Origin of the sequence: Algoriphagus sp., assembly GCF_024305035.1 — a bacterium.
GTDB lineage: Bacteria > Bacteroidota > Bacteroidia > Cytophagales > Cyclobacteriaceae > Algoriphagus.
In genome coordinates this window covers 1-57671 of sequence record NZ_JAMWZB010000030.1, presented here as the reverse complement: position 1 = coordinate 57671, position 57671 = coordinate 1, and the positions used below count along the sequence as shown (strand labels likewise).

General features: G+C 41.9%; 42 protein-coding genes (1 of these 42 running past the window's edge). 27 read left to right on the top strand and 15 right to left on the bottom strand.

Annotated elements, in window-relative coordinates:
- The 6 genes from Q0L00_RS16045 to Q0L00_RS16020 all read right to left on the bottom strand — a co-directional run.
- Positions 1 to 3435: part of a PKD domain-containing protein coding region (locus Q0L00_RS16045; protein WP_297337902.1), annotated on the bottom strand (this coding region is incomplete at its 3' end). Its footprint begins 736 nt before the window's first position; the window shows 3435 of its 4171 annotated nt.
- A gap of 33 nt (positions 3436 to 3468) precedes the next feature.
- Positions 3469 to 4623 (bottom strand): hypothetical protein, encoded by a 1155-nt coding sequence (locus Q0L00_RS16040; protein ID WP_297337901.1) that lies wholly within the window; start codon positions 4621 to 4623, stop codon positions 3469 to 3471.
- Positions 4623 to 5165: a tail fiber protein gene (locus Q0L00_RS16035; RefSeq protein ID WP_297337900.1), complete on the bottom strand. Its 543-nt coding sequence runs from the start codon at positions 5163 to 5165 to the stop codon at positions 4623 to 4625. The genes Q0L00_RS16040 and Q0L00_RS16035 overlap by 1 nt, the downstream gene beginning before the upstream one ends.
- Positions 5166 to 5169: 4 nt before the next feature.
- On the bottom strand, positions 5170 to 5736 hold the full coding sequence (locus Q0L00_RS16030) for a tail fiber protein (RefSeq protein ID WP_297337899.1): 567 nt from the start codon (positions 5734 to 5736) through the stop codon (positions 5170 to 5172).
- A 10-nt stretch (positions 5737 to 5746) separates the two neighbouring features.
- Complete coding sequence (locus tag Q0L00_RS16025; RefSeq protein WP_297337898.1) at positions 5747 to 6280, bottom strand: tail fiber protein; 534 nt, start codon at positions 6278 to 6280, stop codon at positions 5747 to 5749.
- Positions 6281 to 7189: a hypothetical protein gene (locus tag Q0L00_RS16020; RefSeq protein WP_297337897.1), complete on the bottom strand. Its 909-nt coding sequence runs from the start codon at positions 7187 to 7189 to the stop codon at positions 6281 to 6283.
- Between the two features lie 841 nt (positions 7190 to 8030).
- Here Q0L00_RS16020 and Q0L00_RS16015 point away from each other — a divergent pair.
- Positions 8031 to 11006, top strand: coding sequence for a CHAT domain-containing protein (locus Q0L00_RS16015; RefSeq protein ID WP_297337896.1), 2976 nt, complete (start codon positions 8031 to 8033; stop codon positions 11004 to 11006).
- Here the strand turns inward: Q0L00_RS16015 and Q0L00_RS16010 are convergent.
- The gene (locus Q0L00_RS16010; RefSeq protein WP_297337895.1) at positions 10998 to 11708 is read right to left on the bottom strand and encodes a tetratricopeptide repeat protein; all 711 of its coding nucleotides are present in this window, start codon (positions 11706 to 11708) and stop codon (positions 10998 to 11000) included. The genes Q0L00_RS16015 and Q0L00_RS16010 overlap by 9 nt on opposite strands.
- Positions 11701 to 12246, bottom strand: coding sequence for a sigma-70 family RNA polymerase sigma factor (locus Q0L00_RS16005; protein WP_297337894.1), 546 nt, complete (start codon positions 12244 to 12246; stop codon positions 11701 to 11703). The genes Q0L00_RS16010 and Q0L00_RS16005 overlap by 8 nt, the downstream gene beginning before the upstream one ends.
- 207 nt (positions 12247 to 12453) lie before the next feature.
- Here Q0L00_RS16005 and Q0L00_RS16000 point away from each other — a divergent pair, with 207 nt between their 5' ends.
- The 6 genes from Q0L00_RS16000 to Q0L00_RS15975 all read left to right on the top strand — a co-directional run bounded on the left by Q0L00_RS16000 (position 12454) and on the right by Q0L00_RS15975 (position 17540).
- The gene (locus Q0L00_RS16000) at positions 12454 to 12954 is read left to right on the top strand and encodes a hypothetical protein (RefSeq protein WP_297337893.1); all 501 of its coding nucleotides are present in this window, start codon (positions 12454 to 12456) and stop codon (positions 12952 to 12954) included.
- Between the two features lie 74 nt (positions 12955 to 13028).
- Positions 13029 to 14273 carry a hypothetical protein gene (locus tag Q0L00_RS15995; RefSeq protein WP_297337892.1) on the top strand — a complete coding sequence of 415 codons (1245 nt, stop codon included), beginning with the start codon at positions 13029 to 13031 and terminating at the stop codon, positions 14271 to 14273.
- 71 nt (positions 14274 to 14344) lie between these two features.
- Positions 14345 to 14776, top strand: coding sequence for a lipocalin family protein (locus Q0L00_RS15990; protein WP_297337891.1), 432 nt, complete (start codon positions 14345 to 14347; stop codon positions 14774 to 14776).
- 85 nt (positions 14777 to 14861) lie between these two features.
- Complete coding sequence (locus Q0L00_RS15985) at positions 14862 to 15380, top strand: hypothetical protein (RefSeq protein WP_297337890.1); 519 nt, start codon at positions 14862 to 14864, stop codon at positions 15378 to 15380.
- 356 nt (positions 15381 to 15736) lie between these two features.
- Positions 15737 to 16051, top strand: coding sequence for a hypothetical protein (locus tag Q0L00_RS15980; protein WP_297337889.1), 315 nt, complete (start codon positions 15737 to 15739; stop codon positions 16049 to 16051).
- A 79-nt stretch (positions 16052 to 16130) separates the two neighbouring features.
- Complete coding sequence (locus tag Q0L00_RS15975) at positions 16131 to 17540, top strand: sigma-54 dependent transcriptional regulator (protein WP_297337888.1); 1410 nt, start codon at positions 16131 to 16133, stop codon at positions 17538 to 17540.
- Here Q0L00_RS15975 and Q0L00_RS15970 read toward each other — a convergent pair.
- Positions 17537 to 20065 carry an ATP-binding protein gene (locus tag Q0L00_RS15970; protein ID WP_297337887.1) on the bottom strand — a complete coding sequence of 843 codons (2529 nt, stop codon included), beginning with the start codon at positions 20063 to 20065 and terminating at the stop codon, positions 17537 to 17539. The two genes, Q0L00_RS15975 and Q0L00_RS15970, sit on opposite strands and share 4 nt — an antisense overlap.
- A gap of 201 nt (positions 20066 to 20266) precedes the next feature.
- On the opposite strand from Q0L00_RS15970, the gene Q0L00_RS15965 reads away from it, so the two are divergent.
- From Q0L00_RS15965 to Q0L00_RS15925, 9 genes are all read left to right on the top strand, one after another.
- Entirely contained in the window at positions 20267 to 20797 is a 531-nt protein-coding gene (locus tag Q0L00_RS15965) for a sigma-70 family RNA polymerase sigma factor (RefSeq protein WP_297337886.1), read from the top strand.
- 134 nt (positions 20798 to 20931) lie between these two features.
- On the top strand, positions 20932 to 21903 hold the full coding sequence (locus tag Q0L00_RS15960; protein WP_297337885.1) for a FecR domain-containing protein: 972 nt from the start codon (positions 20932 to 20934) through the stop codon (positions 21901 to 21903).
- 112 nt (positions 21904 to 22015) lie between these two features.
- Positions 22016 to 25462 carry a SusC/RagA family TonB-linked outer membrane protein gene (locus tag Q0L00_RS15955; RefSeq protein ID WP_297337884.1) on the top strand — a complete coding sequence of 1149 codons (3447 nt, stop codon included), beginning with the start codon at positions 22016 to 22018 and terminating at the stop codon, positions 25460 to 25462.
- An 11-nt stretch (positions 25463 to 25473) separates the two neighbouring features.
- Positions 25474 to 26904, top strand: coding sequence for a SusD/RagB family nutrient-binding outer membrane lipoprotein (locus tag Q0L00_RS15950; RefSeq protein ID WP_297337883.1), 1431 nt, complete (start codon positions 25474 to 25476; stop codon positions 26902 to 26904).
- Positions 26889 to 28478 carry a calcineurin-like phosphoesterase family protein gene (locus tag Q0L00_RS15945; RefSeq protein ID WP_363318556.1) on the top strand — a complete coding sequence of 530 codons (1590 nt, stop codon included), beginning with the start codon at positions 26889 to 26891 and terminating at the stop codon, positions 28476 to 28478. Before Q0L00_RS15950 ends, Q0L00_RS15945 begins: the two co-directional genes overlap by 16 nt.
- A gap of 484 nt (positions 28479 to 28962) precedes the next feature.
- Positions 28963 to 29562 carry a TetR/AcrR family transcriptional regulator gene (locus Q0L00_RS15940; protein WP_297337882.1) on the top strand — a complete coding sequence of 200 codons (600 nt, stop codon included), beginning with the start codon at positions 28963 to 28965 and terminating at the stop codon, positions 29560 to 29562.
- An 87-nt stretch (positions 29563 to 29649) separates the two neighbouring features.
- Positions 29650 to 30987, top strand: a complete 1338-nt coding sequence (locus Q0L00_RS15935; protein WP_297337881.1) for a TolC family protein — start codon at positions 29650 to 29652, stop codon at positions 30985 to 30987.
- Between the two features lie 7 nt (positions 30988 to 30994).
- On the top strand, positions 30995 to 32101 hold the full coding sequence (locus Q0L00_RS15930; RefSeq protein WP_297337880.1) for an efflux RND transporter periplasmic adaptor subunit: 1107 nt from the start codon (positions 30995 to 30997) through the stop codon (positions 32099 to 32101).
- Positions 32102 to 32138: 37 nt separating this feature from the next.
- Complete coding sequence (locus tag Q0L00_RS15925; protein WP_297337879.1) at positions 32139 to 35321, top strand: multidrug efflux RND transporter permease subunit; 3183 nt, start codon at positions 32139 to 32141, stop codon at positions 35319 to 35321.
- A gap of 469 nt (positions 35322 to 35790) precedes the next feature.
- Here the strand turns inward: Q0L00_RS15925 and Q0L00_RS15920 are convergent, their stop codons facing one another.
- The 3 genes from Q0L00_RS15920 to Q0L00_RS15910 form a co-directional block, all read right to left on the bottom strand.
- Positions 35791 to 37425 (bottom strand): serine hydrolase domain-containing protein, encoded by a 1635-nt coding sequence (locus Q0L00_RS15920; protein ID WP_297337878.1) that lies wholly within the window; start codon positions 37423 to 37425, stop codon positions 35791 to 35793.
- Positions 37426 to 37450: 25 nt separating this feature from the next.
- Positions 37451 to 38557 carry a helix-turn-helix domain-containing protein gene (locus Q0L00_RS15915; protein WP_297337877.1) on the bottom strand — a complete coding sequence of 369 codons (1107 nt, stop codon included), beginning with the start codon at positions 38555 to 38557 and terminating at the stop codon, positions 37451 to 37453.
- A gap of 489 nt (positions 38558 to 39046) precedes the next feature.
- The gene (locus Q0L00_RS15910) at positions 39047 to 39673 is read right to left on the bottom strand and encodes a TetR/AcrR family transcriptional regulator (protein WP_297337876.1); all 627 of its coding nucleotides are present in this window, start codon (positions 39671 to 39673) and stop codon (positions 39047 to 39049) included.
- Positions 39674 to 39813: 140 nt separating this feature from the next.
- Between Q0L00_RS15910 and Q0L00_RS15905 the strand changes: the two genes are divergently transcribed.
- The 4 genes from Q0L00_RS15905 to Q0L00_RS15890 all read left to right on the top strand — a co-directional run bounded on the left by Q0L00_RS15905 (position 39814) and on the right by Q0L00_RS15890 (position 44189).
- Entirely contained in the window at positions 39814 to 40680 is an 867-nt protein-coding gene (locus Q0L00_RS15905) for an alpha/beta hydrolase (RefSeq protein WP_297337875.1), read from the top strand.
- Positions 40681 to 40700: 20 nt separating this feature from the next.
- The gene (locus Q0L00_RS15900) at positions 40701 to 41369 is read left to right on the top strand and encodes a DUF4386 domain-containing protein (protein WP_297337874.1); all 669 of its coding nucleotides are present in this window, start codon (positions 40701 to 40703) and stop codon (positions 41367 to 41369) included.
- A 47-nt stretch (positions 41370 to 41416) separates the two neighbouring features.
- Complete coding sequence (locus Q0L00_RS15895) at positions 41417 to 42886, top strand: serine hydrolase domain-containing protein (protein ID WP_297337873.1); 1470 nt, start codon at positions 41417 to 41419, stop codon at positions 42884 to 42886.
- Positions 42887 to 43016: 130 nt separating this feature from the next.
- Positions 43017 to 44189, top strand: a complete 1173-nt coding sequence (locus Q0L00_RS15890) for an alpha/beta hydrolase-fold protein (RefSeq protein ID WP_297337872.1) — start codon at positions 43017 to 43019, stop codon at positions 44187 to 44189.
- A gap of 224 nt (positions 44190 to 44413) precedes the next feature.
- On the opposite strand, the gene Q0L00_RS15885 is transcribed toward Q0L00_RS15890, so the two are convergent.
- Positions 44414 to 44884 carry a JAB domain-containing protein gene (locus tag Q0L00_RS15885; RefSeq protein WP_297337871.1) on the bottom strand — a complete coding sequence of 157 codons (471 nt, stop codon included), beginning with the start codon at positions 44882 to 44884 and terminating at the stop codon, positions 44414 to 44416.
- Positions 44885 to 45491: 607 nt separating this feature from the next.
- Here Q0L00_RS15885 and Q0L00_RS15880 point away from each other — a divergent pair.
- From Q0L00_RS15880 to Q0L00_RS15855, 6 genes are all read left to right on the top strand, one after another.
- The gene (locus Q0L00_RS15880) at positions 45492 to 46073 is read left to right on the top strand and encodes an RNA polymerase sigma-70 factor (RefSeq protein ID WP_297337870.1); all 582 of its coding nucleotides are present in this window, start codon (positions 45492 to 45494) and stop codon (positions 46071 to 46073) included.
- Positions 46070 to 47041, top strand: coding sequence for a FecR family protein (locus tag Q0L00_RS15875; RefSeq protein ID WP_297337869.1), 972 nt, complete (start codon positions 46070 to 46072; stop codon positions 47039 to 47041). The genes Q0L00_RS15880 and Q0L00_RS15875 overlap by 4 nt, the downstream gene beginning before the upstream one ends.
- A 175-nt stretch (positions 47042 to 47216) precedes the next feature.
- Positions 47217 to 48842 carry a hypothetical protein gene (locus Q0L00_RS15870; RefSeq protein ID WP_297337868.1) on the top strand — a complete coding sequence of 542 codons (1626 nt, stop codon included), beginning with the start codon at positions 47217 to 47219 and terminating at the stop codon, positions 48840 to 48842.
- Positions 48843 to 49025: 183 nt separating this feature from the next.
- Positions 49026 to 50285, top strand: coding sequence for a hypothetical protein (locus Q0L00_RS15865; protein ID WP_297337867.1), 1260 nt, complete (start codon positions 49026 to 49028; stop codon positions 50283 to 50285).
- A gap of 112 nt (positions 50286 to 50397) precedes the next feature.
- A complete protein-coding gene (locus Q0L00_RS15860; protein ID WP_297337866.1) occupies positions 50398 to 51003 on the top strand; it encodes a hypothetical protein in 606 nt (201 codons plus the stop codon).
- A gap of 78 nt (positions 51004 to 51081) precedes the next feature.
- Positions 51082 to 53427 (top strand): TonB-dependent receptor, encoded by a 2346-nt coding sequence (locus Q0L00_RS15855; RefSeq protein WP_297337865.1) that lies wholly within the window; start codon positions 51082 to 51084, stop codon positions 53425 to 53427.
- Between the two features lie 619 nt (positions 53428 to 54046).
- Here Q0L00_RS15855 and Q0L00_RS15850 read toward each other — a convergent pair.
- The gene (locus Q0L00_RS15850) at positions 54047 to 55414 is read right to left on the bottom strand and encodes a hypothetical protein (protein ID WP_297337864.1); all 1368 of its coding nucleotides are present in this window, start codon (positions 55412 to 55414) and stop codon (positions 54047 to 54049) included.
- Positions 55415 to 55543: 129 nt separating this feature from the next.
- On the opposite strand from Q0L00_RS15850, the gene Q0L00_RS15845 reads away from it, so the two are divergent.
- The gene (locus Q0L00_RS15845) at positions 55544 to 56806 is read left to right on the top strand and encodes a hypothetical protein (RefSeq protein ID WP_297337863.1); all 1263 of its coding nucleotides are present in this window, start codon (positions 55544 to 55546) and stop codon (positions 56804 to 56806) included.
- 295 nt (positions 56807 to 57101) lie between these two features.
- Here Q0L00_RS15845 and Q0L00_RS15840 read toward each other — a convergent pair whose 3' ends face one another.
- Complete coding sequence (locus Q0L00_RS15840; RefSeq protein WP_297337862.1) at positions 57102 to 57470, bottom strand: HipA domain-containing protein; 369 nt, start codon at positions 57468 to 57470, stop codon at positions 57102 to 57104.
- Positions 57471 to 57671: the final 201 nt, after the last annotated feature.

Sequence of the window (57671 nt, the reverse complement as noted above, 5' to 3'; positions counted from 1 at the left end):
AACATTAATCGAGCCGTCAGATCCCCCGTTACAAGTTACATGAGTGGGTATAAGCTCCGCTTTAAGCAGTTTAACTTCAATCAGATTAGTCTTAGTTAGGGTTCTACTACAGCCATCTAAATCGGAAGCTGTTAATTTAACCGTATAAGTACCTGCATTGGTATACTCATGTGTTGGGTTTGGTAGGGTCGAGGTTGCTCCATCTCCAAATTCCCATAAATAACTAATTATTGGAGAAGCTAAGCTGGTGTTATTTGTAAATGATACGGAAAGTGGTCCACATCCTTCGGTAACATCCTGGGTGAAGTCCACATCTGGGCCAATAACCGTTATTAGGTTAGTCTTGGTGATTGATTCCGTGCAGCCTCCACCACCGGTAGTTAAGGTCACAGAATATACTCCCGGTTTTTCATACCTATGCGTTGGGTTTTGTTCATCCGAAGTGTTTCCATCTCCAAAATCCCAATTCCAACTTTCTGCTCCTGTAGATAAATCCTCAAAATCTACTTCCAGCGGGCCGCAACCAAAACTTCCAACCGAATTAAAATCAGCGCTCAACTCATAGTTGGATATCACTTTTTCGATGGTGGTTGAACATCCCAATTCCGTGTCTGTTACGGTGAGTTTGACCGTAAACTCTCCAAAACTGGTGTAAGAATGAATTGGGTTTTGGGCAGTACTGGAAGATCCATCTCCGAAGTCCCATTCCCATTGATCGGGAGACGTAGATTGGTCGGTAAAAAATACGGTAAGTGGACTTGAGCAACCATTCGAAGGACTAAAATCGAAATCAGCCTGCGCATTACATTGGTTTTGATCGATGGTAATGGCTAAACCGTCAGAAGGTAAACTCGTATTCCCTGCTTCATCTGTTGCCGTAGCGGTAATGGAATACGTTCCGTCTGCAAGTAAAGGAGAAGTAAAACTCCAGTTTCCCGAACCATCTGTGGTGGTAGTTCCTAAAGAAACCTCATCTCTAAATAACTCCACGGTAGCATTTGCCTCAGCAGTACCGGTGAATGTTGGGGTTTTGTCTGCAGTACTATTATCCGTATTACTTACACCCGTATCGCTAGCTTCCGTCATATCCGGAACAGAAGGACTTACTGGCGGCGTAAGATCCAAAATCGCAGTGGCTTCAACAGCATCTCCTTGATTTCCTGCCTCATCTACCAGATAAAGCGAAGCAGTTAATTCCCCCTCATCCAAAGGACTAAAATCAAGAGGAATCGTTACCGAGCTTCCTGTAATAGATACCGGTCCTCGTTCAATGGTCTGAGTATTTCCATCACCGGAGCTAGTGATTACCAATTGATAAGTTGAGTTTGCTTCAGCATTTTCTATACTTACCGACCCGGTAGAATTCGATAAATTATAATAGGGCTCATCAAATCTAATCGAATACCCACTTGGAGCAGTAGCATCTTTCTGGACTGTTCGGGACACCGCAGTTCCGACATTTCCCAATGAATCAGTAAGAAAGGCTCTAATCGTGTATTCCCCATCCGCTATTGCACTAAAATTTATTTCAGAACCACTATCCCCCACATCCTGAGTAGTTCCTAGTACTAATTCCGAACCATCCAAAACATTGGAAAAAGGAGAACTTGCAAGAAGGAATTGGTAAGTAATGGTTGCCCCAAGTTCCAAATTAACCATCGGGAATTGATACGCACTTTGGTTGGTGGAATTAATATCGGGGATAGATGAACCAATCGAGTACCCATCAGGAGCAAGTGCATCTACCTTAATGCCTTGCAAGGAAACAACAGGTAAGGTCAAATCCAAATCCAAATTTACCTGATCAAAGATTAGTCCGCCGTTTAAACTTAACCCAATTAAATCGATCCCTTCCGTATCCAGCATATCCTTTTCAATCGTGTAGCTAAAGAGTAATGAAGCGGATTTATCACCGGAAACATACCTGGCTTCTTTGAATTCTTCTCCGATTTGTATCCTCAAGCCTGGAAATCCGGACCCTGTTTCTACCTGAACATTTTCACTCATGACCAAGGTGAACTCAAGCAGATCGCCGGTAGCATAATACCCGTTCTGAGGTATTTCAATTGAGTTAACGGTTGGAGGGGTAGTATCCACAATCTCTCCTACTGCCGCTGCTACAGAAGTTTCTGACAATTGATAATTGGTTTGATCTGCACCGGTTAGCGCAAGTCCAGTTACCGTAACCTCCAAATTGGTACCGACACCAGCCTGTTCAAAATTTCCGGCTACCGGAACAACCAACCCTACTTCATCCCCGGAAACAATATTTCCCTGCAAACTCAAATTTGCGCCGGTGACAGTCACATCCGTATTTCCGTCAAATTCTTTGGTAATCGTTCCAGTTAATTGCGGAGTAAGCGTAGTAGGCAAAAGGGCTAATTCTTTAACGGGAGATGTGGCTTCATTCCCGCAATCATCCACTGTCGTCACTCTAAAATAAACGGTTCCCAATGAAACGTCTAGGTTGGAAATATCAAGGGAAGAATTCTGGGTTCCCGAATAATTACCATTATCTGTCAGAGGGGAAAAATTAAATTGATCCGTTCCAAATTCCCATTGATAGGATGCAATGTTTCTGGTATCCACCAAGACTACTTCAAACGTGGCTGTTTCTCCATAAACCAGGTTTGAAGGGCCGCTAGGCTCATTCAAATAGGCAAAAGGGGATACAACAAAGGTTTTATTGACGGGTAATTGGAATCCAACCGGAGTATCACCCGGATTTGGAGAAGAATCTATCTGCCAAGAGGAAGGGAGATTTAGCAGGTTATTTATCGCAATAAAATCTCCTGACAGGGGATCATCCGTAAGAACGGCACTGGCAATCCGAGTAGAAGAACTGGTTGTTAATGCTGTGTGCTGTATTCCCAACTGGTCAATAGCGGTAGGCAACGAGGAATTTGAAGAGGTGAATTCATCGGCATCCAGTTGATTCCAACCAGATTGAATACTCATCCCTGCAACTAAATCCGGATTTTCTACCGTCCCTGTAAAGGCAAATAATTGATCACCAATAATGCCCAAATCCATGTAAACCCCCGAAATTTGAGTCTGGCGAACTCCAGTAACGGTACCTAAAGTAGCTGAAAGTCCATATTTGGCAAAAATGGTTACCTCTTGACCGTATTCAATACCTCCAGCAGGCACGGTCCATTTGATGACCCCATCACTCAGGGCTCGGTCGGCAAGCTGAAAACCTCCTGAGAAAAGCCAACCCAAATCCGTAAAGTAAACCTCAAACCCTGGAGAAAGGTCCTGCATGATGATAAATGAAAAGGCATCATCTTGCTGACTCCCACCATTGCCATCATCATTCAGATTTACACCTGTGAATGACAAAGCTCCGGGCTTTAAGATACATTGGGCCTTGGCTTGGGTAGCCCCAATTATGATCAGGCAAAGAACTAAAAATGGGGTAAATATTTTTTTCATAACTGCAGTATGAGGTGGATTGCAAGGAAAGCGTTAAGAACAGAGGTAAGTATTGACCCAGCCGGGATAGAGCGGAGCAGGTGTTTTTTGAAGCGTTTGTTTCCAGGCCGAAAGGGCAGTTTCAATTTCAATTTCGGTTACTTGAATCGAATCCGAGGAAACCTCCACCCAATAGAGTTCCGAAAGGAAGCTCCTGCTGGGTGAATCAAAATGAAGGATTCCTCTAACTCCTTGAATCGGATGAGAAAGAAAGGATTGATCCAATGATTCTGGAGAAAATGAACTGCTGGAATTGCTTAACTCCAATTCAAGCATCCGTTCAATAAACAGACTGACTTCCCAACCCAAAGCCGTGTAAGGGGAGTGAAAGCGAGATAGGTCCGCAATAAAATTCTCCGTAAATTTTTTATCTTTTGTATGGTCTTTACCCACTACCCACGTTGAGCAGCCCGAAAAAAGACCAGAAAACTCCTCCTCTTTTTCCTTTTTTATCATCAATTCCTGAATGAAAGTAGGTGAAGCCAAAAGTGTTGACTCGATATTTTCGGTTTTGATCTTTTCTAAAAAAAATCCCGAACTAGGTGCCGACAGTATACTCAATATTACCTGAGGCTTTTTTCCAGAATTAAAAAAAGGCTTGATCGATTCAATGGAAAACTCCTCCTCTTTGGTCGAACTGATATTGATTGCCCCTATTTTTTCTTCTAGACTCCCGAAAGACTTACCAAAAGCATCAAACATATCGTAGCCTCCGTTGTAAAAATCAGTTTGAAGACTGATTTGACTGGTTTGATGTTGCTTTTTTACCTGAATTCCGAGAAAGGACATGGCAAAAAGCTCCCCCAAATTCAAATACCATACCTTGGAATGAACCTTTGGATTCGGAAACCGGGCACCGGATCCTACCAAAATCAAAGGGATATCTAGCTTTTCGGAAAGGGTCACCAATTTCTCTGCCTTAGGATAATCAGCAAAAGCAACCAGCAGGATCACATCATGATTTAAAACCAACTGTTCAGCCTCCTTGTATAAGACCTCTTCATCCTTTCCATAGCCAATATTGGCAGAAATAAGTGTGATCGAATCTCTGAAATACTGCTTCAGCCCCTTTTTTAATCCAAAAAAGAAATCGTACCCCATTTGGGGATGGGTAGTAGAACCCGGTAAAAGAACACCAACTTTTTTCATTAGGTAGGGGAAGGAAATATTCCAAATAAACTAATAATGAAATTGACCGCTAAATAGGGTTGTTGATTCTCATGGGGCTGTGAACCTCCTGTCTGCCCAAATGCAGTATTGGGATCATACCCTTGCGGATCTTGAAGGAAGACTCCTTCTCGTTTTACGCTACTGTAAATATTCTCTCCTGGAGTGATGGCCGGGTAATTTCCCTGAGGAACACTTTGGTTTCCTGCATTTGCCCCATAGGCCTGTAAGCTTGGCCCAAGAACAACATGGGTATGGGCAGGAATCTGATTTGTGGTCAAGGTGACTTGTGCTGCTCCACCCATCTCTCCAATAACAAATCCATTCCCCATATGAATAGGAATACGGCCACGTAGATCCGGAAGGGCAAAGGTAGACTGGCCATCTCCTCCGTAGGTAGTTCCAATCAATTGAAAAAGGGTTTCGTATTCAGAAATAGATACTAAACTCCCGTCGCAGAAAAGCCAACCGGCTGGCGCAAAATTCCCTGCAAATAAACTAATCTGTCCTACAAATGGTGTCATGATTTTATGTTCTAGGTGGGAAAACGCCTTGCATCGCAATTGCGTAGTAACAGGTTAAATAAGGCTGCATATTATTATGAGCTTGGCCTCCTCCACTACTGTCTGTCTCTGCCTCAAAATCAACAGACCCCATTTGACCGGTGCCGGCATCGGCATATAAGAGTGGCTCATTCCCATTGACTTGAGCTCCTTCGGCAAAGGTGGCCGGATAACCTGACTTTGGACTGTCTTGATCTGGAGGACCTCCCGCTGGGATCTTTAGAGTTGCAGAATGCGAGTGAAGTGGGATTTCATTTACAGTGAGCGTTACGGAAGCCAAACCACCCCTTTCTCCCAAATCATGGAGAGGCAAACCGGGACCTTGTCCTTGCTGCATGGGAACCCGACCCTGAAGATCCGGAAGGGCAAAGGTTGACTTCCCATCTCCTCCATAGGTCGTCCCAAGAAGAGAAAATAAAGCCGTATTTTGGGATATAGGTAGCAGTTGCCCATCGCACCAGCTGAATCCTCTAGGAGCGAAGTTAAAAGGAAACATGACGATTTCCCCGACGAAAGAATCTATACCAGACATAATCAATTATTTAAGTAGGTGAAGGGAAAATTCCCTGTAAAGCAATAATGTAATTCAAAGTCAAGTAAGGCATCATATTCGTATGTGCAAGACTTGCTCCCATAGTTCCCGTTTGCAAGGCACCATCAACCGGAGCCATTCCCTCATCTCGTCTTGGAGAAAAGCGGGATTCAAAATCAGGATGGGAGGCCAGAATACGATTTTCAGGATCTAAGGAAATCCCCAAACCCGCCGAAGGAGCGGAATAAGTTGCCGAAGGATTTTTGGGATGGGTATGGGGAGGCAATGCAGCTAGGGACAAAGTATGTTCTTGTTCACCTCCTCGTTCTCCTAAAGTAAAATTCCCCCCTACATGAATCAAACATCTTCCCCTCAAGTCAGGCAGAGCAAAATTGACCCTGCCATCTCCACCAAAGGTAGTTCCCAACAGGGAAAATAAAGCTTGATTTTGGTTAATCGGTAATAACTGCCCATTACAGAGTGCAAATCCCCGGGGCGCAAAATTGAAAGAAACTAGTAGGATTTCAGAAAGAAAGGGTTCCATTTATACTAAGTTTTGAGCTGAAAATTGATGCAAGAAAGCCATTTTCTGTGGATTGGAGGCCTTTCCCGGAATGCAAGAATGGTTGGAAAGCTGGCAAATTTCATAGGCCGAATTAAATTGATATTGGAAATTTCCGACAAAACGTCCCAAATCAGCTGGTCTTGACACCCAAATTTCTTTGCCCTTTTTTGAATGAACCACCCGTGTTCCCAGGGGCATGAAAAACTCATCGTCAACCAAAAAATGATCTATTTGGTGGGAATGACCGAAATAATTCTTCGCTTCTGAAAAACTCATTCCTGATGGATTACCTAAAGCCACAACTAAATCACATTGATAGAACAACTTTAATTCCAGTGCCTTGCTAGTTAAACTTCCCAGAGAAGCACCTGAAACCGGAAGCACTCCCACCCGGTACTTACCACTGGTAATAATGGCTCGTGTAAAGTAGGTTTCTCCTAAAATCAACCCATTGCCTTCCAAATTATTACCAAGGATTTTTACCTTACTTTCCTGAATGAGTTTTTGAAGTTCATTTGATGGAAATTCCATTTCCTGCTTCCCTAAAGTTGCCAGGGTCAATCCGGACGAGACTAGATTTCTGAGAAAAGCCAAATTACGCTCAAATCCAACATCCTTTGTTAAAAAATTACCCGAATCCAGATAAATGGAAGCTGCTGATTTTTCGACCCTTAACTCCTGAATCGAACGTAAGCCCCCAATGGAATCCAAGGGCTCAATCTGCCCTTTAAGTCCCGCAGAATGAAGTACTTGAATTTGGTTAGTTGAATTTGGAACCTTTACTTTTAGTAAAGATTTCCCAGCCCCTAATCCGATTGGCGCCAAAGCCAAAAGTGATGTTGCAATTGAACCGGATTTGAGAAATTCCCTTCGGTTATTTTTTTTCATGGTTAATGTAAATCGGGGTCATGCTTAGTGGTAGGTTGAATTTAGCATCACACCGGTCAGATAGAACAACCTACCCATTTTTTTTAATAATCGGTAAATAAATTACTTAAATGGATTATAAACTAAACGCTACCACTATCAAATACCAAAATAACGAGATCTAAAATAATATTACAATACGTGGAAACACGTATATTAATTATAATTTATTTTACCAACACAAAATCAATCTTCAAACCGTTGAAAATGAATTACATAACAAGCTAAATTTTAAAATATAATTTATTTCCAACATTCAAGTAATTATTCTATATGCCACATTACCAGTATATTATAGTATAATATATCCCATATTGACTAAAGGCAAGTAGCTCCTAGAAATTGAATTTAATTTTTCGTAAGGAATCGGGGATACACCAAACTCGGACGATCCTAAAACTTCCTATCAAAACAGGGAAATCCCTTCAAATTAGAAACCCTCTTTATACAAGTAACCCTTACCAGAGATCCCGGTTCTGCAAATCAGTGAAGTTTACTCAATTTAAACTTCTGAATGCTATAAAAATCCGCTAATTTCGGTTCTGCTAAGAAATCAGGCCGGCTGCAGGATTATTCCCTAGGACCAGTCCCCCTTTAATATAAGGATGGAAAAGGAGCTTATTTCAGATACTTTTTCGAATTAGTTTATAGGGACCGAAAAAAGATCAAGAAAACATCCCCTTCACTTTAGCCTACAAATCAATCACTTATAAACAGGGAAGGGGAACTATACTCCGGGAAATAAACTAATTTTTCAATAAATTAGTAAATTTGAATTTACCTGATTCATATTTTAAGCTCCATGAAGATATTATCACTCATTTTTGCACTCCTCATTTCGGCAAAAATAAGCGCTCAGCAAAACGAGATTTTGCCGATAATCCAAGAAGCCGATAGTCTTTACCTGACTAAATCGTTTGATTTAGCCGCTAGAAAATGGAAAGAAGTCCTCCAGTTAGTCCCTTTAAATGATTCCAATACAAGTCTTTATAAAAGCAAACTGAATTTTTGCCAGGGAAAACTTCTAGACCAAGAAGGAAGCTATTCTCAAGCTGTACTATCCTACCAAAAAGCCCTTGCTCTAATTGAAGCTAAAGGCATGTCAATTGAAAGCAGCTATAAAATTGATATTTACAATGCCCTGTACCATTCCCTGGCCTACTCAGGTGATTGGGAGCAGGCATTGTCCATCGGAAAAAAGGGGCTCCCATTTTTTGATGAAAGCATTGATCAACGAGTCCAAGCTGATTACATTTATGATTTAGGCTATATCAATGACCAGCTTGAAAAAAATGGAGAGGCCATTGAACTTTATCTTCAATCCATTTCAAGGTATAAGGAGATGGAGGAAAACATGCATTTTGACTTGGGCCTGGCTTATCATAATTTAGGAACAGTTTACCGTCGTGTGGAATTTTTTAGCGAGCGATTGAGAAGTTTGGAACAAGCTAAATTTCATTGGGAACAAGATTCTACAATCAATCCTAGCTACCTCTACACGCTCTACGGCAACTTGATGAAGCTCTACATTGAATATGGTGACAAAAAAAAAGCGGAAGACTCGTTTAAATCCATCACCAAACTTGCAGCTAAAAACCATCCGACTTCAATCCAGGCAAATGAACATAGACTAAAAATTATTTACTTCACATTTACCCATCAAAACGACAAAGCTCAACAGGAAATTCAGGATTTTGACCGTCTGTTTCAAAACCTCCCCCTGGATCAAAAACAAGTTTTCAGTGACCATTACCTGGCTGCACTGATCGAGATTGGAGACCATTTTATTAGCCAAGACCTGCTAAATCAAGCTGAACAATACCTCTCTGAGGCTTTGGTCCTTTCCCAAAGATTTAAGCAGCCCTATTTTCGTATGCTTACCTATACAAAATTAGCCAAAATTGCGGTCAACAAAGATGAAAATTCGGTCGCGATTTCCCATTTGCAAAAAGCCATGAGTTCCCGAAATGAAACTGAAATCGGCACGGTCAATGAAGTGAATATCCTAATCAAGTTGGCCACCCTTCAAGCAGAAGAGGGGCTCGTTCAACCTGCTAATCAATCCATAACTGAAGCACTTTCCTTAATAGGGGGTGAACCGCTTCTTGCCCCAAAAGCACTTACCCGAGACACTTTCGAGAAACAGCACAGCTCTTATTTCATCACAGCCCTTCGAGATGCTGCTGAATTTTATCAAATCCAATACCATCTTTCGAAAGACTTAACAAATCTGGAAAATGCCAACCATTTGTTCGAATTGAGTGCTCAAGTCTTTTCCTTGTATTATCAAAACGGAGAATATAACCCGCAGCTTAATCAGCTCAACAAAAGTATTACTGAAGGAATTTACCGTACCCACCGATGGTTGAATAAGCCTCTCTCTTCGGAATTGATTTCATTGATTGAAGAAAATAATTCCCAAGTTCTCCGCAATGAATTTGAACGAAAACATCTTCAATTTCTCAACGTGACAGAACAAACCCTAGCTCAACGAAACCTTTTAGAACTCAAATTAAATACGCTGGAGGATCAAGACTCCTCTTCCATCCAATTGCTCCAAGACTCTCTTGGGCAAATCGACCAAAAAATTGCTGAAGAAGCGCCCCTATATTTCTCATTTTATCAACAAAAAATAGGTTTGCAACAAATTCAGGATCAGCTCGATTCGGATCAACTGATCCTAAAATATTTTATAGGTTTAGACCAAAGCTACGCCCTTAGTATTTCTAACTCATCCATCGGGCTAGTTGAACTAGGCCAAACTGACTCCATTCGAAAAAACCTCGAAGCCTACTACCGATTAGTCCAAAATCCAAAGAAAAACCCAAATAGCAACTCCCCTGCACTATCGGCACAATTAATCAGCCCTTTCTCCGAGGAACTCAAAAAGTATAAATCTGTGACTATCATTCCGGATGACTTCCTTCATTACCTTCCTTTTGAGGTGTTGCAAACCGATCAAAACCTGTTCATCCAGTCCCATACCATTCAATATGCCAATTCGCTCGCGTTGTGGTTACTCATTAAAAACAGTAAGCCCAAAACGGATTCTGACAAAAAGCTATTGGCGGCATATGCTCCTCGCTACCCAACTACGGATCAAACCAAGACTAGCCCAAGAGCCAATCGTTTTCAAGATATCGCAGGAGCTACTGCCGAAGCAACTTCCATAGGAAAGTCAATCCAAGGAGACCTGTACCTTGACCAAGAAGCCAGCATTGCCAATTTTGTCGAATTGACGACATCTTATCAGATTTACCATTTGGCCATGCATGCGGTGTTGGATGAACAGGATCCCGAGCAGTCTGGCTTGGTATTCCAAAACAATGAATACCTTGATTTTTCCTCGCTGTATAGTCTTTCGTTCCCGGCAGAACTTGTGGTTTTGAGTGCTTGCAATACAGGAATCGGAAAATTGGCAGCCGGAGAAGGATTACTGAGTCTCTCAAGAGCCCTGACTTACTCTGGGGTAAGATCCAGTGTGTATAGCCTTTGGGAAGTACCCGATCAGGAGACTTCAGAAATCATGATCGATTTCTACAATCATCTGCAACGTGGAAAAGACAAGGCGACTGCTTTGGCCGATGCAAAAAAAGATTTTTTACAAAAAAACCCTCTAAAATCCCATCCTTATTACTGGGCAGGATTTGTGATTAATGGAGACACCTCACCAATTCAATCCCAGGCTTTGCCATTTCATTGGTATCTGATCATTCTATTGATTTTAATTACCGGGTTTGCAATTATTCAGTTTAAAAAAAGGGGGCTATCAATCTAATTCTTCAAGAAGTTGTGTTGCCCTTTCTTTTAAGGGATGATCACTTTGGGCGACCTGCTCCAAATAAAGCCGGCTTGAAGCAGTATCCTTAATTTTTAGATAGGCCAAACCCAAATACCAATGGACCACTTCTGTGAAATCACTTTTACTTTCCTTCCAAGAGTAATTCTGAAAAACCTCAATTGCCTGTTCAGCATCTCCGTTAGCCAAAAGACTCATGCCGTAGTAAAAATTCAAACTAGCTGAACGATTGGATTCCAGGTGCTTTTGAAAGGCTTTTGCTGCCTGTTCAAAATCCCCCGCATTGTAATAAAGAAACGCTTGACTCGCTGAATTCTGGGCGCCATCCTCACTTCGATTGCTGAGATTTATTACATCGGGATAGGGTTCAAAATAGGCGGAATATAAGTCCTGTTCACCCATTCGATTTTGATAAAACAGGAATGACAAAACCAAAAGACCAATCAATACGGCGGCATACGTAATCCACCGGGTTTTACTCGAACGATCCTGATCCAGTTTTCGAAATCGCTCTTTTAGCGGCTGATGATTTTTGGTTGCGATGGTCTGGCTAATTTCTACCTCGGCAAAGAACTCCCTGCTAAAATCTTCATCAGAATTCAGCAGTTTTTGCAGGTCTTGGAATTCGTCCTGAGTCAATTGCCCGCTAAAATATTTTTCCACTAACCCCTCTTTATTCATGATCTTTTTTGACAAATTCTTTAAGCTGCTTCAGACACCGTGACTTTTGGCTTTTCAACACATCCTTAGAGGTGTAATTTAAGGCATGCAGAATTTCATCTAATCCCATCCCTTCATAATAGAACAGGTTTAAAATTTCCCGACATTTCGCACCCAGACGCTGAAAGGCTTTTTCCAAATCCTGCTGCCGCTCCTCTTGAATGTCCACTTCAAAAAGCCTCAATTCCTCAGAAATATATATCAACTTTTCTTCAGCCTCAAATCGCTTGGCTTTGTCCAGGTGTTTGTAGATTTTAAACTTCCCAATGGCAAACAGGTACGTTTTAAGCGTACTGGTCAATTGAGTCAGCTTATTTTGATGCACATTATCATAAAAACTGAGCATCGTCTCCTGGTACAAATCCAGAGAATCCTCAGCTGATAGGCCAAATTTCCCGGCAAACAAGCAAAACTCTCCTTTATAAGTAAGATAAACCTCATCCAACGCCTTCAAGTCTCCCCGCTTTAGTTTATCCACTAAATACTGGTCTTTAATCATTAATCTCTTTTTGGCAAAAAGTAAACATCCACAAAACTAAACGATTTTTTATTTTTTGAATCATCACCATTTAAGCCACGGATTAGTGTATGGATACAACAATTTATTAGTGAACTGGATTCCATTGGTATTTTTTTTCAATCCCCATGTTTACTTCTGCCTTTAGGAGGTATGAATAGGTAAATGTTCAACCAAAATTAAAAACTCATGAAGAAATTTACTTTTACACTCTTATTTGTAATGGGCTGCTTTTTCAGCCTTCAGGCTCAAGACCAAACCAGAGTGGGAGCACTTTTAGCCTATGGCTCAGAAATCGAAAGTCTAGGAATCGGCCTCAATGCTGAGTTTCCAGCCATGGAGAACCTGACCATCGCTCCGTCTATTATTTATTATTTACCTCAAAAAGAGTTTGGGATTTCAGTCAATTGGCTGGAAGTAAACGCCAATGCCAATTACTACTTCATTTCTGATGAAAAAATGAGTGTCTATGCTTTAGGCGGTATCAATTACAGCAGCATCTCGGCTTCAACCGATGGAGGATTGGGTATGGGCAGCTATAAAGCCTCTGAAGGACGTCTCGGCCTCAACCTCGGAGGAGGAATCAACATTGAAACCGGTGGCAATCTCATTCCTTTTGGCGAACTCAAATATGTCCTAATCCAAGGTGGACAACTGGTCATCGGTGCAGGGATCAAATATACCCTATAGCCTAATTCTATACACAACCAGTATCTGGTCCTGAAATCATTCAATCAAAAAATTCAAATCAATACCCCTTTAAGATGACAAACTATTTTAAACTCCCTCAATTCCTTTTCCTAATCTCCTGCTTTTCAGTAATTCTCTTTTCCTGTGACCGGGATGAGGATAGTGAACCCGTAGAAGAAGAACTGCCTCCGATTGCGCTGGACTGTAATTACTTCTCGGAAAATCGGATCCTGGAAAATGATCCTCGAAGGCCTATAGACTATGTAATCAGTTGCTATACCAACGTTCAAGGCAGTCTTCGCATTGAAGCGGGGGTAGTCATTGCCTTTGAGAACCATGCAGGAATGCGGGTGGACTTGGACAATCAATTATTTGAAGTCATCGGAACCGAAACAGAACCGGTCATTTTCACTGGAACCAGGGCTCAAAATGGATTTTGGAGAGGCATTTACTTTACTGAAGCACACAATGCCAACAATATCATCGAACATGCTGTCATTGAATATGCAGGTTCACAGCCTTTAAAAGAAACCTCCCCTATTTATGAAGGGGCGTTGGCTCTTCGCGGTGTTTCCGGCACCCCTCCTCAGGCATTGACCTTGACTAATGTCGAGATTCGCCAAAGTGGAAATCATGGACTTGATTTTAGCGGACTCGAAACCAATGCCTCGGTCTCTGTTTCCCAGGTTACCATTACAGAAAATAACGGTTTTCCAGTGAAGGTATCGGCCAATATGGCTCACATTTTTGATGCATCATCTTCTTTCGAAGGAAATGGGTCTGATTTTATCAACATCGTCGAGGACCATTATGAAATCAATTCTACGGTCACCTGGGCAGATTTAAATGTACCCTATTTGGTGGATAGTAGAATTCACATCAAAGATGGCGGAAACCTGACCCTAGAGGCTGGTAGTGAATTTTATTTTGAGCCAGAAGCCTATATCCAACCCTATGACGGTTCCACTGACGGAGGAGCAGATCTGAGTTTGAAGATATTGGGTACCTCCACAGAACAAGTCTTATTGGCCGCCGCCAACGGGACCAATTGGGGTGGGATTCAGTTTGGTTTTACCCAAGAAGACAACCAAATCTCTCATGCTATTATTGAGAATGCAAGAGGGGATTTCTTTGCCGGAAATCAAACCAACACCGGAGCCATCTACCTTCATGCCCGTCCAAGACTCAGTATCGACAATACCATTTTCAGAAATCTTCCCAACTGTGCATTCTATGGTACCGGTTCGGACTCATTCGATCATCTAACCACCTCAAATCTTGCATTTGATACGGTAGGCCAAGAATACTGCGAAAATTAAATTATCCTCCTGAGGATGTCCACAGGACATCCTCAGGACTCAAACTATTGATTTACCCTAAAAACCATAAAATGAAAACTAGAACTATCCTATCCGCATTTCTGATTTGTCTGGGTTTAGTGGCCTGGAGCTCTTTTTCTCTTGCCCAACGCATTTCTGAAGAATCCATTTTCGGAGTGTGGGAAGTGGAAGGCACCATCCTGGGAGATAATGGCGAAGGTTTTGTTTTGCCCCACAAACACTCCGCTCCGGACTGCGGAAAAGATCATACCCAATTCACGGAAGAATTCACCGCCAAAGACGTCAAATACAAAGAAGATTGTAGCCCGGTAGAAAATGAATTTTCCTGGAAACTGGAAGAAAATACCCTTACACTCACCAAAGGAGAACGATCCGTACAATGGCATATCCTCAGTATTGAAGATGGGCAAATGAAAGTAGGGATTCAGGTTCGACCTGATTCTGAAAACAGGATGTATGTAAGCTACAAGAAAAGAGAATAGTCTGAAGGAAATACCGCGAACTCCTTACTTTCCAACAGGGTCCAAATGATCCAACACTTAAATGATCACATCAAATCAAACTAGTATGAATAAGCTCATAACCCCCATTATTCTAGCAATTCTGATCACCTTTAGCTCCTGCAAGGATCAGGAAGACACCAATCCAATCTCCTCTGATCAGATATCCTTTGAGGTCAGCGGGGCTATTTCCGGTGAGAAAACCGGTTCATCTTATGTGGTGGTAGTCGAAGGAAGTAATTCTTATGTAATCTCAAGCAATGACGGGACCTCCTTTGATGATCAAACGTTTAGTCTCTCCTTCTATAAGAGTTTTGCAGACCAAGACCTCTCCAATCCAGCACCAGGCACCTATCCTATCGGAACTGTGGCTGATGTGCTCAATGTAGATGGTTTTTGGGTCGTATATACCGATACCCAATCTGGGAAAGAATATGGAGCACGAAATGTGGATGGTACGCTCACCATCACCAGCAGTTCCAATAACCAACTGGCAGGAACATTTGAGTTTTCAGCTGGTAGTTTTAATGAAGGTGACGGAAATATTCAAATAAGCCAGGGCACCTTTTCGGCATCTGTTGACTAAAGACCATTCATTCCTTACCCTCTAATTAAAGGGGGTAAGTTTTTTTATTTCTTAAACAGAATCCCACTGAACCCTTGATTTTTCCTTAAATTTCTTGAGGAAAAAATCAAGAAATAGGTTACCCTTTTTTGGTAAGGAAACCTTTAAAACCTGCTTAATTAAGAATTTTTAAGGCCATTTTGATGAATTTTTCCACAGCAACTCCCCACTGAAAAAGCCCGCAAACCTGCTCTAAGCCCAAATAGGGCCTTTGGCACAGCAATGGTAAACTAATCCATAACCGCAGACAAGCTGTGGTTTTGGGATCCGGACCCCTTTCACACTGAAATTTTACCATAACCTAAACCAACAAAACAATGAAAACGTCCATGTTAATTGCCGCAATGTTTGTATCAGGAATGGCCCTTGCCAATCCAGCTACTTCCTTGAATCCGAATACTATTTCCCTAGAACAGCAGGAAGGAAAAGTAAAAATCGAAGCCGATGATCTGCCTGACCCGGTCAAAACGACCATCAGCAATGATGAAACAATCAATCAACTTTCGATTCTTGAAGCTTGGAAATGGAACACCCCGGAAGGAAAAACGCTGTTTGAAGTCGTTTTTGATAACGGGACCGAGGAAAAATTCTCCAAAAAATATGATGAACAGGGGAATGAAATCAAAGAATAAGTAGCTTTTTCACTTTTTAAAAGCACCAGATACGAATCTGGTGCTTTTTTTGTTTTTACAATGACAATTAACCCGAAGTATGAAAAAGATTTTATTAGTCGAGGATGATCTTACTTTTTCGAGAATTGTCAAGACCTTTTTGGAGAAAAACGGATATGAGTTAAAAAGTACGACCAAGCTGAAAGAGGCTAAAAATCTATTGGCCTCGCAAAGGTTTGATTTACTAATAGCCGATTTTAGGCTGCCCGACGGAACTGGGATAGAATTGCTTCAGTGGTCCAAGAAAGAACATCCCGACACCCAGGTGATTTTGATCACCCATTATTCTGACATCAGAATTGCCATTAAAGCCATGAAATTGGGGGCATTCGAATACATTACCAAGCCGATTAATCCAGATGACCTTTTGGCCACGGTACAGGAATCCTTGGCTTTAAAATCCAAGGCAGCCACTGCCCCAGATCAGCCAACAGTTCAACCCCCTGCAAATTCCCAACCTCAAAATCCAACCCCAACCTATGTAGTGGGAAATTCTGATGAGGCCGAAGTACTTGAAAAACACCTCCAATTGGTGGCTCCAACGGATCTAAGCGTATTGGTTTTAGGAGAGACTGGTACTGGAAAGGAATTTATTTCACAGCGGATTCACGAGCTCTCCGAGCGAAAAAACGGTCCTTTTATTGCCATTGACTGCGGGGCATTGCCTCGTGAACTAGCCGGAAGTGAACTTTTCGGGCATGTCAAGGGTGCGTTCACCGGAGCCCTGGAAAATAAAACAGGACATTTTGAATCGGCTCGCGGCGGAACTATTTTTCTCGATGAGATAGGTAATTTGGGTTATGAAGTTCAAGTTCAGTTATTGAGAGCAATCCAAGAACGAACCATTCGAAAAATTGGTGGAAATAAAGAGATTGAAGTAGATGTGAGAATCATCGCTGCTACCAATGAAAATCTTCTTCAACAATCAGGTGAAGGACATTTTAGAGAAGATCTTTACCATCGACTCAATGAATTTTCCCTTCACGCCATCCCTTTGAGAAGACGAAAAGAAGACTTAAACTTATTTGCCGATCACTTTTTGACTCAAGCTAATCAGCGCTTGAATAAATCAGTAAAAGGGTTTAGTTCAGGGGTTTGGGAGGTTTTCCTAAGCTATCCATGGCCTGGTAACTTGCGAGAATTGAAAAACATCATCAAACGTGCAGTATTACTTACTACTGGAGAACTTGTTGAATTAGACGCGCTTCCGGTAGACTTGATTAATGCTGAAATTGCCGATCCCTCACCTTTGACAACCAATCAGTCATTGGAATCATCGCAGGATTTATCATCCCTTAAAAATTACAAAGATCATTGGCAGGAACAAGAAAAAGACCTCATTGAGAAAGTTCTTAAAGAGACCCAATTTAACAAATCCAAAACTGCGCGAATCCTCAAAATGGACCGAAAAACACTTTATGGGAAAATGGAAAAATACGGACTGAATTAAGAATCAGCTATCCCCTTCGAATCAATAAAACGTTGGAGTCCTACAAGCAATTCTTTTACTTTTTGATCCAAAAGTATCAATTGAGGGCCTGTTGCCTTGCTATTTCCGAGCTTGAGGCTGGTTTCAATTTTTCGTGCCAAGTCTCCTGATTCGGCTTTAAGCTGACCTAACCTACTGCCAAGCTGATGGCAAATTTCGAGAATCTGTTCATAACGATTCGAAAGGCGAGCTTTTCGTAGCTGCTCCATATTTTTTGCTGTCTCCTGCATTAAATCCTTGAGAATATCCCTCAATAATATTCCATCCCCCATACAAAAGCGATTCAGGTCCGCAAGATCAAAAAGCGCATCATTCCTTGGTTCTACATGCTCAGCAGGTAAGTAAACCCGGTTCACACCTTCTGGAAAAAATTTACTCAAAACGGCAATCAATCTTTTTTCTTGAAAAGGTTTGAATAGAATATCACTGAAGCCCCACTGCATCAATTTTTCTTTTTCTTCGACAAAAACATTTGCCGTCATGGCTATAATGGGTTGATCCTGATAGCGTGCGTGCGCTTGAAGCAGTTTGACTACATCAAATCCGGATACTTCAGACATTTGGATATCCAAGATTGCCAAATCAAAGGATTCCCCCTCAAACTCATCCCTAAAGGCAAGACCTCCTTCGTAAATGATAGTTTCAGCTCCAAAATAGTGCAGAATAAGAGCCAGGTATTGAAGGCCTATGGGGTCATCATCAACCAATAAGATTCTCTTTCCAGTCAAATTGAGCACGAGCTCATCCTGCTGTGTTAGCTGCGGGGATTCAGCAACCACCATTTCCATGGGGATTGTAATTTGCATGCGGGTACCTTTTCCTTCCTCACTTTGGGGAAGAATTCTTCCTCCCATCAGAAGGACCAGGCGGTGAACGATCGCAAGCCCTAAGCCGGTACCCCCATATTTTCTGGAGATGGAAGAATCTGCCTGATCAAATTCTTCAAAAACCTTGGACAAAACTTCTTGGCTCATCCCAATGCCACTGTCCTCCACCTCCACAAATAGGTGATGATCTCCCCAGTTTACCCGAACTTCAATCCATCCATTTGGGGTAAACTTGAACGCATTGCTCAATAGATTACTCAGGATTTGCTTAATCCGTAAGGGATCGCCTACCAGCCAATGGTGTTCAGGCAGATCAAATTTCCATCTGAAATCCAAAGCCTTCTCCTGAGCTTTGAGTTCAAAAAAATCCATCAAGGATCCAAAGAGCTCCTCTGGATCAAAAGGCTTCATTTCCAATTTCAATTTGCCTGCTTCCAATTTGGAGAAATCCAGGACCTCATCGACAATCTCCATCAGGGTTTCTGAGGCATAACCAATCATTCTTAAATGAGCCTTTTGCCCCTTGCCGAGTGGCGATTTCCCCAATACTGCACAATAGCCTTGAATGACATGCAATGGATTCCTGATTTCATGGCTCATATTGGCTAAAAACTCCTGTTTGGATTTGGCAAGTTGATCCGATTTCTGGCGGGCCAGTTCAAGATCATCCTGATATCGTCGGACCAATTTGATTTCCTTAAGAATGGAATAGACCATAAAACCACTTCCCAAAACTGCAAATACACCAAGGATGATCAAGAAAACAGTCACATCGAAAGCCAGTCCATACGCCTGTTGGTACTGGAATTTGGAATCCTCTAAAATTCGTTTTTGCAAAACTCCCAGTAGGTCTTGGATCCTGGCAATCAGCTCACCCTGCCGGATAGAAAGATCCTCTTCAAGTTGGGCTAAATTCCCACGCTGAAGGGACTCTTCACGATAAATCCGTTCGATGACTTCATGGATATTGACCAAAATGCTATCCAAACTTCCCGCGTGATTTGAAGGGGATAAACTATCTCGCTGTAAATACCCGATTAAACGTCTCATTTCGGGCTTTTTTGAAATCTGGGAAAAACTTCTCTCCAAATTGCGGGTATGGTTCAAGGAATCTGCTCGGCCATTGGGTGTACTCCAAAGGTCATTGTACAAACTATCCCGGAGATTGAGCTCCCGAAGGGGTTGGGTCTCCAAAACCTCCGCTCTTCGTCGGATTCCCAATTCAACTTTACGTAGTGCTTCTTGAGAAAAATTTCTATTGGCCAAATTGGACTTGACCTCATAAAGGTTTTCATAACCTGTAACTAAGGCTAGCAAATTAGAACGGATTCCTTGAATATCTTCACGTTCATGTCCGGTTGAGGCAAGTGATTCCAATTCATCCAAGCGGCTCTCCAAGTTGTTTAAGGTAGAATCTTGAACTCTAAAATCTTCCTTGGAGCCTGATCCTTCAGCTTGGGTTATTTGAATAATCTCTGCTTGTAGTTTATTGAGCGAGCTGAGTTTTTGATCAGGTTGGGAAAGCTGGTCCATTAAAGCCAACAGCCGGTTTAGGGTATAGTAGGTGAGTCCGGAAACGGCTAGCAGAAAAGTGGCTGCAAGAAAAAAGCTGAACACCACCTTGCGTTCGGTTTGTATTTTTGGAGAATTCAATTTCATAGGAGTATGCTCAAAATCTCCAATAATTATTCCAAGTCATTGGTATGGATCCTTCACCGAGGTTAAAAGTCAAAGGCTAAAAAAATCCACCTTCCTGGCCCATATCATTGATTGATCCCTGAATTAATAATTAATTAACTCAAGTTAGCGATTTAAGGACACCTTCTGTTGGTAAATTTGACTATTCCAAAGTCTAGGATTATGTCACAGTTTTTAACTGAATCACAATTTGAGCGAGTTTTCAAAGCACATTGGCGGGAGATGTATCAGGCTGCCTACTATAAATTGAAAAATCACTCCCAATGTGAGGATTTGATTCAAGAAGTTTTTGTCTCGCTCTGGGAACGAAGAGAAAAACTTCAGGTTCAAAAAAACTGGAGGGCCTATTTATTGACTGCGGTTAAATATCAGGTCATGCGAAATTTGGTCTCGGTTCAACGATGTGAAGTGTCCTTAGATGACTACATCGAACCCGCTCAGCAAGAAGAATTTTTGGATTTGGAGTCCCTGTATTCCCGAATTGAGGTAGAAATCGAAAAGCTTCCCGGTAGAGCTGGTCAAATATTCCGAATGAACAAACTCGAAGGATACACTGTGGATGAAATTGCTGAAATCTTGAATTTGGCACCACAAACGGTCCATAATCAGCTGAGTATAGCCCTAAAAGGATTGCGGTCGGAATTAAAACACATTTCACCCCTGTTTTTCCTATTTCTCCATTGGCCGAATTGATTCGATATTAAATTTTTCTCCTCCATTTTAAGATCAAGTTAATTTTCTACTCGGTTTCTTGACAATTTGCTAATCCACCAAACCGGTAATCCAAGCGCCAAACGGTACTTTATCCCTGAAACCAAACAGGTAATATGGATACGTTTGACCGGGCAATTATTCGCAAGGTACTTCTGGGAAAGGCTAGCCAAGACGAAATCGAGGCATTCAACCAATGGTATAAGAGGCAATCGGAATCCCAAGTGGATTTACGCCTGCTTCTTGGTGAATCAGGGGATAATTTAGAGCAGAAACTTTGGGGAAAAATCAAAACACAAACCCAACTCAAAAAAACACCCTCAGGAAAAAGATTTCCAATCCGGTTAATCACCCGATTTGCCGCAGTTTTCCTTTTCTTCTTATTGAGTATTGGAGGAATTTTTTCTTTGATCCTATCCTATCCAGATCAAACGGAAGAAACCCAAACTTGGAAGGCTTTTGAAAATACCAAAGGGATGATCAAAACCATCCAACTCCCAGACGGAAGTAAAGTGCAGTTGTTTCATGATTCTAAAATTTGGGTGGCTTCCGATTTTAGCCGAAACAGAACCATCAAGCTCCAAGGAGAAGCATTTTTTGAAGTAGAGCGGGATTCGCTAAACCCTTTTCGGGTTTACACCCACTCCATCACCACTAAAGTTCTGGGAACCTCTTTTCTCATTCAAGCCAGAGACTCTCTTTCTGAGGCTGTCCAAGTGAGAACCGGGAAAGTTTCTGTCAGTCTACCGGGGAAATTCCATCAAGAATTAGAACCGGGAAACCGACTGGAATGGACCGATTCAATCCTTAAAATCGAGGATAAGGCAGACGATCAAGCCTTTGACTGGGTAGATGGGGTTTTACGCTTTGAGAATGAAACCCTTGCAGAAATGGTCTCTAAGCTGGAAAACTGGTATGGGGTCACCATCTCATTGGAAAAAAATCCTTCCGCTTCCTGCCGGCTTACGGGAACCTATCAAAATCTCAGTCTAGAAGAAATCCTAAAGCTGATCAGCTTCTCTATTCCGCTGGATTATCGAATTCAGGAAAATCATGTCCAACTTCATATCCAATCATGTCAACCCTAAAAAAAGGGTCTGCGGCAACAGACCCTCCTTATCCGAATCTTCATCTACCAAAACAAAAACACGAACAAACAAAAGTATGAAAAAAAATCTACTCACGATTAAATGGCTCCTGATGAGAATATTATCAATTTGCCTGATCCTGGTCTGCCTGCAGACCTTGGCACTAGCTGAGCGTTCCTATGGGCAGAAACTGTCTGAAACTTACCTTACCGTTTCCAACACAGAAATGGAACTGGAAGCTTTGATTCGTATGATCGAATCTCGAACCGAATTTGAGTTTTCCTACCAAAGCGGGATGCCCATGGATTATCCTATCCTGTTGGAAGCTAAATCCATGAACCTGGAGGAGATCCTTCGGCAGGTAGCCCGTCAAACTGGCTTAACCTTTCAACAGATCAATACCACAATTGCCATTGCCGAGAACAAAAAATCAGTCCAAGAAAAAGAAGCTCCTGCTCAAGTGGAAATCAAGGGTACCGTTTATGATGCGGAAACCGGAGAGACACTACCCGGAGTAAATATTCTAATTCAAGGAAAAAATCGGGGCACTACCACCGAAATTGACGGAAGTTATCAACTATCGGTTGAAGAAGGTGATGTATTAATTTTCTCATTTGTAGGCTATGAGCGCCAAGAAATTCAAATTCAGAACCAAAGCATTTTAGATGTCCAATTAGCCCTGGATAGCAGCGTGCTTTCGGAAGTAATTGTCACCGCTTTAGGAATCAAGCGTGAAGAAAAAGCCATTGGCTATGCTGCTCAGCAGGTGGCATCTGAGGATCTCTTGGAAGCTCGATCCAACAATTGGTCTGATGCACTGAGAGGGAAGGTTGCCGGCTTGAATATTTTGAGTGCAGGTTCAGGCCCAATGAATTCCTCCCAAATCAGCCTACGTGGAAATACCTCCTTAAACCCGAATTGTAATTTTGCTTTGATTGTGGTAGATGGTGTTCCCATGAACTCGGGCTTAACTTCCTCTGGGGTAGGAAATGCCTATGGTGCCGGATCAGGAAATGACGTTCCGGTTGATTTTGGAAATGGAATAGCCGATCTCAATCCCGATGACATTGAAAACATCACCGTGCTAAAAGGGGCTAGTGCCACTGCATTATACGGAAGCCGTGCAGCTAATGGCGCTTTGATTGTTACAACTAAAAGTGGAAGCAGAGCCCAAAAAGGGTTAGGAGTTACGGTCAATAGTAATATTAGTTTTAATGACATTTTAAAATGGCCCGATTATCAATATGAATATGGACAAGGTACGGGTCGTGCCTTCAATGCTGATGGGGAGCTCTATTACTCCTATGGCGCATCTGAGGATGGCAATAATACGGGAGGAACAAGCTCCGCATTTGGGCCTAAATTCGATGGACAATTCTATTATCAATATGACCCTACCGTAGAAGGGCAATCCTTGGAGCGACAACTTTGGCAACCTTACAGAGATAACATCAAAGGGTTTTGGAGAACCGGCTTTAATGCGGTCAATAATGTGGCCATTGAAGGAGGGAATGATAAAGGTTCTGCCCGGGTATCGTTTACCCATACCAAAAACGAGTGGATCATGCCCAATACCGGGTTTGAGCGATTTGTGGCAGCACTTTCGGTCTCTCAGCAGGTATCCAAAAAGCTACGGATCAATGCCAAGGCCAACTACACTAACAAAAAAAGTGACAATCTCCCGGCTACAGGCTACAATAATCAGTCGATTGCTTATTTTATGATTTTTCAAAACCCCAGCATTGACTTGGATTGGTACCGCCCGATCTGGAAGAACGGACAGACGAACATCGACCAAGTCCATCCCTTCAGCAGATTCATTGACAATCCATTTTTGATTGCCTACGAGATGACCAACTCGGTCAACAACAATGCTTTTCTGGGAAATATTTCAGCCAATTATGAATTCAATGAGCACTTTGACTTAATGCTTCGCTCTGGTATCACCATGAGCCAGGAAGAACGCGCCCAGCGTAGACCCTACAGCTCTGCCAACTTCCAGCGCGGTTATTACAAAGAGCAAGATATCACCAACTATGAAATCAATTCTGACTTTCTTTTTACCTACAAAGGGAAAATTGGTGAGCGATTTACGATCAATTCCAGCATCGGTGGAAACCAAATGAAACGGAATTACCGATTGATCAGTGCGGATGTGATTGGATTGGTTATCCCAGGGGTTTTCAAGCTTGCCAACGGGGTAAGTAATCCAACGGTCTCTACCCGGGACAACAATCGAGTGATCAATTCCCTCTATGGATTGGTTTCTATGGATTTTGACGAAAAAATCTTTTTGGATTTAACTGGTAGAAATGACTGGTCTAGTACTTTGCCTATAGAAAACAACAGTTTTTTCTATCCATCTCTGAGCAGTAGTTTTATTATCTCTGACATGGTCAATCTTCCCAGGCCTATTAGCTTTGCAAAGCTTCGGATTTCAGGTGCACAGGTCGGAAATGACACCGAACCTTATCGAACCTCAAAATACTACAGCCAGAGTGATTTCCCGGGTTCCGGTTCTGTTCCCACCACCTTGTTCAATACCAACTTTAAGCCCGAAATCACCTCAAGTTTTGAGACAGGGCTTGAGCTGATCTTTTTTGACCGCCGAATAGGATTGGATGTCAATTACTACATCTCTGAAACCCGAAATCAAATTATTCAGGTTCCCATTGATATTGTAACCGGTTTTTCCTCTGCGATCCTGAATGCCGGTGAGGTCCAAAATAAAGGCTGGGAAGTCATCCTAAACGCAACCCCTATCCGAAGAGGAAATTTTGAATGGAACACCAACCTAACTTGGGCTAGAAACCGAAATAAGGTATTGTCCTTACCTGATGAGGTAGAAGGAAGTCAAACCATTGGCAATGGAGGCAATGCAACTATCATCGCCAAAGTAGGCGGCACCACCGGTGACATCTATGGATTTGGCTTTGTGCGATCACCTGAGGGAGAAATTGTTTACGGATCCAATGGACTTCCAGTTAGACCTAAGGAAATCCAATACATTGGAAATGCCTATGCAGATTGGAAAGGAGGCTTGCGTAATGAGTTTAAATACAAAAATCTTCGCCTCTCGATTTTGTTTGACGGCCAATATGGAGGGATTGTTTATTCACAAACTCACCACAAAATGTCCGAAATGGGGAAACTTACCCATACGCTCAGAGGGAGAGAAGATGGCTTTATCATCGGCGATGGTGTAGTTCAAAATGAGGATGGTTCCTATTCTCCAAACACCACTCAGGCCTCCTTACCCGATTACTACCGGGAATATTACCGAAGAGCCAATGTCGAAGCCAATTCATTTGATGCTTCCTTCCTAAAGCTCCGTGAACTCCGTGCTGAATTCAATGTACCTGCATCAATTTTATCAAAAACTTCCATCCGGGCAGCTTCTATTGCTTTTTACGGACGTGATCTGGCGATGTGGACCAAGTTCCCCATTTTCGATCCGGAGACCGCCGCATTGAATGGCTCTACCTTGCTTCCGGGAGTAGAAATGGGACAGCTACCCACACCACGAACATTCGGTGCAAATCTTACCCTTAAATTCTAACTGCTCAAAAAATGAAACGAATATATCAAGTTCTACTTCTCTTGATTTCTATCCAGATAGCTTTCGCTTGTACCAGCGATTTTGAAGAAATCAACACAGATCCCAACCGGATTGACCAAATCAGCCCCGGCACCCTGTTAAACCCGATTATCTACAATATCAGCCGATTTAATACAGACCGTGCAGATGCCTTTACCTTTCAGGTGATGCAGGTGGCACTCCCTTTCCCAAGCTCCACAGGCGGATTGCATCGATATGATGTTTCAGAGGGAGCAGGAAATTCCACCTGGAATACCTATTACCGTTGGTTAAACAATATTCGGGAAATGAAACATGCATCCATTCAAGCAGAAGATCCGAATTATGAAGCCATTGCATTGACCTTAGAAGCTTGGGTAGGCAGTCAATTGACTGACTCGTTCGGAGATGTCCCGTTTTCGGAAGCCAGTAAAGGAGAAGCAGGAGTCTTCAAGGCCAAATTTGACACCCAGGAGGAAATTTACACCCAGCTATTAGCAAATCTAGAGTTGGCCAACAGTCTTTATGATGAAAGCCGTCCCATGGTTTTTGGAGAAGATATTTTGTTCTTCAATGAGGTAAGCCGTTGGCGAAAATTCACCAATTCCCTTCATTTGCGATTATTGCTACGGATTTCCAAGCGTGGAAATTACACCGATAAGATGGTCACAATTTTAGAAAACCCCGAGCAGTACCCTGTATTTGAGACAAGTCAAGAATCTGCAATCCTAAAAATCACAGGTGTCGTACCCAATATTTCTCCTTGGGGAAGAGCCATTGATTTCACTACCTTCCGATCCATATCGGAGTTTTTCGCAGATCGTTTAAATGAGTTAGAGGATCCTAGAAGGGAAAAATTCATGACTCAGGCCAGGGAGTTGGACGGGGTGACCCCGATCGGCTACAAAGGGGTTACCAGTGGTTATGCCGGTTCAGATGCTCAATTCGAATTTTTACCAAGTAATCACAACATAGCCTTGGTTCAAGCTCCTATGATTTCATTGATCCTGACGTATTCGGAAATTGAATTTATCCGAGCAGAGTTGGCCCAAAGAGGAATTCTTTCCGCTGATCCTGAAATCCATTACCAAAAGGCAGTTGCCGCGGCTATGGAGCAGTGGGATGTGGCAATTCCAGAGAACTACTTTGAAAACCCCAATGCTGCTTATGACGGTACCCTAGAGCGAATTCTCCTACAGAAATACATTGGACTTTATTTCAATGATTATCAGCAATGGTTCGAATACCGTAGAACAGGTTATCCGGAACTTCCCAAAGCTGAAGGAATGCTGAATGATCAGCGGGTTCCTGTTCGATTTCAATATCCGGTCAGCGCCCAAGTGAATAATCCATCAAACTATCAGGAGGCGGTCAGCCGAATGGGTGGAGATGATATCAATGTAAAAGTATGGTGGGAGAAATAATGCAAAAACTAGGCTTAACCCTACTGATAGGACTGATAGTTGGAATTGCGTTTGCCCAAGAGCCAGCCCAAGGCTATGTCTATGAAGACCTCAATGAGAACGGCAAAAAAGACCGGAAAGAGAAAGGGATTGCTGCTGTAGGGGTTTCCAACGGACAGCAGGTGGTTCAGACCGACTCTGAAGGATATTATGAACTTCCGGTTGAGGATGGACAACTGATCTTTGTAATTAAACCTTCAGGATACCAGTTCCCCCTTGACAGCTTGAATAAACCTCAGTTTTATTACATCCACAAACCTTCAGGCTCCCCCCATCTCAAGTATTCCGGGAGTGCCCCGACAGGTGATTTACCCAAGCAGGTAAACTTTGGATTACGGAAGAAACCCGAGGCTGACTCCTTTACCACCTTGGTTTTCGGTGACCCACAACCCTACACGCTGGAGGAAGTAGATTTCTTTGATCGTGGAATAGTTTCAGAAGTTGAGGGGATTCAGAATGTTGCCTTTGGGATAGCATTGGGTGATTTGGTGGGCGATGATTTAAGCCTTTTTAAGCCGTATTCCAAAGCTGTGGGAAAAGTGGGAATTCCTTGGTTTAATGTCCTGGGCAACCATGATGAAAACTATGATGTGGACCGGGACGAGTTCTCAGACGAGACATTCGAAGATCATTTTGGACCAAGCACCTATTCTTTTAATGTGGGAAAGGTTCACTTTATCGTATTGGATGATATTCTCTGGCCAGATCCCCGAGACGGCAAAGGATACTGGGGCGGTTTTCGACCCGATCAGTTGGCTTTTGTAGAACATGATCTTCAATTTGTTTCCCCTGAACAACTGATCGTTTTGGCGATGCACATTCCATTGTCAGAGGGAAATGGAGACAGCTTTAGGGATGAGGACCGCAATCGCTTGTTTGAATTGCTCGCCCCTTTTCCTCACACCCTCTCCCTGTCGGCACACACCCATTTACAAAAACAAGATTATTTTGACAGAAACGACGGTTGGTTGCAGGATAAACCCCATCACCATTACAATGTAGGAACTACTTCCGGGGATTGGTATAAGGGTCTTATGGACGAAAACGGAGTACCGGAATCCACGATGAGGGATGGGACGCCGAAAGGATATGCACTCTTGGATTTCGAAGGGAATCAATACAAAATAAGATACCAAGTCGCAGGAAAACCGGCAACTTATCAACTGAAAATTTTTGCTCCAAAAGTAGTAGAAAAGGGCCTCAGAACCAGTGCCGGCATTTATGTCAACTTCTTCATGGGTTCATCCACAGATGAGGTCATGATACAAATCGGAGAGCAGGAATGGCAAAAAATGAACCCGGTCTTGGATGCGGACCCCTCCTATTTGGTCAACCTATTTCAATGGGATACCAGCGAGCAGTTAATCGAAGGTAGGCGTCCTTCCAATCCACAGGATTCTAGGCATTTATGGAGAATCCCCGTACCGGTCAATCTTGAGGAAGGAATCCATACCATCCGGGTCAAGGCAACTGATCGATATGGTCAAACTCACTCTGGAGAATCCAGTTTTGAAATCCGATCAAAAAATAAATAAAGTTGGTTATGGGAAAGCACCTCTGGATATTCGGGGGTGTTTTTTTTTCCCACCTCAAATTCATACCCTTTCCAAAGGAAAAACAGGCAGTCACAGCACAGCATAGGCTCAGGAAATTAAAGAAACTCCTTTTTTTATCTTTCCCAGTTGTTGGAGTGAGCAAGCGCTTGCCGACATTCTAGCCTCCCAAAAAGTAATTTAAAACATCCGAGCACATAAAAACTCCAGTCAGCCCCCCTTTTATTGAGTGAATGACTTTTGGCTTATCTCATTGATAATCAATTAAGCTAATTCATCCTCCTCAGCTCCACGTGGAAAGCCTAACGCTGATCATTGAAAAGATACCTGAATAGATAGTCCTCTTTGATTCAATTTCTTTAGTTTTTTAAAACTGGGTTAATGGATAATTTTTTAACAGAAAAATAAAACTCACGGGGAACCTTCTTTTCATTTTTCTGATTGAACGTTCATTCAACAACCAAGAATGGACATTAATCAAGATAAAAAAACACTTCTTTTAGAAAGTGCCTTGGAATTGATCCGAGATCATGGATTTCACGGAACACCAGTCAGTATGGTGGCCAAACATGCCGGAGTCGCGGCGGGGACGGTTTACACGTACTTTCAGTCCAAAGACGACATGATCAAGGAACTCTATACCTATGTGAAAAGTCAAATCTATTTGGAAATTTCAAGTAAGGATGATCCGCGCTTACCTTTTCAGTCCAGATTCTATGCCTTGTGGAAAAATATGACCGGATTGTACCTCGCTAAACCTTCCTTTCAACGTTTCATGGAGCAGTTTATCAGCAGCCCCTTCAATACCGCAGAACTTCAGCAGTCTGTAGATGTTTGGAGGGAATGGTTGGAACTTTTTTTCCAACAAGGAATTGAGCAGAACGTCCTGCGCCCACTCAGTCCAAAAATCCTGGCAATAATGGTCTTAGGTAGCATCATTTCTCAGATCCGGTACCTGACGTATTTCAACTCCAAAACGCAATTGATGGAAGAAGAACTCGGTTTGATCCCCCAGATGGTTTGGGATGGAATCAAGCGGCAGGAGCTAAGTGATTCGTACCCATGATTTAAACTTAAAAACCTGATTTACGGATATTTGACACTGAATTCCTAAATTATTTTAGCCCTATTTTAATAAACCAACTAGTTAACAATGAAGTACATTCTCTACCTATTTTGCCTAGGGTGCTTGGTTCTACCCCCAGGTCTGATGGCTCAGCAACGGGATACTATCCCCTCTGAACTAGACTTAAATGAGCTGGTCGAATATGCACTCAAGCATAGTCCTTTGATCCGGCAGTCCGAACTGGACCAACAGATTGGTGAGCGACAGATTCGATCGAGCCTTTCTGGATGGCTTCCTCAGCTCACGGCCAACTATCAATTCACCAATAACCTGAAACTGCAGACTCAGCCCATCGGAGATCAATTAATCACATTTGGGCAGCCTTTTGCCAGTAACCTCAACCTTTCAGCTACTCAAACGCTCTTCAATCGAGATCAATTCTTTGCCTCCAAGGCGGCTGGACTAATCCGGTCAGAGCTTAGTCAAAGTCTGCAGACCGATCGAATTAACACCCTAGTAGCTGTATCCAAAGCCTATTACGATATCCTGCTGACCTACGAGCAGATTCGGATTTTGGATGAAAATCTTCAGCGGCAGCAAAAGCAATACCAGGATGCCAAAAACCGTTTCGAAGTAGGTTTAGTGGATAAGACGGATTTTCAACGGGCCTTGATAGCATTGGCCAATCTCAAAAGCAACCGAAATCGAGTGGAGACTTCGTTAAAGGCTAAACATGCCTTTTTGAAAGAAATAGCTGGATTTCCTGTGGATCAGGACCTGAGCCTAGATTACGATTACACCGAAATGGAAGGTCGGGCAAAGTTGGATTCCGGATTGGATTTTTCCTTGGAAAACCGGGTTGAATACCAATTGGCCAAAACACAATTTGCGGCCACTGAACTCCAGACCAACTATGCGCGATGGGCCTACATTCCAAATTTCAACGGGTTTTACAATTACAACTTTCTGTATTTCAACAGATCGTTTTCCAATCTATACAATCAGGCATTCCCGACCTCCTCGGTGGGAATTACAGTAGCCATCCCCTTATTCCAAGGCGGGAAACGCATCCAGGAAGTCAAACTTGCCAGACTTCAGGAGGCTCGTGCCGAGGTGGGACTGCGGGATTTTGAAAAACAGCTCAATACCGAGTATGAAACGGCTCTTGCCAATTACAAAGCCAGTTACGTTGACTGGGAAACCTTGAAAAGTAATATGGAGCTTGCCAAAGAGGTTTACCAAACCATCAAGCTCCAATATGACGAGGGTGTCAAAGCCTACGTGGATCTAATTGTCGCCGAAACAGAACTTCGCACGGCTCAAATCAATCATTACAACGCACTTTACAGTGTACTTTCCAGTAAACTAGACCTCATGCGTGCCTTAGGTCAAATCAATCCTTCATCACCTGACTCTTCTCTTTGAATCTGATATGAAAAAGCATCAATTCTTTTCTTTTATAGGGAGTATTTCTCTCACCGTATTGGTCGCCTCTTGTGGGGGCTCGGGTAATTCCAGCCCTGTGGCGATGCCTCCTGCAGCAGTAACGGTAGTCCAAGTAAATCCAAAGCCCGTAACCGGAACAGACACTTACCCCGCAACTTTGGTAGCCACCAACGAGGTGGAGATTCGTCCTCAGGTAAGCGGGTACATCACCCGTATTTTTGTCCAGGATGGACAAGAAGTAACCCGGGGGCAACGGCTCTACGAAATTGATCAAAGCAAATACCAAGCAGCTCGAAATCAGGCAGCTGCCACCTTAGCTTCGGCTAAAGCCAACTTAGCCCGAGTTCAAAAGGATGTCCAGCGCTACGAACGTTTGGATGAAAAGCAGGCGATTGCCAAGCAAGTTTTGGACAATGCAAAAGCTGAATTATTGGCAGCAGAAGCCCAGGTTCAAGCAGCAGAGGCCCAAGTAACTGCTGCGGATACCGACTTAAATTACTCAGTAATTAAGGCCCCTTTTGCGGGACGAATTGGAATTTCACAAGTCCGAATTGGCGCTCAAGTCTCACCTGGGCAACCACTGCTCAATACCATTTCCTCATCGGGTCCGATTCAGGCTGATTTTGTGATTAATGAACGGGAAATTCCCCGATTCACCCGGTTGATGAACGCCTCAGATTTACCGGATTCCTTATTTACCTTACAATTAGGAGACCGCTCAATGTATGCTTATCCCGGCAAATTAAAATCCATGGACCGGGCAGTTGGAAGGCAATCAGGCACGCTCAACGTTCGAGTAGAATTCCCAAATCCGGAGGAAATACTCGTTCCGGGAATGACAGCCACCCTTCAAGTATTAAATCAGGATTATGGGGATCAACTGGTAATTCCATACAAAGCCGTAACTGAGCAAATGGGAGAATACTTCGTCTATGTTCTTGCCCAAGATAGCACCGTATCGCAAAAGACCCTTCAACTAGGAACTGTAATCGGCCCTGATGTAGTCGTGCGCGGTGGCTTGGATTCAGGACAAACTATTGTTGTGGAAGGAATACAAAAACTTCGTCAAGGTGCAAAAGTTAGGGTTCAGTAAATAAACTGGACCGTTTTTTCATTTAAAAATCGAATACATGATCTCAGAAGTATTTATAAAACGCCCCGTCACGGCCATGGTGATTTCCATCGTGATCGTATTGGTGGGAGCTTTGGCAGCACTCAATCTGCCCGTGACCCAATATCCGGACATTACCCCGCCGGTAGTTTCTGTTTCGGCAAACTATGTGGGTTCGGATGCGCAGACTGTGGAACAGACCGTAGCCACTCCCATCGAAACCCAAGTCAATGGAACACCGGGAATGGCCTACATCAGCTCGAACAACACCAGCACCGGGCAGATGCAGATGAACGTCACCTTTGATGTGGGAACAGATATTGACATTGCTACCCTAGATGTCCAAAACCGGGTCAGTATCGCAGAACCTACTTTGCCAGAGGCTGTAAGAAGACTCGGTGTAGTGGTCCGAAAGAGAAATCCAAGTATCATGATGGTAATCAGTATCTATTCCCCAGAAGGTACTCATGATGCCAAATTTTTATCCAATTACACCAATATCTTTATCAAAGATGCTTTACTCAGGGTAAAAGGAGTAGGTGATATCACTGCCATTGGTCAGGACTTTTCCATGCGGGTTTGGCTAAGGCCGGATAAAATGGCCCAATACGGAATCTCTGCGGCTCAAGTTAATCAAGCCATCCAAGAGCAAAATTTGCAAGTTGCCGCAGGAACAGTAGGTGGAATGCCACAATTCAATACCCAGGCTTTTGAATACCCGATTACCGTTAACGGTCGATTGGGAGAAGCCGAGGAATTCGAACAAATCATCGTCCGAACCCATCCTGAAGACGGATCTTTGGTTTACCTCAAGGACATTGCACGGGTCGAGCTGGGTCAGTTTAATTATGGCCAATATTCAACTGTTAACGGAAAACAGGCTGCAATATTACTGGTCTATCAGGCACCGGGAAGCAATGCGGTGGAAACTGCCGAAGGAATTTATGCTGCCCTGGATAATCTGAAAACCACCTTTCCAGCCGACGTGGATTTTGTGGTTCCGTTCGAATCCGTTTCGGTGGTAGAAGTTTCAATCAGTGAGGTAATTAAAACCTTCGCAGAGGCACTTTTACTGGTGATTGTGGTCGTGTTTTTGTTTTTACAAAGTTGGAGAGCTACGTTGGTTCCCATTCTGGCCATCCCTGTCTCGATCATCGGTACCTTCATTTTCTTTGTTCCTTTGGGTTTCACCATCAATACCTTAACCATGTTTGGCTTTGTATTGGCGATCGGGATCGTAGTGGATGATGCCATTGTGGTGGTGGAAGCTGCCCAGCATTACATCGATCATTTTAAGCTTTCTGCCAAGGAGGCCACCCGCCGGGCGATGCGGGATATTACAGCTCCGGTGATTGCGATCGCATTGATATTGGCCGCAGTATTTATTCCGGTTGGATTTATCCCGGGAATAGTGGGAAGGATGTACCAACAGTTTGCAATTACCATTGCAATTTCGGTTTTAATCTCGGCCTTTGTGGCTTTGACGCTCACCCCGGCCCTGTGCAGTCTTTTACTCAAACCCTCACCGGTTCATGAAAAAAGTACCGGACTCAATCGATTCTTCTACCAGTTCAATACCTGGTTTGCCAAAGTAACCGGAAACTATACCCATGGCGTAAATTCTTGGGTAAAAAAGACTCCTTTAGCCTTGATCATGTTGGGAGTGATTTTCATAGGTACATTCGGGTTATTTCAAACCAAACCAACGGGTTTTTTGCCCACTGAAGATGAAGGGCGATTATTCGTATCAGTGGAGCTTCCCGAGGGAGCATCTTCCAGTAGAACCCGCCAGGTGATGGCTGAACTAGTAGAACTCATCCGATCGACCGAAGGCATCAATAATGTGACTGGTATCGGCGGATTGAATGCGATCAACTTTTCGTTCAAACCCAATTCTGCCACCTTCTTTGTACAAATGCATCCTTGGGAAGAACGAAAAGATCCTTCGCTGCAATTATTTGGGATAATTGGGGCCTTGAATCAGAAATTCCAAGCAGTAGAAGAGGCAAACATTGTGGTCGTACCGCCGCCAGCTATTCCCGGGTTGGGCCAAACCGGTGGATTTAGCTTTATGCTCGAGCAGCGCGCCGGTGGAGAAGTGAAAGAACTGGAACAGGTTTTGGGCCAATTCCTCCAAGCAGTCAATGAGCGGCCTGAAATCGATCGTGCATTTAGCTTTTTTACTGCAAAAACGCCGGGATATCATGTAGAAGTTGATCGGGAAAAAGTCAAAAAACTGGGAGTCTCCTTGACCGATGTCTTTTCCACCATGTCTGGATTTATGGGCTCAAGCTACGTTAATGATTTTACCAAATATGGACGCAACTTCCGAGTGGTGACCCAAGCGGATACGACCTATCGTTCGGGTATTGAAGATTTGGAAAAATACTATGTCCTTAATCGAGCAGGAGAATCCGTTCCCCTCTCGGCATTGGTGAATTACCAAGTGGTAGAAAATGCCCCGGTAATTTCTCACTACAACCTGTTCCGGTCTGCCGAAATCAACGGAAATGCAGCCCCGGGTTATAGTTCAGGACAGGCGATTCAGGCCTTGGAAGAAGTAGCTGCTGAAGTCCTACCGGATGGATACAGTTATGATTTTTCAGGTCTAAGCCGGGAAGAAATGGCGGCAGGAAATAGTACCCTGTTAATTTTTGCATTGGCCATTATCCTGGTTTCCCTCCTACTGGCTGCACTTTACGAAAGCTGGTCAGTTCCCTTCTCGGTACTACTGGCTTTGCCTTTAGGAGCATTTGGGGCAATACTCGCCTTGACTTTCCTTCCCAAATTGGATAACAATGTGTATGCCCAGATCGGATTAATTACCCTGATCGGTTTGGCTGCAAAAAATGCCATTTTGATCGTAGAGTTTGCTAAAGAGCGGGTAGATAAAGGAATGCCGTTAGTAAAGGCCACGCTTGAAGCGGCAAAACTACGCCTTCGGCCCATCATTATGACTTCCTTGGCCTTTATTCTGGGTGTGGTACCTTTGGCTTTGTCCAACGGTGCTGGAGCTGTTGCCAGACAAACCATTGGTTGGACGGTAATCGGCGGAATGCTGGCTGCCACCTTCTTGGCCATTTTCTTTGTACCCGTTCTGTATGTTGCCATTACCAAGTTGGCCTACGGCAAAAAAGAACTCAAACGACTGGAGGAGGAAGCTGATACTGACTGGCTTGACTATCACGCCAAGCACCCCTAATTTGAAAAAAGGCTCTGCTTTCAATCCTTTAAGCAGGGCCTTTTTTCTTTAGAATAGCTAAAAAACCTAAACTTTTGCTCCTTTTGAAAATCAATTTCGGAACCGTCAGATTTAAGTGAACTATCCATTTGCTAAAGACAATTGTGCTTCGTGCTTCGCTGCAGCTTGCTTACTGCTCCGAAGAGTTAGAAGTCTCATAGTTGCTCCACACGTGTACTCGCAAGTCCCTTACGAGGTTTTAATGTCTTATACTGACAAGGTAAAGTGAATTTGTTACTTACATCGAAACCACTAAAGATGGTTGGGTTTTACGCTCCGTTCTATAAATTATCTGAATGGACCTTTATTACCCATTTCTTACCATCCCCTTTCTCAATCGAAGAAAAAGTGCGGCTCCAAGCCCTGGAAGCTTGACCTGAAGATTATAAAACTTAACCAGGAACCAATAAAAAAAGTATAAAACCCTTATCTAATTTATTCGCTCAAACCTGACCCTTTTAATCCTATCCCCATGCAGCAATAGGTTTGTTTCCTCAAATTCAAGACTGTAAGGGCCAACTAAGAGCTTTTTCTCGGAGACCAGTAGCCCTGGGATTTCATTCTCTCCCCGGAAGGTAACCGCATAGTTTATCCCACCCACATGATCAATTCGGATCTTTACTTTGGTCTCAGCATTGTGATATTCCCCTTCCATTGTCTTAGGATCAAAGCCCATTCTAATAGGTTGGGTCTTCTTTAATGTGTAGGGGGCGTGATTGATGTAGTAGGCAGTAACCTGCTTTTCTCCATTTGCGTCATTGGTAAATTCCTGCTTAAATGCCGGATCAAACTTCTGATGGAAAATATTAGCCGATTCCCGTTCCAATTCCACCTCATTCCTTCCCTCACGGATCAGAAAAATTTTACCCTCCCGCATTTCGAAGGTAAACGCAAAATCATCTTCAGTTAAGTAAGTTCCCTGAAGCTCTTCCTCGCTCACATATTCCCCTACTCGATCCGGTTTGGTCACTAGGTTATTTTTGACCGAATTGAGTTTAAATACCGCATCGACAAGTTGCCTTGTTTGGGAAGATGGAATAGATTTACCGGTATTGGTCAAGGTAATAAAGGAATAATTCCGCTCTGGGAACCGGATCACCGTGGCCTTCCAAGCTCCTGTAGCACCCTCATGGAAAGTGTAATCCAAACCCATGTATTGGCCAAACTCCAGACCATAGCCATAATTCTTAAATTTGGATCCCGGAATAGATTCCTGACTTTGCAAAATCAATTTTTTGGGTAAAGATGAATCTCCCTGACGGTGAATCAGTTTTTCCCATTGAATTTGATCTTCCAAAGTGGTAAAGAGGTTTCCGTCTCCACATACCTCCCATATCCAATCAGAGGTCGTCCAAGTGTCAAAATTGAAGTAAGCCCTGGCAATGGGACCGGCTCTATGTCGGTGATCACTTTCAAAAGCCGTATTGGTCATATTCAACTTTTGGAACATTTCATCTGTAAATTCCTTAAAGGTTATTCCCGATACTTTTTCAACAATCAAGGCCAGCAAAATATAATTGGAATTGCTGTAGCCATAAGCAGTATCCGGTTCAAAATTTAGGTCTTGCTGAGAAATGATCAATTGTAATACATCCTTATTGTCAAACGACTCCTTCCACCACGTATAGCCTTGCAAAGACCAGAGATCATAGCAATCCCTGATTCCGCTGGTATGGTTGAGTAGCATTTTGACTGTTAGTGCAGTTTTGACCTGAGGAAACAAGTTTGGAAAAAAAGATCTGATGTCATCATCAAGCTTGATTTTACCGGCTGACACCAAGCTTAAAATAGCCAAAGCGGTAAACTGTTTCCCATTGGAAGCGATATTAAATCGGGTGGATTTTCCGATCAGGCTACTATCTGCAAAATCTGCAATTCCGGCATACTTCTCATAGATTACCACTCCATTCCTAATAATTGCTGTAGCAATTCCCGGTGCTTTTGCGGGAACATCCTGCCTAGAGATGGAATCGAGTTTTTGAATTATATCTGGCGGTAAACCCGACTGTGCACGAAGCAAACTAAGATGTAAAAGGCTAAAGAGGAAGACTAGAATTACTTTCATTTGATTTTTTCTTCAAGAATGGCAATTATGGCTTACTATCTCGCTTCAAATCCTGATTTGACACCTCTTTTTCCTCATTTCTACCGAAATATTCCTTAGGAGAGACTCCGGTGTATCGCTTGAAAGCTCTGTTGAAGGTTGATTTGGAATTAAACCCTGATTTCAATGCAATACCCAATAAAGTCAGATTCAAATCTTTTTTGCTTTCAATTTTTTCTATAATTGCCTTTACTCGAAACTGATTGATGTAATCATTGAAGTTCATCTCAAAGGCCAAATTGATCGTCTGGGAGATTTTCTTAGGATGCGTATTTAGTTGTTGGGCTAGCTCAAAAACAGAAAGTTCGGGGTTTTGGAAATACCCCTCCTCCACAATCAGCTTCTCTATTTTTTGTTTCCAGAATCCCAAATCTTCCGGCACGAGACTATCATCGGCCACATTGGAATTATCCTCAGGAACTCGGAGCTCAACCAAAGGTAAATCTCCTTTCGATCTATCATTTTTTTCAAATGCAGTCAAGGAACGAATAGACGATAGGTAACCTGCAACAGAGACATAATACAGGACCGATCCAAAAAGAAAATAGTACCAAAACTTCTTTCCAAAAGCATCCCATTCAAGATTCAAAATAAAGAATAGTCCTCTAAGGATGACCAAAACCAGTAAGGCTGTCAAAAAATGCTTTGCCCATCTGAAACTGAGGGATTCGGCATGACTAAATGAATTAAACGTAATTGCTCGGTATCTTTTGTAGATTTTCAAACTCAACACCAAATAAATCAATAGTGATATAAATCCTGCCGCCTGGTATTCGAATAAGAAATCCTTATCTCTACCGTCTTCATAAAAAAAAGATTCCTGAAGAATAATCTTGTCCGTAATGAAGATGATCAGGGAATAGATCAGATACACCATTGCAGGTAGAAAATGAAGGTAGTGGTCTTTCCTGAATTTAAACGTGCTGTCCAGAAGGGAACTTAGGTAAAAATAGATGACAGGTGGAATCAATAACAATTGCTGGAATGGAATGTAAAAAAGGATGTCTCGGTAGGGATTTCTAGCATACCAATTGGCATATCCCAGCATAAAAGGCGTAATATATAAAATGGAAAGTGCTATAAAAAAACTCAACCAAAGACTTGGTTTGTGATCATTTCTAATTCCTTTGATTAAGTGTAGAAAACTGAAAATCCCTTCATGGACAAAGAATAAAAAAAGTATTGAGCTTTTATCGTTAAATTCAAAATACATACTGAAAAGAAAGTTCTTGGTTGACTCTGAAAGATAAAATGGTAAAAGGGTAATTGTCTAGTCCTCTTTTAAATTCCCAAGGAAGGGTTAACAATAAATTTTCCATCCTTAAGTCCAAATTCTTTTAATTCAGATATTTAACACTTTTTAATAGACCATGAATGAGCCTTTTATTGAAAAACCATTAAGGATGATGAATTTTTGTATTTATAATTGCTTTTTAATGGTCACATGGAATGGCTTTGATTTTCAACCCCCTATGTGAGATGTATTACCATGATCGGTTCGTGCCATATATTTTAACTCACTAAATAACTCAAGAAAATAAAAAACCGACCCACTCCATTGCTGCAAATTTCCTGAATCCAATTAATTAAAAAAATCAGGTCTTAATTTTCTGTATTCAAGCTTGCCTTTTTCCGTCAAATAAGGATAGAGCATAGACAATAGATTATCAGTTTGGTGATCGAGGTAATCATCGTTGATCTCGATTTCATAAATAGAGGAATTGTAAAGCCAAGTATTACTGAAACCGATCATTCGTTCAATTAAAAATTTCCGCTCAGTAGAAAATTCAAACTCGCGGAGTTGCCCTTTATCCGTCAAATACCTCATAAGAAATTCATATCCTTCAACTCGCTTGAGGTAAACCGCTTCAAAATGCGCTTTGATGGATTTATTCAACCTCAGTAAATTATAAAGATCCGTCCAGAAAAAACGATAGTCTATCATTCGTTTCAAACTCTGACGGATATCCTGTTTGATGGTTTGAAAAGAAATTTCCTGTACTCCCAATTGGTCAACTCGACTGTCAAACTCCTTAACCATTTCAAAATATAGGGCTTCCAAGATATCCTCCCTAGTTTTGAAGTGGTAATTCAAATTCCCTGAACTCATCTGCAGCTCTAAGGCTATCATCCTGATTGTCACACTACTAAATCCCAAATCATTAAAAAGCAACCTAGCTGCCGTCAATATTTTTGTTTTCGTATCCAATTTTTTTGATTAGTAAACTTGTCCTAATTCAAATTATTTTAGTAAACTTGTCCTAAAGTTAAGAATTTTATAAACGCGGAGTAGCATTCTTATCACCCATCTGGATAAAATCTTCCCCGCAAATGCCAAAAAGATTAAAAATGGGGTCATTATTTAAGTCAGAACAGGGAAAGCAAGAAATACTTCAGCTCTATGACCAAAAACTGGAAAGCCTTTCCATTGATTTCTCATCTAAAAGGGTCAATACCAGCTTCGGAAAAACCAACATCATTATCACCGGAAATCCACAAAAACCTCCCATTATTCTTATTCATGGTTCAAACGGAAATGCACCGATTGCCTTAGAAACCTACAAAGATTTGCTGGATTCGTTTTCTGTATATGCTGTAGACCTGCTGGCCCAACCCAATAAAAGTGCAGAAACGCGCTTGAGTATGCAGGATGATTCTTATGGCGAATGGATGCATGAAATCATGGACAAGCTGAAGCTCCAGAATGTCATTCTTGCCGGATTTTCATTTGGAGGATTAGTCATTCTCAAAACACTCCTCTACAATGAGCAGAAAATCAAGGAAGTATTCCTTACTGCACCTGCTTTTGTGGTAAATGGGAATCCCATTAAAGCACTCTTTCGGTTCTTCATCCCTATGAAACGGTATATGAAAACCAAAAAGAAAAAATATCTGGACCAATTTTTAGCGGCTGCTTTCACGGAAAAAGACGATTATGCCGAGAAAAGTTTAGCCCTGATCTTTACCCATTTTATCATGGATTTCACCCCAGTTCCTGTGATTAAAACAACTGATGCTTCAAAGATCAAAACACCGATTACTTTAATTGCAGCCGAAAACGATATTCTATTTCCAGGAGGTAAGATGATCAGGCGAGCGAAGAAAATTTTCCCCTCTCTGAAAAGCACCGTATTGCTGGAGGACTCAAAGCATGTCCAAAACAAAATAGACAATAAAAAAATAGTGGAGATCATTAAGAGTAATGCACAGCTATAAATCCTGGCAGATAAGTTAGCATGAACCAAAGAAAGACAGCACTTCTCTCAGGATGGTCCCTAATCGTAATAGCCATTCTAGCGGGCTTTTCCATAGGATACGCCCTCCCCGAATTTAATCAAGCGGAAAACATAGAAGACTTAAAAGAACTCTTCCAAACAAGACAAAGACTTTATGTGGCTATGCTCCTAGGGTTGTTCTTGATCGTCTTACTTGATCTAGTTGTGAGCATTATGCTCTACAAGTATTTTAAAAAAATCAGCAAGAAATATGCTTTAATAGCAGCGATTTCAAGAATCCTGTACACCCTCATTTTTAGTATAGCCATCTATTTTCTAATTCTCAATGCAGCCAATGAAGACTTATCCAATCCACAGATAAACCAAAATTTCCGCCTTTTTGAAGCTATTTGGAATGGTGGCTTGGTGATTTTTGGAGTGCATTTGTCCCTTATTGGGTACCTAATGATGTGGGAAAACACCATCCCTAGACCCTTGGTTTTTTTGGCACTCTTTGCTGGACTAAGTTATGTAGGAGTCCATTCCTTAAAACTATATTCCGCTCATCTACCCTTCCTTGCAAATCTTGAAATAGGTCTGGCCTTTCCCATGGCCTTAGGTGAACTCGCCTTTGCAGTTTGGTTGGTTGCAAAGGGAGGAAAGCCTTCCAAAGTACCCAGCTTACAATAAGTACAAAAAACAAACTCAGCAACTACCTGATAACACTATATACGAATATGAAAAGTACGAAGCCTTATTGGAGCACATTATTTATCCCAACCCTACTACTTGCATTTTTAAGTTCTTGCAGTAAAACATCCAATGAATTGGATAATGGAAAAGCACGGCTAGAGCATGAAATCCGTGGTCAGGTGAAATTTTTGGAAGAGCCTGAAAGCCTTAGCTCCCTCACAGATAAAATGGAAGCTTACCACATCCCCGCTCTTTCCCTTGCGGTGATCAATCAGGGAAAAATTGCTTGGACGGAGACCTATCAAAATGAAAACTTTAAACAGCAGATCAAGCTAGACAGTACTAGTATTTTCCAAGCAGCCTCCCTTTCAAAACCTGTGACATTTCTTGCAGCATTACGGATGCATACCGCGGAAAAAATAGATTTGGATAAAAATATCCAGGACTACTTGAAGGAATTTGTCCTACCAATCGGCAAACAAACTCCCGCTAATCCGGTAACCTTTCGAAATATTTTTTCCCATACCTCAGGAATAAGCCCAGGGGGATATCAGGGATATGGTAGAGATGTTGAGATGCCGACTGATTTGGATGTTTTAAAAGGCAGCGCCGGAGTGAATACCTCCCCTATTGAAGTAATTACAGCTCCGAATGAAATACTGGCCTACTCCGGTGGTGCCTACACCTTAGCCGAACTTGCACTTCAGGACATATTCAATGATGATTTCTCAACCATATTGAAGGAGTGGATCCTAGAACCTGCAGGAATGGAAAACACTGAATTTACACAACCCTTGCCTGAGTCAGAGACCCATCGAGTTGCAAAAGGGTATACCCAGTCAGGAGAATTGATAGAAGGGGGATGGAGGAATCATCCGGAGCAAGCGGCAGCAGGACTTTGGAGTAATTCTTCAGACCTGGCAAAATTTCTGATTGAGATTTATAATGCCTATCAGGGTAATTCTTCGATATTTTCAACGTCAGCTATCAAAACTATCCTAAGTCATGAGCGGGATGGCCATGTATACGGTTTCATTGTTAATCGTTCCGAAAATGACATTTCACTCACCCATTACGGAGGCAATGCCGGATATCGTACGGGAATGACCATCAGTCTTACAAGCGGGAATGGGTTGGTTTATTTAATTAATTCCGATAATGGCGGAGCCCTTGGAAATGAACTCTTATTATCCGCCTCGAAAGTCTATGATTGGCGACATTTTAAGCAAACTGAGGTTCAGCGAAAACCAATTGAACCGGGTGTAATAAAGGAATTGGAAGGAAAGTATAGATGGAATGAACAGGTTGATTTATCCATTTCTTTTGATGAAAGCAAAAATCAAATTTCACTTTTCTTCCCAAATGGGGATGAATATGAGCTTGTACCAATTGTCGGGGAGGAACTTGGTTTTATTCATGGAAATACAGGAATACAAGTCTCTTTTGCCAGGGATGGAGACAAGCCGTCATTCATGCTATACGGACAAACTGCTCTAAAAATCATAAATCCATAAATTGCCTTTTAGTAGCTGTATCTGCTAAAAGGCTAGAGTATAATTGGAAAACAATTCGAATTCGCTTATAATGAAGAGCATGGAAAAACTCTATTCCAGCCAAGGTGAAACCAATTTCATTAAAAACAAAATGAAGAAATCAATCTTTGCAATTCTGCTGATACTCATTGGCAACTATTCGGTGAAATCACAGGAAATTGAACAGATCTTAATTGGAACAAAACATTCCATTGAATCCACCAGGCTGAACGAAGATAGAGAATACTGGGTCAATCTTCCTGATTCATACCATCTTGCAGAATCAGCCCACAAAACTTACCCCATACTCATTCTATTGGATGGACACCTTCATTTTAGGTCAATTACGGGAATAGTCAACTACATGAGTGCTGATGCCTATGGAAGCAGGACTATTCCCGAAATGATTGTAGTAGGTATTCGGAGTAGGGATAGAGAAAGAGACTATACTCCCGATAAAATTGTAACTGTCAGAGCGAATAACACAGGCGGTGGAAATCGATTTCTGGGTTTTTTGGAAGAAGAGCTAATTCCAGAATTGGATCGGACCTATCGAACTGCACCCTATCGGATTCTTTTCGGGCATTCTTTAGGAGGTTTACTGGCAACTCATGCTTTTATGAAAGAAAAGACCCTTTTCAATGCATTTATTGCTGTTGATCCAAGTTTTGGAACTTGGGATGCTGGAACCATGGACAAAAAGCTGGATTCCATGACTGAGCAGTCATTTTCACGGTACATTTACCTAGCTACAGCAAACTGGGGCAAAAGGAACCTTCGAAATCGCGATCGTCATGTTCGGTTTTATGAGTCATTGAATAATAAATCACCTAGTGATCTTCGTGCAAAATGGGAGTATTTCGAAAGGGAAGATCATAACTCAGTTCCAATTACAGCCTTTCATAATGGAATCTCAACCCTATTTGAGGGGTATGGACTTTCTTTTCGAGAGGTGCACAACCTAGCCCAACTTACTGAACATTTTCAGGCTATTTCGGAAAAACTTTCCTACACTTTCCCTCCTCCTGAGTCCCTGGTAAACCAACTTGGATATAGCTTGCTCCGTAGCAATGATCCCGATGATCTAACTAAGGCACTTGAATTCTTTATTTTAAATGTTACAAATTACCCCAACTCTCCTAATTCCTATGATAGCTTGGGAGAAGCTTTTGAAGCCGTGGGCGAAAAACAGAAAGCAATCAAAAACTATAAAAAATCTCTTGACCTTAACCCAAAAAATGAACATGCTATGACAAGAATAGAAAAATTAACCGGGATCGATTAAACATTAAGTTAATCAATATGATTCTCAATATAATTCACCCTTAAGCAATTATTCATATCATTATACCTTTTCGGGTATGTACAGAATAAAAAGCCGATAAATATACCTTAACGGGTATATATTTGTTGAACACAACTCATCTATACTCGAGGAGGAATATTTTGTAACAGCATAGGACTCCGAGTCTAAAGGGCCTTCAAAAAGCATCAATCAAAAAAGGGAGCCTAAAGTCCTCCTTCATCCGCAAAAGAATAATATCCTTCGAGCGTCACTATCATATGGTCTAGGAGCGGCAAATCCAAGGCTCTACCAATCTCCATCAGCCTTTTGGTTAATTGCTTATCCGGTTCAGAAGGACCCAAGTTTCCCGATGGGTGATTATGGGCTACGATCATCGAGGAAGCATTGGCTTTAAGGGCTGTTGCGAATACAATTTTTGGATCCACCACGGTTCCTGAAGTTCCTCCGCTACTGACCGTACAAATTCCAAGAACCCGATTTGACCGATTGAGTAGCATCAATTGAAAATCCTCCACCAGCTCGATCCTGTCCTTTTGCCAGAAATCCAAAAATAACTGATAAGCCTGCCTTGAGCAATTCACCTTTGGTCTCAGGCTGGCCTTGACCTGGCAACTGTACCCGATGGATATCTCTGCCACCGAACTCAAATCAATTTTTTCTTTAATTGCTTCCATACCTGTTGTTGAGTTAGCGAATGATGGACTCAGCCCAACCCTTTAGGGAGCAAGTCCAAACAAAATGGAAGAAAACCAGAGGAGGACCAATTGACGTTAAGGAGCAAACTCTAAGTTGTCCCCGAGATTCCTGATTACCTTATTCCGGAAATCAAGTAACTCTTTAACCAGGACTTTTTTTGGTATAAAACCTGTACGCTTTTGACAAGAAATAACGACAAAGCCGAATTAACTTTAGGTTAATTCCCAAGCTGAACCGCTTTCAGAAATTGCCACAGGGTTTTGAGGTCAACTTTTGAAATTTTTCCAACGAATTGAATTCCGAATAGTTTTCTTCCTCTCATCCATTTTGTTGGACTAAGGTAAATTTTCAAAAACACTGCTTTTCAGTAGATGATCATGAGTCATGATTTTTTTTTCTGAAAAAACTGATAAAAAGTACCTTCAAAGGCTAACTACTCGTTTAATTTCTTCACCTGACAGAAAAAGTTTAGATTTGATATCCCATAAAATAAATCATGTCAGTATAGGGGTATTTAAGTTTGGGGTTGTCTTATTTTAAAAAGAAACCAAAATCTTATCTTGCACCGAAAATATTTTTATTTCCATGCTGGAGACAGATCGACAGGTTTTTTTAGCGATACAATCAGGCCAAAATTCAGCCTTTGAAATGCTGTTCAAAACCTACTATCAACCGCTATGCCGCTATGCCAATAGCTATCTAAAAGATCCTGATGGGGCTGAGGAGATCGTGCAGGCTGTATTTATCGGGTTTTGGGAAAAGCGAAAATCCATTTCAATTGATACTTCTCTGAAATCATACCTTTACCGAGCTATTCGAAATTCCTGTCTCAACGAACTGAAACACGAAAAAGTAAAACAGAAATATTTTGCCAATGAACTCTTAAAGGGTGAAGAGCAAATCCAACCCGCGGATCACCTGGCTATCCACGTGGAGCTCGAGGATAAAATTAGAGCTGCCATTCAGACCTTGCCTGAGCAGTGCAGGTTGATCTTTACCATGAGTCGATTCGAGGAATTGAAGTACCAGCAGATCGCTGATCAGTTGAACTTGTCTGTGAAAACTGTAGAAAACCAGATGGGCAAGGCATTGAAAATCATGCGTGTCCAGTTAAAGGAATATCTGCCTTTAGTGGCAATTTTGATGAATAAATTGTTGGAGTCATGAAGGGAGACGAAGAATATATTGAAAAGTTGATCGGCAAATTCATCGTCGGGGAAAGCACGGATACAGAGACCCGGGAATTACGGGAATGGTGTAAACTTTCTCCGGAAAACCAGAAGTATTTAGATCATTCGATTTTCATTTTTGAAAATGCACAATTAGCCGATGAGCAGGATTTTGATGTAGAACAAGCTTGGAAAAAAGTTAAGAGGAAGATTTCTAAAAATGACAGTAAAACCAGATTCTTAATTCCTGCTTGGGGAATCGCGGCAAGTTTAATCCTTGTTTTGGGTTTTTCCTTCCTTTTTTATAATCAATACACCAAACCTGAAGAGTTTCAGTTCATAAGTGAAAATCAGGTTTTGACTCAAACCCTCCCCGACCAGACTGAAATCTCACTCAATCGGAATTCAAGGGTCCAAGTGGAGTACAATGAGTGGAAGAACACAGGAGTAATCCATGTCTCAGGAGAAGTTTTGGTCAATTTTCCGGAGTCTAAAAAAGTGGAATGGACCGTGCAAACAGCAAACCTTTTAATTGAAGACATCGGGACAATTTTCAATGTAAAATCTTTACCCGAAAGCGAAATTATTGAGGTTTCAGTGCAAGAGGGTGCGGTGAAATTTTACTCAGAAACCTTGGAAGGAATCCTACTCCAGGCAGGAGAAAAAGGAACCTACGACAAAACTACAAATGCTTTTTCCAAAGCAGAAGCCGATCCAAATGTTTCCGCCTACAAAACCAGGAATTTCTCCTTTCATGAACAGGAACTTCAGCAGGTAATTGATCAATTGAATGAGATTTATGGAAAAGAGATTATTTTGGACAGAAATATCTCCCATTGCAAACTCACAGTGGATTTTGAAAATGAGGAGTTGGAAACTATCCTTTCCATCATCGGAGAAACCATGTCCTTGGAAATTACCTATGATTCAAATCAAATCCGGATCAGTGGTGAAGGATGTTTTTAAATTTTGGTCAGGGGACCTTCATTCTCGTTCAAGGGTCCTCGACAGAGAGTCAACCTTTGGTACAAATCAGCTTCATAGTCTCCCGATCTCATTTAAACTTGAAACTGGGTGGAGCTTCTTTTTAAGAATAACGAATAGCTTTCTTTTAGTTTTGTTTTTTACTGGCTATTGGACAATGGGTCCTGCTTTTGCCCAACAAGAGATTCCAGTTTTAGAGCGAAAGGTCACGATTTCCGCTCAAAATGAACGGATTGACAGTATATTGAAACGAGTTTCACAAGAAGCTGGCTGTGTGTTTTCCTATAGTTCATCTGCACTGGATGTCAGTCGCATTGTTTCAAAAAGTTTTAATGACCGCCCACTTCGTGAGGTTTTGGAAGGCGTTTTTGAAGGACAAGTTCAAATTAAAGAAAAAGGAGTATATGTAATTTTGACACCCAAGCCCTCCTCTCCCAAAGAGGTCGTGATCAGTGGGTACGTGGTGGACGAGGCGGGTCGGGGAATCCGTGATGCGACTATTTATGAACCGATCACACTTCATTCTTCGACAACGAATGAATACGGTTATTTCCAATTTAAAATAAAAAATCCTGCAGTGGAAAATTTTGAGCTAATTGTAAATAAAAAGAACTTTTCCGATACACTGCTACTAGAGGAAACATCCTCTTTCCAAAAAATCCTATTAAGGGCAGAAAATATCAAATTGGATGAAGTGGGAAAAGATATTGCTAATTCGGCAAAGACATTTTGGGTTTGGACCAAAAAATCGGTAGGCTATAGGAACCTAGAAAATATCAATGATACCATCTACAGGGACTTTCAGCTTTCTTTTGTACCCTTTATTGGCACCAACAGAAAGCTATCGGGAAGTGTAATCAACGATTATTCATTGAATGTTTTAGGGGGATTTTCCGGAGGGACAAACAAAGCCGAACTGGGTGGCCTGTTTACTATCAATCAAGGCGATGTCAAATCAGTCCAACTCGCGGGCTTATTCAACCTGGTCGGGGGAAAAGTAAAAGGATTGCAGATGGCTGGTTTGGCAAATGTAACATGGGATTCTGTGAATGCAATTCAGGCTGCCGGATTGGTGAATTTTACAAGCGGTAATGTAAAAGGGGCCCAGTTGGCGGGATTGATGAACCTTTCCACAAAAAAACTTCAAGGAACGCAAGCCGCGGGCTTGGTCAATTACAATCATCAGGATGTCCAAGGCGCTCAAATCAGTGGAATTTTGAATGTTGGAAGAAATATAACTGGATCACAAATCGGCCTATTCAACTACTCAGACAGCATATCCGGTGTAGCAATCGGCTTAATTAGCTTTGTAAGAAAAGGTTATCATAACGTGGAAATTGGAGCGGATGAAATGCTGCCCATCAATATTTCACTGCGCACCGGCACGAGATCATTCTACAACATGCTTTTTGGGGGAATCAGACCCGAACAGGCAGATTCCACAACGTGGGCTTTTGGATATGGTGTCGGAACTTCCCCAAGATTGGGAAATAAGACTTTTCTCAATATTGAGTTAAGCACTGAGCAATTAAATAAAGGAAATGTACTTGCAGTGAACCTGATCAACCGCGCCTACTTAGGTTTCGATTACCAGATGTCCAATGGTTTTGGACTCTATGCAGGACCTACTTTAAACTGGCGTGTTTACGATAATTCCTATACTGATCATCCGAATTTATTCACTTATACCAGTCCAAAAATTCGATCAGAAAAAACTATTCCCATCGATAATTTAGCCAGTCAGTTTTGGATTGGATTTAGAGGTGGACTACGATTTTTTTAATTTTCTGGAAGAATCATCCGAATCATTGAATGACCCAAATTTGAGAAATTGCGGCATTCTATTTCTCAATCTCAATAAAATTTGAGGCCAAGTACATCAAATTTCACGAATGGTATTTTTTTCATGATCGAATAGGGGTTGGAAACCTTTCGCTTGTCTTATGAGCGAAACTAATCCAAACTCATGTATACACTAAACAAAATTTTCACCATTACCCTGCTTTTTTCCCTCAATTCTGTTGAGGCAAAGCACTTTCAAGCAGCTACCGAAAAAGCAGAAGAAAAGGCAAAAATCGTCCAAACGGACAGGTTGAAAACCTCTGAACAACCCAACCCTTTTCTTTCCCTGGATCAAAAAATCAAAACAATCCCATTTGATCTTTTGGGAAAAAATTTAGAAGACACAACGACCACCTCCTTTCAGTTTTCCTTGGTGCCTTTTGTCGGAACCAACGGTACCTTCTCAGGGAATGTTGTCAACGACTATTCCTTCAATTTGCTCGGCGGCTATTCTGCAGGCACCCACAAACTTGAATTAGGAGGACTTTTCAATATCAACAGAGGTGACCTGCAAGGTGTCCAAATGGCAGGATTGTTCAATCAGGTTGGTGGAAAAGTAGACGGGGTTCAACTTGCTGGTCTTTTCAATTCCAATATGGATTCTGTAAACGCAGTCCAATTGGCGGGATTGGCAAATATCACAACTGGTCCAGTAGATGGAGTTCAGATCGCGGGTATTGCAAATTTTTCTCCCAAAAAAGTAGAAGGCGTTCAGCTTGCCGGAGTGATGAACTTTACCGCTGAAGACCTGAATGGTTCGCAGGTAGCGGGAGTTTTAAATTTTGCTGTCAAAAACGTCAAGGGCTCTCAATCAGGATTGTTGAACTACGCAAAAAAAGTAGACGGATTTCAATTGGGTCTGATTAATTTTTCAGACAGCATCAACGGCATTCCCGTGGGTTTTTTAAGTTTTGTAAAATCGGGATATCACACTGCAGAAATCAGTATCAATGAGGTCATGCCATTCAATCTGGCTTTCCGAACCGGGAAGCGGGAGTTTTATAACATCTTTTTTGCAGGAATACGGCCAGCATGGGATGATCAGGTGACCTGGTCTTTTGGATACGGATTGGGAACTTCTCCAAGACTTGGAAAGAAAAGCTCCCTCAATATTGAAGTAAGTTCCGAGCAACTCAGTCGAGGAAGTGTGGAAGCACTAAATCTGATCAATCGCTTCTACATCGGTGGTGAATTCCAAGTAACCAAAGACTTAGCCATCTTCGCTGGACCCACCTTGAATTTCCGGGTATATGACACTTCGTTTTCCTCCCATCCGGACCTTTTTACCTTCACCAATACTTCGATTCATCGTGACCGCTACCATCCAGAGGACCTAGGAAGTCAGCTTTGGTGGGGCTTTAGAACAGGATTCCGGTTCTTATAATCCAGAAATAAATTTCAAAAAATCAAAATCGAGATAGGGGTAACAGTCTCCTGAATTGTCCTTAATGAAATTTATCACCAAAATAATTCTTCGCAACAAAAAAACTAACCCAATGAAAAAGCTAATTACAATCTTCCTCCTTTTACAAATCATGCATCATGCTTACAGTCAGGAGGAAGGCAGATTTAGATTCCAAATGGATCTGGGTGTGGCAGCACCAAAAGACGGAGGCATCGGTGCCTTGATCAATTTTGAGCCACAGGTTCTTGTTACTAGAAACCTTACTCTGGGTCTCAGAATGGGTGTGGCAGGTCTGGCAAAAGAGGTCACTTATTATGAGATCCCCGATGATTATGATGGCGAGCTTTCCGCAAATTCCTCCGTTTCGGGCACTGCCAATTACTACTTCAACTATGGAAAAGGCAAGGTCGCACCCTATATCGGAGCAGGTTTTGGATACTATGCGCTGAGCAATATAAAGGTGGATGGTTCCGATTTCAACGAAGACGAGGTGCGGGGTCTAAAGGCTAATTTCGCCTGGGCTCCGATGATCAGAGCAGGGGTTGAACTGGGCAAATTTCGGATTGGTGCTGAATACAATTTTCTGCCAAATAGTGATCTGCAACATGTAAGCGGGGAAGTGATTGGCCAGGCCATCAATGAATACTTCGGCTTTACCTTAGGCTATTTTGTCGGGGGAGGAAAATGGGGTCGATAATATTCGAGATCAGAAGAAGACCTTATTGCAATCTGCAATAAGTGGTTTTCCAAAAAAACAAAAAGCTAAACCAAGGCTATGAAATCATTTTCAAAAATCTTAGCAGTGATTTTTTGCTTTGCCCTGAATCCGCTAAAAGCACAGACTTTGACTCAGACAGTAAGGGGAAAAGTGGTCGATCAAGTCACAAAAGCTCCCATGCCGGGAGCGACTGTGATGATTCTCAATACAGATCCTTTGATTGGTGCAACGACCGATTTGGATGGGGATTTCAAAATCCCGCAAGTTCCGGTAGGTTCACATACGTTGAGCGTGACTTTCATCGGATACAAGGACATCATCCTACCCAATGTTCTGGTTAATTCCGGCAAAGAGGTGGTGTTGAGCATTGCCGTTGAGGAGGAATTTGGTAAGATGGATGAGGTAGTAATCGTGGCTACTGAAAAAGACCGGACTGTCAACGATATGGTGACGGTGAGCGGACGGACATTCTCTGTTGAAGAAACGCGGAAATTCGCTGCTGCTGTCAATGATCCGGGTCGAATGGCTCAATCATTTTCAGGTGTTGTCAGTACTGATGACGGGAATAACAACATTTCCATCAGAGGAAACAGTCCCAATGGATTGCTTTGGAGAATGGAAGGTATCGACATTCCCAACCCAAACCACTTTGTAAATCCGGGAAGTTCAGGTGGAGGTATATCCATTTTGAGTTCCCAGTTGCTGGCAAATTCGGACTTCATCACTGGAGCATTTCCTGCGGAATATGGAAACGCCATGTCTGGAGTTTTTGATCTCAGTTTGAGAAAGGGAAATAATGAACAGCGAGAATTTACTTTTCAGGCGGGTTTTTTAGGGACTGATATTGCAGCTGAAGGACCCATCGCTAAAAATTACAAAGGCTCATATTTGATCAATTACCGGTATTCCACGCTTTCGATTATTTCCAAGTTGGGAGTTCCTTTGGGAGATTTTATAACTGATTTCCAGGACTTGTCGCTTACTATTTTTCTCCCTGCCGGGAAAAAGAGCAGCTTCACCGTATTCGGTTTTGGTGGATTGAGCGATCAAAGCAAAGACGCTGAAAAGGACTCCCTGAATTGGACTACTGAGTTTGATCGCTACAGTTCCCAGTATTTTTCCAATAGTGGGGCGGTCGGCGTCAAGCATTCCTACATGATCAACCAAAACAATTTTCTCCAGAATACAATTTTGGCTTCCGGACATGCTATCGGTGACAAAATGAATCGACTGGATGAAGAGTATTCCGATCAGGAGTGGTCTTATGAAAATTTCAGCAATTCGAAAATCACATTTAACAGCGTTCTGAATACCAAACTTTCTTCTCGATTAAATTTCAGAAGCGGGATTTACCTGAACCAATTGTATTATAACCTTCGTGAAAACGAGTATGATCAGGAGCTTGATCAGATGGAAACGCACATCAATTCCAAAGGCAGCACACAGAGCATTCAGGCTTTCACCCAACTTAATTTCAAAGCAACCGAGCGCCTGACTTTCAATGTTGGAATGCATTACCTTCAGCTACTGCTGAACAATTCCAATTCAATTGAGCCGAGGTTGAGTGCGTCTTTTGAACTGGATGAAAAACAGCGGCTAAGCTTGGGTTACGGTCTTCACAGTCAGGTGCAACCACTGGGGACTTACTTTGCAGAATTTGAGGAAAATGGGCAGATCACCAAGCCGAATGAAAAACTTGGATTAAGCAAATCGCATCATTTTGTAATGGGCTATGACCGCCAACTGAACCCATTTCTTCGGATGAAAATCGAGGGATATTACCAGCACTTGTATAATATTCCAATCAAACTTGGAGCTGACCAAACCTACTCCATTATCAATCAGCAATGGAGCTTTATGACAGATCCCTTGGTCAATGAGGGATTTGGGAAAAACTACGGGGCAGAATTCACCCTGGAGCAGTTCACACACAAAAATCTTTATTTTCTGCTGTCAGCCTCCCTTTACAACTCGCTTTACAAAACCCAGGAAAACAAGTGGCGAAACACGTTGTACAATGGAAATGCAAATCTGACATTCACAGCCGGCAAGGAATATCCACTTGAGAAAAATCGATTTTTAGGCTTTAACATCCGAAGCATTTATGGGGGAGGACTACGGACTACACCGGTAAATCTGGAGGAATCAATTGAAAAAAACGAAACAGTTTATGAGGAAGAAATGGCCTTTGAAAATAAAAAACCTGCCTATTTCAGAACAGACCTTCGGGTAAGTCTGAAATGGAACAGACCAAAATCCACCAGCACCCTGGCCCTTGATGTCCAGAATGTAACCAACCACCAAAACATCTTTGGAACCTATTTTGAGCCTGCGAAGGGAGAGGTAGAAACCGTCTATCAAACTCCATTGATCCCCTTGATCAGCTATAGAATTGAATTTTAGCGTGTGTGAGGGGGGGGGGGGGATATAATTAGTAAAGAATTGGGAAGATAGGAGGTTGAAAGTAGGAATTAGGTAGTTGGGAGTAGGCTAATTCAATAGCTCTGAGGATAACAAAATTTGACTGCCTGCGGCTCGAGATCGATCATAGAATTAAAAATGACTATTATTCACTTTTAGGTATTTCTGTCGGATTTGCCTTTGCAACCCAAAGGGAACAGAATCCAAGAATACCTCGGTTCAAGGTAAAAACTCTGAACCCAACTGCAAAAAAGAGCAGAAAAGGTATAACAATACGGTAGGCGAAATCCATCAGCCGCATTTAGTTTAAAAACTAAAAAGGATAAAGCTCCATCCTGTGTAATCGAAAAAGTGAAGAATATCTGCTATGATCCCAAATAACTGACCGGATGTAGGCTGAGAAATCTTCGAATAGGAACTGCCAACTTTAATTGAGTCGAATGGAAGGCTTCCCCTTTTTTGGACAATTCTAAAAAAGACAAAATCTGGTTTTGATGTTGACGATTAGTACTACTAAGGGTGTTAATTGAGGCTGTCTGAAAACTTGGTTGAAAAGTTTAAGACAGCCTCGTATTATCACTTCCTAGTATTGTTTTTTTGGTCAATTAATGCTAATTCCTTCCATGCTAGTCAATTTCGCAAGAAATCCCCAGTTGAACTTTTGTCTGGCATCACCTGAAAGCATAAAGACCAGTTCATTGGACCCCTTTTTGAGTTCCAAGGGTACTGATTCATCCGTTACAATGACACGTCCTTCCACTCCCTTACCAGGAGGGGGCCGAAAATCCATGCCCCCGTCAAAAAGGATTTGGGAATCGAGCATGATCACCAAATGATCGGCATAGTCAAAATTCATGGGTACCGTCCTATCCCTATTTGATACCAAATTACAGGTCAGTACCACGGTTTTGGTCATATCATTAAAATATTTGCTGACATTGATCAGACCGTCCTCATCGGCAAGGACAGTCTTAAAAGTTTTTTTATATTCCAAAACCGAATCCACTTGTGCTTTAAAATTTGTGGAATCCTTTACAAAGGGTTCTGATATTTGCCATGCCTTTAAAAATTCCTTCATATGAGGCGATTCTTTGCCTTTTGGATTTCTGGGTTTCCCGGCATCTCTGATTTCATTAATGGAAAAGTCACTGAAAAACACGGGATCAAAACTACTGATCAAACTGAATCCTCCCCCCGAGTCATCTCGTTTCAAATGGTCAACCGTAAAGGCTGGTTTATCCATATCCCCGATATACACATCCATTTGATCTTGAACCACAACCATTTTTACCCGGACCCATTGCTTAAACTCCAAAAAGGAAATACCCTCTTTGGTGAACCGGATGCCAAGCACATTACTGTTTTCGGGATCATATATGTAAGCCAGATCTTCTTCCATATAATCGATAACAGAGGTCTCAGAGAACACTTTCCCCTCCTCATTTAAGGCTCTCAATAAGTTTTCACTGGCCTTCCCGATAACAATTTCCGTTTTAAAGGACATCGGTAAGAACACCTCCTGTCTCACAGGAAATGAAGCTCGTCCTTCGTATTTGGGATAATTGTACAATTGCCAAGGCAAGTTACCATTATGAATGGGCACATATTGTAATGCATCCAGATACCCCCCTTTCGCTACCCGCAAATAGAGGTAGTCAAAATTTTTTGCATCCTGTACCCTAAATCCCACACCCGGAGTAAGACCTTTGGTCCAAAACTCCACTTGAAAATTCCTGAAGTACCCATCCTTGACCAATGCACGTTGGCCCGGCTCCAACCGAAGGACTTCTTTCCCCTCTTCGGTCACCACATTGATACTGATCAAGGAGTCTTTGTAATCGTATACGGTCCATTCGGAATCCCTAAATGGAATATGCTGTTTCTCCTCGGCCTTTCGTTCCTTCCGGCCACAGGCTAGGATTAAAACTCCAAGGGCAAAGATTAATATTACCTTATGGTTTGTTCTCATGATAAAGTTTTATTTTTGATTATCCTGTATTGATGGAAGTCAAAGGTAAATCCACATTTCATTGTAGGGAGAAAAATGCCCTATTCAAGTCTGTTCAAGTTTGTTCACAGACCGTATATCCTTTCATAAATGGAAAGAGACAAAAAACATCTGACACATTGTTTTGAACTCATTGCCAAAAAACTATCCAGAGGACCATTAGATACTTGGGTTACTGGCGATTTTCAATTGTTGAGCAAGTCCATACATGAGGAAACCGGAACGCTCCTTAGTGTTTCAACTTTAAAACGACTTAGTGGAAAGGTGAACTACTCCTCCCGACCAAACACCTCCACCCTGAACGTTTTAGCCGCCTATTTGGGATATGGGGATTGGCATTCATTTGTATTTAATGAAAGCACTAATCATAGTCAAAGAAAGAAAAAAGGAACACCATCGAAAACATTCCAATACAGCAAACCCTTAATTGTGGTCGGCCTGGTTCTGGTAACCGTATTACTATGGGTTCAAAGGAAGTCCGAGGTGAGCTATGATCCCAATGATTTTGATTTTGATGCCACATCGGTCTCCGAAGGACTCCCCAATTCCGTGGTTTTCAACTACAACGCCAGGGCTGCAACCGCGGACGCCGTGGTAGCTATCCAACAAGACTGGGACAACAAAAAAAGGATTGAAGTAGATCGAGAGGACAGTATATCGACAAGCATTTATCATTGGCCAGGTTATTTCAAAGCTAAATTGGTCGTCAATGATTCCATTGTAAAGGAAAAGTCAATTTTGATCCCCACAGACGGCTGGTTAGCGACTATTGAAACAGATTCATTGCCAATCTATTTGGACAAAAAGCTTTATCAAACTGAAAATGAACTTCATTTAACACCGAAAATCTTACAAGCCCATGGGGTAAATCCTCAAATCAAGCGAACGATTACCGGATTTTATAACGTAGATGATTTTCAATCCATTTATACGGATGATTTTCAATTTTCGATTAATTTAAAAAATAATCTTAAATCAGGTGCCAGTCCTTGTCAGGCTGCTCAAATCCAAATAATCCATGAAGATGGACCGATTAGTCTCGTCTTATCGAATAAAGGGTGCATTTCTGATATTTCACTTTTTGCTTTTGACACGACCATTGACGGCAAAAAGACAGACCTCTCCGGTTTTGGTACCGACATGTCGGAAAATATAAAAGTTGAGTGCCTATCGAAAGGTCAGAAAATGAACATCCTTGTCAATGAAGAATCTGTTTTTACATTCAACGTCCCTAAAATCCCTAAGAAAATCATCGGAGTAAAAATCCTTTTTGAAGGAGCAGGAAGCATTTATGAACTCCAACTTTCTAATAAAAAAGGAACTGTATACCACTTCGGTACCGATGAAACATGATAACGGTGATTTTTCATTAGTCCAAAGAAAAATCAATCCCGTTTGTTCCAGAAAATATCAAACAAAAACCCGCATTTATAAAAGCGAGTTAGTTTAACAGATATGCGGCCCATCTAAGGAGAAATATTAATTAATTATAAGCCAATAAGTCCCCCTAGAATTATTGGTGAAAAAATCATGGTAAAAAACCATCTTGATTTATCCGTCATGCCTATACTTAAAGCCATTTAAGAAACCCAAAGATTCTCCATCTCGGTTTGAAGTGCAACCCGAAATAATACAAGGATAGACATTTTTAGAGTTTCAATTGATTTGATTTCCGTTCAATAAGTTTCATATATTCTTTCTTCATTTTCTCAGGCAGAAAACTTTCTAAAATAAACTGATTCCACCTAGGGATTAGTTTTTTATATTTCTTAAATATATTCTCGATTACTTTTTGATCCATCCCTGCTCTTAGCATGGCAGTTTCAAAATCCTTTTTATTGATTTTTTTCTTTTTGCCATTCAAGGTCAATGCTAGTTCTTCATCGTCCCCCTCCACAACTAACTCAGATGACACTAAATCATTAGCAGGGCAGAAATCATATTTTTGATTTCTTTTTAGCAATGAAAAATTTTTCAAATGCATGTCAAAAGCCAGAAAACAACCTTTTCTAATCAAAAATCTACAAATTTCAGAATACTTTAAATAGTTGATTTACTGACCATTAAACCACTTCTGGTAAGCGAAATTGTATTTAGTTTTCCAGTTCACCGAAAAGTACACCAGGGATTTGCCTTTTTTTGATGTTTTTTAAAATACCCAAAAAAATCGGGTAGGAGAAACGGGATTAGTTCCCGTTTCGACCTCCCACACCACCGT

Bases quoted from the DNA above. Each gene is read 5' to 3' on its own strand.
- Q0L00_RS15920 (WP_297337878.1), bottom strand. From the start codon at position 37,425: ATGAAAGTAATTCTAGTCTTCCTCTTTAGCCTTTTACATCTTAGTTTG.
- Q0L00_RS15970 (WP_297337887.1), bottom strand. From the start codon at position 20,065: ATGAAATTGAATTCTCCAAAAATACAAACCGAACGCAAGGTGGTGTTC.
- Q0L00_RS16020 (WP_297337897.1), bottom strand. From the start codon at position 7,189: ATGAAAAAAAATAACCGAAGGGAATTTCTCAAATCCGGTTCAATTGCA.
- Q0L00_RS15905 (WP_297337875.1), top strand. From the start codon at position 39,814: ATGGGGTCATTATTTAAGTCAGAACAGGGAAAGCAAGAAATACTTCAG.
- Q0L00_RS15940 (WP_297337882.1), top strand. From the start codon at position 28,963: ATGGACATTAATCAAGATAAAAAAACACTTCTTTTAGAAAGTGCCTTG.
- Q0L00_RS15985 (WP_297337890.1), top strand. From the start codon at position 14,862: ATGAATAAGCTCATAACCCCCATTATTCTAGCAATTCTGATCACCTTT.
- Q0L00_RS16000 (WP_297337893.1), top strand. From the start codon at position 12,454: ATGAAGAAATTTACTTTTACACTCTTATTTGTAATGGGCTGCTTTTTC.
- Q0L00_RS15875 (WP_297337869.1), top strand. From the start codon at position 46,070: ATGAAGGGAGACGAAGAATATATTGAAAAGTTGATCGGCAAATTCATC.
- Q0L00_RS15845 (WP_297337863.1), top strand. From the start codon at position 55,544: ATGGAAAGAGACAAAAAACATCTGACACATTGTTTTGAACTCATTGCC.
- Q0L00_RS16035 (WP_297337900.1), bottom strand. From the start codon at position 5,165: ATGACACCATTTGTAGGACAGATTAGTTTATTTGCAGGGAATTTTGCG.
- Q0L00_RS16005 (WP_297337894.1), bottom strand. From the start codon at position 12,246: ATGATTAAAGACCAGTATTTAGTGGATAAACTAAAGCGGGGAGACTTG.
- Q0L00_RS15870 (WP_297337868.1), top strand. From the start codon at position 47,217: ATGGGTCCTGCTTTTGCCCAACAAGAGATTCCAGTTTTAGAGCGAAAG.
- Q0L00_RS15960 (WP_297337885.1), top strand. From the start codon at position 20,932: ATGGATACGTTTGACCGGGCAATTATTCGCAAGGTACTTCTGGGAAAG.
- Q0L00_RS15990 (WP_297337891.1), top strand. From the start codon at position 14,345: ATGAAAACTAGAACTATCCTATCCGCATTTCTGATTTGTCTGGGTTTA.
- Q0L00_RS16025 (WP_297337898.1), bottom strand. From the start codon at position 6,280: ATGGAACCCTTTCTTTCTGAAATCCTACTAGTTTCTTTCAATTTTGCG.
- Q0L00_RS16030 (WP_297337899.1), bottom strand. From the start codon at position 5,736: ATGTCTGGTATAGATTCTTTCGTCGGGGAAATCGTCATGTTTCCTTTT.
- Q0L00_RS15925 (WP_297337879.1), top strand. From the start codon at position 32,139: ATGATCTCAGAAGTATTTATAAAACGCCCCGTCACGGCCATGGTGATT.
- Q0L00_RS15950 (WP_297337883.1), top strand. From the start codon at position 25,474: ATGAAACGAATATATCAAGTTCTACTTCTCTTGATTTCTATCCAGATA.
- Q0L00_RS15885 (WP_297337871.1), bottom strand. From the start codon at position 44,884: ATGGAAGCAATTAAAGAAAAAATTGATTTGAGTTCGGTGGCAGAGATA.
- Q0L00_RS15965 (WP_297337886.1), top strand. From the start codon at position 20,267: ATGTCACAGTTTTTAACTGAATCACAATTTGAGCGAGTTTTCAAAGCA.
- Q0L00_RS15980 (WP_297337889.1), top strand. From the start codon at position 15,737: ATGAAAACGTCCATGTTAATTGCCGCAATGTTTGTATCAGGAATGGCC.
- Q0L00_RS15900 (WP_297337874.1), top strand. From the start codon at position 40,701: ATGAACCAAAGAAAGACAGCACTTCTCTCAGGATGGTCCCTAATCGTA.
- Q0L00_RS15895 (WP_297337873.1), top strand. From the start codon at position 41,417: ATGAAAAGTACGAAGCCTTATTGGAGCACATTATTTATCCCAACCCTA.
- Q0L00_RS15890 (WP_297337872.1), top strand. From the start codon at position 43,017: ATGAAGAAATCAATCTTTGCAATTCTGCTGATACTCATTGGCAACTAT.
- Q0L00_RS15860 (WP_297337866.1), top strand. From the start codon at position 50,398: ATGAAAAAGCTAATTACAATCTTCCTCCTTTTACAAATCATGCATCAT.
- Q0L00_RS15935 (WP_297337881.1), top strand. From the start codon at position 29,650: ATGAAGTACATTCTCTACCTATTTTGCCTAGGGTGCTTGGTTCTACCC.
- Q0L00_RS15930 (WP_297337880.1), top strand. From the start codon at position 30,995: ATGAAAAAGCATCAATTCTTTTCTTTTATAGGGAGTATTTCTCTCACC.
- Q0L00_RS16015 (WP_297337896.1), top strand. From the start codon at position 8,031: ATGAAGATATTATCACTCATTTTTGCACTCCTCATTTCGGCAAAAATA.
- Q0L00_RS15880 (WP_297337870.1), top strand. From the start codon at position 45,492: ATGCTGGAGACAGATCGACAGGTTTTTTTAGCGATACAATCAGGCCAA.
- Q0L00_RS15995 (WP_297337892.1), top strand. From the start codon at position 13,029: ATGACAAACTATTTTAAACTCCCTCAATTCCTTTTCCTAATCTCCTGC.
- Q0L00_RS16040 (WP_297337901.1), bottom strand. From the start codon at position 4,623: ATGAAAAAAGTTGGTGTTCTTTTACCGGGTTCTACTACCCATCCCCAA.
- Q0L00_RS16010 (WP_297337895.1), bottom strand. From the start codon at position 11,708: ATGAATAAAGAGGGGTTAGTGGAAAAATATTTTAGCGGGCAATTGACT.
- Q0L00_RS15865 (WP_297337867.1), top strand. From the start codon at position 49,026: ATGTATACACTAAACAAAATTTTCACCATTACCCTGCTTTTTTCCCTC.
- Q0L00_RS15850 (WP_297337864.1), bottom strand. From the start codon at position 55,414: ATGAGAACAAACCATAAGGTAATATTAATCTTTGCCCTTGGAGTTTTA.
- Q0L00_RS15955 (WP_297337884.1), top strand. From the start codon at position 22,016: ATGAGAATATTATCAATTTGCCTGATCCTGGTCTGCCTGCAGACCTTG.
- Q0L00_RS15855 (WP_297337865.1), top strand. From the start codon at position 51,082: ATGAAATCATTTTCAAAAATCTTAGCAGTGATTTTTTGCTTTGCCCTG.
- Q0L00_RS15945 (WP_363318556.1), top strand. From the start codon at position 26,889: ATGGTGGGAGAAATAATGCAAAAACTAGGCTTAACCCTACTGATAGGA.
- Q0L00_RS15975 (WP_297337888.1), top strand. From the start codon at position 16,131: ATGAAAAAGATTTTATTAGTCGAGGATGATCTTACTTTTTCGAGAATT.